Consider the following 57,671-nt stretch of genomic DNA (forward strand, 5'->3'; position numbering starts at 1 on the left):
ACCGGGATCCGGCGCACTCATCGAGTGCATTGAAACCTGGTCGACGAGCGGATGTCGCGGCAGCCGCCTCTTCGTGAGGCGTGCGCCGCGGCATCCGCTCTGTGCATTTACCGGCCCCTGCGCACTTGCGGCGCAGGACCGCCCGAGTACTATCCCGCCGATGGGGCGATCGGCGCCGTTCCTCCGGCGGTCTCCTCGAGCGCGCGAATCAGCGACCGAGCGTCGTACGGGCCGACGTGGCGTCGTCCGTTGACGAAGAGCGTCGGCACAGCAGTGATGCCCATCGCCTCGGCATCGAGCATGTCGTCGCGCACGCGCCCGGTCACCCTTGGCGACGTCAGGTCCGCCTCGAACTGCTCGACGTCGAGCCCGAGCTCGCCCGCCAGCCGAATGATGTCGGAGGGTAGCTGGTGCTCCTGATCGGCGAAGAGGCCGCGCTCGAACTCGAAGAACTTGCCCTGCAACGACGCGGCCTCGGCCGCCTCGGCGCCGGCCAGTGCGTTCGGATGGAACTGCGTGAGCGGTGCATGACGCCAGATGTAGCGGAGCCGGTCGCCGAGCTCCTCGTGCACCTCCTGGATCGACCCCGAGGCCTTCAGGCAGAAGCCGCATTGGAAGTCGCCGTACTCGACGATCGTGAACGGTGCGTCTACCGCGCCGAAGATGTGGTCGCGATCGGGATCGACGGGGCGCGCGAGCGTCTGACCGACGTCTTGGTTCGGCCGGCCGGCATCCGAGATGCGGAAGATCACGGTACCGATGAGGAACGCGATGACCGACGCCGCGAGCACGCCGACGCGGGCCTCGTTCTGCGCTGCGGGGTCGTCGATGGCGAGATCGACGATGAAGAGCGAGATCGTGAAGCCGATTCCGCAGAGCGCGGCCCCGCCCGCGATGCGATCCATGGTGAGACCGGCGCCGAATTGCCCGAGGCGCAGCAGCCGCAGCAGGGCCGTCGAGCCGAAGACGCCGAGGAGTTTGCCCAAGACGAGGCCGGCGATGATACCCCACGTGAGTGATGAGCCGGCGGCACCGGCCAGGATCTCGGGACTGATCTGCACGCCGGCGTTGGCGAGGGCGAAGAGCGGGAGGATCACGTAGGCGACGTACGGCGCGTACGCGGACTGCAGCCGTTCATTGATCGAGATGGATTCGCGCAGGCTGTTCGCGGCCGCTCGGGCGTACTCCGTGTTCGGCGACTGCCGGAACGTGCGTGCGAGGTCGAGCGCGTGTTCGACGTCTCGCCGGTCGGGGCGATAGACCGGCACCAGCAGCGCGATGGCGACGCCCGCGAGCGTCGGGTGCACGCCCGATGCGAGGAACGACAACCACACGATGATCGCCAGGGTCGCGTAGACCGGTCCCCGGCCGGAGGGCAGGTACCGGGTGAAGTACACCCCGGCGAGGCCGACGGCCGCCACGATGAGGGGGAACGGGTTGAAGTCCTCCGTGTAGACGAAGGCGATGATGCTGAGCGCTCCGATGTCATCGACGACCGCGAGCGCCAACAGGAAGACTCTCAGCCGGCCGGGCGCGCGCGGCCCGATGAGGGCGAGCGCGCCGATGAGGAAGGCCGTGTCCGTCGAGATCACGATTCCCCACGCATGCTCATGGCCGGACCCCGCGGCGATGAGCACGAACAGCAGCGCCGGAACGACGAGGCCGGCGATCGCAGCCACCACTGGCACCATCGCCCGCGACCAGCTCGTGAGCTCGCCGATCGCGAACTCCCGCCGCACCTCGAGCCCGACGGTGAAGAAGAAGATCGCCATCAGCGCGTCGTTGACCAGGGCGTGCAGCGTGAAATCGAGCTGGATGTCGCCCACGCCGACAGACAGGTGGGTTTCCCAGAAGCTTTCGTACGACCCGGCCGCGACATTCGCCCAGATGATCGCGGCCACCGTCGCGATCAGGAGCAGGAGGGCGCTGATCCGGCTCTGCCCCGTCGCACGGATGTGATCGGCGATGGAGCGACGGGTACGAGACTGGGTGACGGCGTCTTCTGGATCCGGAGACCGCTCGATGATGGTCAGATTAGTCATGGCGAGCATCCTCCTCGGCGTTCAGGCGTGCAACAAGCGTATGGTCATCGGGGGTCATCGGGTTGGGTGTCCTCAAAGGTTCGATCTCTAGGCTCGACGACGTCGAAGAGACCCGAACAGCCCCGACCTGTCCCGGTCGGCCCCGAAGGAGGAGCCCCCATGCAGTGCCCCAGTGACGGAACCGTGCTCGTGATGAGTGAGCGCAGCGGCATCGAGATCGACTACTGCCCGACGTGTCGCGGTGTGTGGCTCGACCGGGGCGAGCTCGACAAGATCATCGAACGCGGCGCCCGCGAGTTCTCGGCGCCGGCGCAGGCCGCACCTGCCGCCCCCGCCCCTCCTGCCGCCGCGCCCGCCACTCCCGTGCAGCCGCCGGCTCCCGCCTACGGGCAGCAGGCCTACCAGCAGCCCTACGACAACCGTCGCAACGACGACCGTCGCAACGAGAACCGAGGGTACGGCGACCAGGGCTACCCCCGCAAGAAGAAGAAGGAGAGCTGGCTCTCCGAGCTCTTCGACTGATCGTTCGCCCCGCGGGAGGAGATGCCAGGATCAGGAGGGCGACTGCTCGCGCGGCACTCATCCCGAGCGGTCGATCTCCTCCCGAAACGCGGAGTTCGAGAACGCCGACCGCCGGATGTCGTAGCGCGGTGCCATTCGAGGGGCACCGCGCCGCGGCATCCGCTCACCGGCGGAGCGCACTCAGGCGCCGAGCGCCTCGATGACGCGGCGTGCGACTGACGCGCTCGACTGCGGGTTCTGCCCGGTGATGAGGTTGCCGTCGACGACGGTGTGGTCGATCCACGGAGCGGCGGAGTCGATCACGGCACCGGCATCGCGAAGGGCCGACTCGACCCACCACGGCGTGTTCTCGCCTGTGCCGCCGGTGCGCTCCTCCTCGTCGGTGAAGACGGTGAGGGTGCGGCCGGCGAACGCGTTCGAGCCGTCGGCGAGCTTCGCCGAGAGCAGGGCGGCCGGCCCGTGGCAGAACGGCGCGACGATGGTGCCCGCGTCGTTCGCGGCAACGAGCACCCGGCCGACGTTCGGGTCGAACGCGAGGTCGGTCATGGGTCCGTGGCCGCCGGGCAGCACGATCGCGGCGTAGTCGGCCGCGTCGACATCGGCGACCGGAACGGCGGCAGCGAGTTCGCCGGCGATGAGGGCGAGGTAGTCGGCGAGCTCGCGGGCCGGGGCCTCACCTCCGGTCTGCGACGGGTCGAGGCTGCCCGCGTCGACGGTCGGGGTGACGCCGCCCGGCGTCGCGATGGTGACCCTGTGACCGGCCGCGACGAGATCGCGGTGCGCGGTCACGAGTTCTTCGGCCCAGAAGCCGGTCGGATGCTCCGAACCGTCCTTCATCGTGAGCGAGGTCGCGCCGGTGACGATCATGAGGATGCTGCTCATTGCTGGTTCCTGTTCTCTGGTGCTGGTGCTGGTGCTGGTGCTGGTGGGTCAGGTGGTGGTGCGGGTCTCGACAGGCTCGGCCTGCAGAACGATCAGGCGACGGATGCCGCGGCGCGGGTATCGTCGAGGCGCGCGGGCGCCGGGCCATCCGCTCGGGGGCGGCGCCGTGCGGTCGCCGCGGCGACGACCATGACGAGGAGTGCGGCGGCGGTGATGACCGCGCCCACCCAGATGGGCGAGGTGTAGCCGAGGCCCGCTGCGATGGTGACGCCGCCTGCCCAGGCGCCGAGCGCGTTGCCGAGGTTGAAGGCGGCGATGTTCGCGCCCGAGGCGAGCGTGGGGGCGTGGTCGGCGTAGCGCATCACGCGGCTCTGCAGGGCGGGCACCGTACCGAAGCCGAACCCGCCCATGGCGACGAGCAGCACGATCGTTGCGATCGGGCTCGCGGCGAGCCAGGCGAAGAGCGTCAGCACGACGACCAGGGCCGCGATGAAGCCGAGCAGGGTGCCGTCGATCGAGCGGTCGGCGAGGCGTCCGCCGATCCAGTTGCCGACGACGAGGCCCGCGCCGAACAGCACGAGGAGCCACGGCACCGCGCTCGAGGCGAAACCGCTGACCTCGGTGAGCGTGTACGCGATGTAGGTGAAGGCGCCGAACATGCCGCCGAAGCCGAGCACGGTGACGGTGAGCGAGAGCCACACCTGGCCGGAGCGGAACGCGGTGAGCTCGCGGCGCAGGCTCGGCGGCGGTCCATCGGATGCCGCGGCGCGGGCGCTCGGTACGAGGGTCGCGATGCCGATGAACGCGAACACGCCGATCACCGAGATCGCCCAGAACGTCGAGCGCCAGCCGAACTCCTGGCCGAGAAAGGTGCCGAAGGGCACGCCGAGCACGTTCGCTGCGGTGAGGCCGGTGAACATGATCGCGATGGCGCCGGCGGCCTTCTCGGGGGCGACGAGGCCCGCGGCGACCACCGAGCCGATGCCGAAGAACGCGCCGTGGCAGAGGGCGGCGATCACGCGGCCGGTCATCATGAGCTCGTAGGTGGGGGCGATGGCCGAGACGGCGTTGCCGGCGATGAAGAGTACGAGCAATCCCATGAGTACCGGTTTGCGGGGGAGCCGCGTCGTGGCCGCCGTCAGGCCGAGGGCACCGACGACGACCGCGAGTGCGTAGCCCGAGATGAGCCAACCGGCGGCGGCCTCGGTGACCCCGAAGTCGGCGGCGACCTCGGGGAGGAGGCCCATGATGACGAACTCGGTGAGTCCGATGCCGAAGCCCCCGATGGCGAGGGCGATGAGACCGAGGGGCATTCGTGGTTCTCCTGTTACACTGATCAATTAGTTGCAGACGCGCACTATTGCGCAAGCGGCCGTTAATGTTTGCACACGCAAATAGAAAGCGCAAGCAACTATCTCGACCGAGGAGGAGAAATGGGCATCGCCGACGACGCGGTCGAGGTGCGCGCTCAGGGGTGGCGCACGCTGGCTGCACTGCACGGACTCATCGAAACCGAGCTCGAACGTGCGCTCGCGGCATCCGTCGAGCTCTCGGTCGTCGAGTACACCGTGCTCGACGCGCTCAACCGGCAAGACGGCTGGCACATGCGCATGCAGCAGCTCGCTCGCGCGGCCGCACTCAGCCCGAGCGCGACGACGCGCCTCGTGAACCGCCTCGAAGACCGCGCGCTGCTCACCCGTATCCTCTGCGCCGATGACCGGCGCGGCATCTACACCGAGCTCACGGCCGCCGGGCAGGCGCTCTACGAACGGGCGCGTCCGATCCACGATGAAACGCTCGAGCGCGTCCTCGCCGAGGCCGGGGAGCAGCCCGAACTCGCGCCCGTGGTCGAGGCGCTGCACGGGGCGGCGCTGCCCGCTGCTGTCGGCTGAACACTCGGCCCGCTTCGGAGGAGAACGTGAGGCGGGGAGGAGCGATCCGCCCGCCGCGGTCCTCCCGATCGTGCGATCTCCTCCCGGCCGGCGGCGTCGACGGCTGCGGGGGCCGCCGTCGGATCAGGCCGCGCTGCCGGAGATGTTCACGAGCCAGGTGACGCCGTAGCGGTCGGTGCACATGCCGAACGCGTCGCCCCACGGCGCGACCTCGAGCGGAACGATCTGCGTGCCGTTCGCGAGGAGCTGCCCCCAGTATCCGCGCAGCGTCGCGTCATCGTCGGCGCCGCCCGACAGTGAGACCGAGATCGGCCCGCCGGTGCCCGGATCGCCCGTGGAGGTCGGAGTGTCCGCGCCCATCAGCACGATGCCTCCGGCTCCTTCGAGTTGGCCGTGCATGATCCTGTCGGCGTCAGCGGGGTCTTCGGCCTGGCCGAACTCGGCGAAAGTACTCGTGGTGAGCTCGCCTCCGAACAGCGAGTGGTAGAAGTCCAGCGCCTCCTTCGCATTGCCGTTGAAGCTGAGGTACGGGTTGAGCGTGACCATGATGCGACCCTTCTCGATGTGTCTCTCGGGGCGATGCTGCCCCCTCGCCGCACGTGCCGCAACCCCGCGATGGTGAACGTTGCCGAGCATCAAGACGACGCTCGCGCCCCTCGGTGCACGTGGGCGGCTGGCATGGGAACTGCCCGGGGAGAGGTGTTGACAGCGGCATCCACTCGGCGTAGCTTGTAATCAATCAAATGGTTGATCAAGAGAATGGTTGAGAAAGGAGTGGGTGATGATCGTCGATCCGAGCGCAGACGACCGCCTCGACCGGGCCTTCATGGCACTGGCCGACCCGGTGCGCCGCGGCATCATCGCCCGACTGAGCCGCGGGCCGGCCACGGTCAACGAGCTCGCCGAACCGTTCGCGATCACCAAGCAGGCCGTCTCGAAGCACATCCAGGTGCTCGAGCATGCGGGGCTCGTCACCAGAACGCGTGACGCGCAACGCCGACCCGTGCACCTCGACGCGGCCCAGCTCGAAGCCCTCACCGCGTGGATCGACCGCTACCGGCTGATCCACGAGCAGCAGTTCCGCGCATTGGATGCGCTGCTCGCCACCGACCGCGGCGCAGACGCCGCGGCATCCGTCGCCCTCGATGTGCAGATCGAGAATCACGGCGACACCAGTGACACCCCCGCTGTCGGCGCACCCGCCGGCACCGACACGAAAGAGACAGGACAATGACGAACCCCGTCACCATCACCGCCCCCGAAGGGCTGCCCTTCATCGAGATCGAGCGCGAGTTCGACGCACCCGTCGCGGCCGTGTTCAACGCGCACCGCGACCCGGCGCTCGTCAAGCAGTGGCTCGGTCCGAACGGGTACGACATGGCGATCGAGCGCTGGGACTTCGTGCCCCAGGGTGGTTACCGCTACGTGCACACCAACCCCGAGGGCGAGTCCTACCGGTTCAACGGCACCTTCCACTCCGTGCGCGAGAACGAGTTCGCGATCCAGACCTTCGAATTCGAGGGCTACCCCGACGTCGTGGCCATCGAGGCGATGACGTTCGAAGACCTCGGTGGCGGCCGTTCGCGCATCCGCATCCACTCCACCTACCCGAGCCTCGAGTCTCGCGACGGCATGGTGGCGTCGAACATGGAGCACGGCGTGCGCGAGGGCTACGAGCGCCTCGACGGCATCCTCGCCGCCTGAGTGAGCGGATGCCGCGGGCCGAACACTCGTCCGCGGCATCCGCCCCGCAGGCTCATGGCGGAACACGCACGAACACCCCACCGAACGGAGCACCTCATGGACTGGACACTGGAAGTCATCATCGTGCCGGTGAGCGACCTCGACCGATCGATCGCGTTCTACCGCGACCAGGTCGGGTTCGACCTCGACCACCACACCAAGAACGAGTACATGCACGTCGCACAGCTCACCCCGCGCGGCTCGGGCTGCTCGATCGTGATCGGCACGCTGCCGACGCAGCGCGACATGGCACCCGGCTCGCTGCACGGCGTGCAGCTCGTCGTCGCCGATGCCTCGGTCGCTCACGCCGAGCTCGTCGACCGCGGCGTCGAGGTGAGCGAGATCTCCGTCATCGACGAACGCGACGGCGGCACCTTCTTCGGCTTCACCGACCCCGACGGCAACACGTGGGCTGTGCAGCAGCTCAAGGTTCGCGGGGTGACCCCGCTCATCCCGGTCGAGGCGCGGCAGCGGTTCGGCGCCGAGCAAGAGCTCTGAACCCGCACCATCTCGTGCGCCCGCACCATCTCGTGCACTGCACCATCTCGTGCGCCCGCACCATCTCGTGCACTGCACCATCTCGTGCACCTGCACCATTTCGTTGCGGGGGTGCATTCCCGTCAGAATCCGCGACCAGCGGGCTCGATCTGGCGGAAATGCACCCCCGGAATAGTTCATGAGCGCGGCGCGACCGGCTGCCGCAGAATCGTGCGCAGCTTCTCAGGCGCGGTACGCCGCGGATCGCCGAGATAGACCTCGTGGTGGCGGCCGTTGAACCGCAGCCCGTGCTCGGGCATGAACTCCTCGTGCAGGCGGGCGAGCGTCGGCCCCTCGTCGTCGTAGGAGCCGAGATGCAGTGTCTGCACCGAGCGGCCCTCGGCGAGTCGTTCGAAGCGCACGAGCTCGGCGGCGGGCGCCTTCGCCGTGGCCGTCGCCGTCACCTCGGCCACGAGTTCGGCCGTCATCCAGTCGGGCTGCCAGATCATCATCGTCCACGACCAGGCCGACTTCTCGCGCGTGATGAAGGTGGCGGGATCGTCGGCGCTCCAGAGGCCCTCGAGCGGCCCGACGACGTAGTCGCGTTCGAGCTCGCGCTTGCTCCGAAACTTCGCCGCGAACGACACGGCATAGAGCGCCTCGACCGCCGCCGCATACTCGGGAGCGCTGTTGGGGTCGCCGTGCCCGTCGATCATGCAGTACGCGAGCTCGGGCACATCGACGAACTCGAACCTCCCGGCGCGGGCGCGGTAACTCGGAATCTCGCGTTTCGGGTCGAACTTGGTCGTCATCCGCCCAGTGTGCCAGCACCCTCCCGCACCCATGCGACGATCGAACGATGACCGAGACGCCCGAGATCCTCCACTATGCGGCCTTCACCGACGATCCCGCAGGCGGGAACCCTGCGGGCGTCGTGCTCGACGCGTCGTCCCTCGATGCCGCGGCGATGCAGCGCATCGCGACCGAGATCGACTTCGCTGAGACGGCCTTCATCACGGGTCGCGACGGAGACGCACACGTGGTGCGGTACTTCTCGCCGATCGCCGAGGTGCCATTCTGCGGCCACGCCACGATCGCGACGGCGGTCGCGCTCGCCGAGCGCTCCGGCGAGACCGGCCTCGTGCGCTTCGCCACGCCGGTCGGCGAGATCGCGATCGAGACGAGCTCCGCCGGCGAGCCCGCGATCGAGACGAGCTCCGCCGGCGAGCCCGCGATCGAGACGAGCTCCGCCCCAGAACTCGGCCGCGGTGTTCGCGCCGCGTTCACGAGCGTCGACACCCGGCTCGCCCCGATCGGCGAGTTCGTGCTCGACGCGCTGCTCGACCTGCTCTCACTCGACCGCACCGCCATCGCCGACCGCTACCGGCCGATGCTGGCCTTCGCCGGCAACTGGCACCCCGTGCTCGTCATCGCCGACGCCGCGATCTTCGACGGGTTCCGCTTCGAACCCACGGCCGTGCGCGCGTTCATGGACTCGCAAGGGTGGCAGGGGACCATCACGGTGCTGCACCCGCTCGACGAGACCGGATCCCCGCGCCGATTCGAAGCACGCAACCTCTTCCCGGTCGGGCGCATCACGGAGGATCCGGCGACGGGGTCCGCCGCGGCATCCGTCGGCGGCTACCTGCGCGGCCTCGGCCTCGTCGACCCGCCCGCTCGCATCGTGATCGAGCAGGGCCGCCATGTCGGGCGTCCGGGCGAACTGACCGTCGACATCCCGTTGCATGGCGGCATCGTCGTGAGCGGCCGAGCGGTGGCGATGCCGCGGCGGTAGGCTCGTGCCGGGCAACAGTGCCGCCCGCGACATCCCGCTTGCGACCCCACCTCTGGAGCATCATGCAGACTCGCACCCTCGGCCGCACCGGCCGCACCGTCTCCGTCATCGGCCTCGGCACCTGGCAGCTCGGGGCCGACTGGGGTGAGGTCGACGAGGCCGACGCGCTCGCCGTGCTCGACGCGGCGTACGAATCGGGCGTCACCTTCTTCGACACCGCCGACGTCTACGGTGACGGCCGCAGTGAATCGCTCATCGGCACGTGGCTGCGCGCGAACCCCGACTCGGGCGTGACGGTCGCCACGAAGATGGGGCGACGGATGCCGCAGCAGCACGCCAACTACTCCCTCGCGAACTTCCGGGAGTGGACCGACCGCTCGCGCGCGAACCTCGGCGTCGAGACTCTCGACCTCGTGCAGCTGCACTGCCCGCCGAGCTCGGTGTACTCCGATGACGAGGTCTACACCGCCCTCGACATCCTCGTCGACGAGGGGGTGATCGCCGCCTACGGCGTCAGCGTCGAGCGGGTCGACGAGGCGCTCGCCGCGATCGCGCGTCCGCACGTGGCATCCGTGCAGATCATCCTGAACGCGTTCCGGCTGAAGCCGCTCGACGAGGTGCTGCCCGCCGCCGCGGCCGCCGGCGTCGGCATCATCGCCCGGGTGCCCCTCGCGAGCGGGCTGCTCTCGGGGCGCTATACGAGCGACACGATCTTCGCGGCGAACGACCACCGCAACTTCAACCGCCATGGCGAGTCGTTCGATGTCGGCGAGACCTTCTCGGGGGTCGGCTACGAGACCGGCGTGCGTGCGGCCGCGGAGTTCACCGCTATCGCGCGCGACGCGGTTCCGGATGCCTCGGCGGCCCAGGTCGCTCTCGCCTGGGTCGCGGCCCAGCCGGGCGTGAGCTCGGTGATTCCGGGCGCGCGCTCACCCCAGCAGGCGCGTGACAACGCGGCGGCAGGGTCACTGCAGCTGCCCCCCACGGTGGATGCCGCCGTGCGCGAGCTCTACGACCGCGACATCCGCGACTCGGTGCACGCGCGCTGGTAGTCGCCCGCCGCCGGCCAGGCCTCAGCGAGCGGCACCCTCGACGACAGCGGCGTCGGTGACGTCGGTGACGTCGGTGACGCCAGCCACATCGGTGCCGTCGGCCACGCCAGCGACGCCGGCAACGCGAGTGACGTCGGTGACGCCGGCAACGCCGGCAACGCGAGTGCCGTCGGCCACGCCGGCAACCTCGGCGGGCCGCTTGCGCACCTGGCCGGCGACGGCGAGGCTCACGAGCATGACCGCGCCGATCACGAGCAGGGCGTGGCGGGCCCCGACGGTGTCGGCGAGGAGGCCGAGCAACGGCGGCGCTGCGAGCGAGGAGATCGTCGAGAACGACGTGACCACCGAGACGCGCTGGCCGGCCCTCGAGGGGTCGTCGGATGCCGCAGAGATCGCGATCGGGTTGCCGAGGGCCGCGCCGCAGCCCCAGAGCACGATGCCGATCCAGGCCACGGCGAGGTTCGGGCCGAACACGAAGAGCGCGAGACCCACGAGGGCGGATGCCCCGGACGCGCGCAGCACGACGACCCTGCCGAAGCGGTCGATGAGTCGGGTGCCGAGAAAGCGGAACACGGTCATCGCGCCGACGAAGGTGCCGTAGGCGATCGCGCCGGTCGCCTCGGCTGCCTCGAAGCCGTCGACGACCGCGAGCGAGAGCCAGGTGTTCGCCGAGCCCTCGGCGAGCGACGCGGCGAGGAGCACGACGCCGAGCAGCAGCGTGCGCGGTTCGAGCCACGCCCCGAGCGCTGAGCGCACCGCCCGCCGATTGCGGGCGCCTGTCTCGTGCGCGTCGACCGAGCCGGTCTTCGTCGTGATCGCCGCTCGCGTCGTGAGCGCCGTCGACGGCGGGATCAGCCAGAGCCGTACCGCCGTGACGACGGCGGTGACGATGACGATCTGCAGCGCGATGTGCACGCCGGCGAAGGCGAATGCCGCGCCGACGAGGGCGCCGCCGGCCGCGCCGATCGAGAACGCGGCGTGGAAGTGCGGCAGGATGTTGCGGCCGAGTCGCTGTTCGACGGACGCCGCGTTGATGTTGATGGGCACGTTGATGAGGCCGCCGCAGAGCCCGTTGACGAACATGCCGACGATGAACAGCGGCAGTCCCCATCCGATGAGTCCGGCGGCGTCGAGGCCGAAGCCGATCACGTTGCCGACCGTGCCGGCGATGAGGGTGTTGCGGCTGCCGAATCGGGCGACGATCGCGCCGACGGTGAGTCCGCCGATGAGCGAGCCGATGCCGCCGATGATGAGGAGCGAGCCGAGCTGCAGCGAGGTGATATCGAGGGACTCGCGCACCGAGGGCATTCGGCTCGTCCACGACGCCATGATGAGCCCGAAGAGGGTGAACTGGGCCATGAGCGACCAGCGGGCGCGGGAGATGGTCGTGATCGGCACCCGGAGACCCTACCGCGGCGAGCGTTCCGCACCGAAAATGCGAGAACTCCCCCCAAACGAGGCTCAACGTCGATACGCTGCACGAGTGTGTTGTTAGCGGGGGGCTGACAGTGACGACATCGGTGCATCGCGGGGGCGAAGGCTCGCTCGGTGCACCACTCGAACATACGAGGGTCGCCACATCTCCCTCCTTCAGCCGTCGAAACGACGGGTGCAGATCCGAATCATCGGTTCGTACGAAGGAAGGACTCGAATGAATACTCAACGTGTCACGGCGTTCGGCCACGGCGGGGCGGCAGCGCTCCATCCGAAGGCAGTTCCGAGCCGCAGCCGGGTGAACCGGATGCTCGGACTCGCATTCGCAGGGCTGATCGTCGTCACGCTCGGCGTCGCGAACCAGGCGCAGAGCGCGCAGGCGGCCGCCGACCTCACGCGAGCGAAGGAGATCGCGGTCGCGCAAGTCGGCGACCGCGTCGGCATCGGTGCTGCCGGTGTGGACATCAACGGACTCAGGGATGCCGCGGCATCGAGCCTCGCTGCCGGAGCAGTCGCCGGCGTGCAGGGCATCATCGGCGAGGCGGGCGCCGAGCTCGGCGCCGAGGGCGTCGCCACGCTCGTGTCGCTGCGCGACGGCCTCAACACCGAGGTCGGCACCGGCGGCTCCGTCGCCGCGATCACCGCGGCGATCGCATCGTTGCGCGCCGAACAGGGCGCGGTGACGACGGCCCTCACCGCTCACCGTGAAGCGGTCGCCGCGCAGCTCGCCGCCGAGGCGGCAGCTGCGGAAGCCGCCGAATCCGCGCGAGTGGCGGCCGAGCAGGCCGCCGATGATTCCGGCTCATGGTCGGGCGACTCGGATGCCGCGGTGACGCCGGGTTCCGCAGAGTCGACCGGGGGCGGCCAGGCCGCCGCCGACCCGTACACCGCCGAGTACTACCCGGGTCTGCCCGCCGCGCCGCGCGACGAGGACTGCGGACCGTGCACCGGTAAGGAGATGCACCCGGTGTACTACAACGGCTCGTACGTCTGGGGCTGCGCCGCGTAACGACCGAGGGTGTGACGATGGGCGTCCGGGCAACCGGGCGCCCATCGTCGTCGCGGGGCGACGACGACTATCCCGGAGTGACGGGTCGGGGAGTGACGGGTCGGGGAGTGACGGCGAACCGCCAGCCGGTGATCCATGCAGGGTCCTCTCCGTGCGCGTACGCGTGCTCGCGTGCGGCCGCACGAGCGGCGTGCCATTCGTCGGCGATCTCGGCGATGCCGGGCCGCCCTTCGAGCCCGGGCACCCGGTGCAGCACGTCGAGCGCGAGCCGGTACCGGTCGAGGTCGTTCAGGTGCAGCATGTCGAACGGCGTCGTCGTCGTGCCCTTCTCGACGAAGCCTCGCACGTGCAGGTTCGCGTGGTTCGTGCGCCGATAGGCGAGCTGGTGGATGAGCGACGGGTAGCCGTGGAACGCGAAGATCACGGGCGCAGACCGCGTGAAGATCGCGTCGAACTCCCGGCCCGGCAGTCCGTGCGGGTGGTGCGACGGATCCTGCAGCCGCATGAGATCGACGACGTTCACGAGCCGCACTCGCAGCTCGGGCAGCCGCTCGCGCAGCAACTGCGCCGCGGCGATCGCCTCGGTGGTCGGCACGTCGCCGGCGCACGCGATGACGACGTCGGGCACGGATGCCGCGGCATCCGCTCGCCCGAAACCGGGTTCGTTGCCCGCCCATTGCCACACGCCGAGACCCGCCTCGACGTGCGCTCGCGCTTCGGCGTGCGAGAGCCACTGCGGTTGCGGCTGCTTGCCTGCGACGACGACGTTGACCCGGTTCTGCGTGTCGAAGGCGTGTCGCATGACCTCGAGCAGGGTGTTGGCGTCGGGCGGCAGGTAGACGCGCACGATCTCGGCCTGCTTGTTGACGACGACATTCAGGAACCCGGGGTCCTGGTGCGAGAAGCCGTTGTGGTCCTGCCGCCACACGTGCGACGAGAGCAGGTAGTTGAGGCTCGCGACATCCCCGCGCCACGGCACTTGCCTCGCCGATTCGAGCCACTTCGCGTGCTGGTTGAACATCGAATCGACGATGTGGATGAACGCTTCGTAGCTCGTGATGAGCCCGTGGCGGCCGGTGAGCAGGTAGCCCTCGAGGAGGCCCTGCATGAGGTGCTCGCTGAGCGCTTCGATCACGCGTCCCGAGCGGGCGAGGTGCTCGTCGAGCGGATGCAGCGCCTCGGCCCACGCCCGGTCGGTGACCTCGAACACGGCGGTGAGCCGATTCGAGGCCACCTCGTCGGGGCCGAAGAGGCGGAAGTCGTCGGGGTTGGCCCGCATCACCTCGGCGAGCCACGCGCCGAAGACCGTCGTCGCCTCGCCGGTGCCGCCGCGCTCGCCGGGGGCGACGTCGACCGCGAGCTCGTCGAACGGCGGCAGCTCGATGGCGCGTGCGATGCCGCCGTTCACGCGGGCGCTCTCGTTCGCGCTCATGCGCAGCACCCCGTCGGGGCGCACCGCGGCGAGCTCGGCGACCGGGCGGCCCTCGTCGTCGAAGAGCTCCTCTGGTCGGTAGGAGCGCAGCCACGCCTCGAGCATCGCGAGGTGCTGCGGGTTCTCTCGCACGCCCGCGAGCGGCACCTGGTGGGCGTGGAACGTGCCCTCGACCTGCACGCCGTCGACGATGCCGGGGCCGGTCCAGCCCTTGGGAGTGCGCAGCACGATCGCCGGCCAGCGCGGTGCGGTCTCGGCGAAGGCGCCCGCCGCGGCATCCGCTCGGATGGCGGCGATGCGCTCGTAGGCGACGTCGATCGCATCGGCCATGCGGCCGTGCACGGCCAGCGGGTCTTCGCCGTCGAAGCCGCCCGTGACGAGCAACGGTTCGTAGCCGTTACCACGGAAGAAGTCGACGAGCTCGGCCTCGGGGATGCGCGCCAGCAGGGTCGGGTTCGCGATCTTGAAGCCGTTCAGGTGCAGGATCGGCAGCACCGCGCCATCCGTCACGGGGTTCAGGAATGAGTGGCCGCGCCAGCTCGCCGCGAGCGGGCCGGTCTCGGCCTCGCCGTCGCCGATGACGCACGCGACGACGAGCCCCGGGTTGTCGAGGGCCGCACCGAACGCGTGCATGAGCGAGTAGCCGAGTTCGCCGCCCTCGTTGATCGAGCCGGGCGTCTCGGGAGCCGCGTGCGACGGAATGCCGCCCGGGAACGAGAACTGGCGGAAGAGCCGGTGCATGCCCTCGGCGTCGGCGCTCACGGACGGGAACAGCTCGGAGTAGGTGCCGTCGAGCCACGTGTTGGCAACCATCGCCGGGCCGCCGTGCCCCGGCCCGCAGACGTAGATCGTCGGGGTGCCGCGCTCGACGATCGCTCGGTTGAGGTGCGCGTAGACGAGGTTGAGACCGGGGGAGGTGCCCCAGTGGCCGAGCAGCCGGGGCTTGATGTCGCCGGGCTCGAGCGGCCGGGCGAGCAGCGGGTTCGCCATCAGGTAGATCTGCCCGACGCTGAGGTAGTTCGCCGCGCGCCACCACGCGTCGACGGTCTCGAGGGGCACGGATGCCGCGAGCCGGCGCCCGCCCGACGGCTCGTGCGCCTGCTCCTGCTCGTGCTCGTGCGGCTGTGGTTGCTCCCGTGCTTCGACCATGTCTTCCCCCGTCGACTCGGCGTGCGCTTCGAGCCTAGGTCGAAGCCTGCGGAATGCGGAAGGACCGGGACGGAGTAACGTCGAACGCGATGAGCGCGCCGCACCCACCCGACGAGCCCGGGCGCGGCGCATGATCGCGATCTTCACCGGCTTCGCCGTCATCGCGCTCGCCGTGTTCGTCGGCTGGATCGCGGGACGCACCGGCGTGCTCGGCCCCGAGGCGAAGCCGATCCTGGCCCGGCTGAACTTCAACGTGCTGGCGCCGTTCCTGCTCTTCTCGGTGCTCGCGACGGCCGACGTGGGCGCTCTCTTCTCTGCTCTGCTGCCGGTCTCCGCGATCGCCGCGGTCGCCATGATGGTCGTGTTCGCCCTCGTCGCGATGCTGCTGTGGCGGCGCAGCCTCGAGCGCACCGTCATCGGTTCGCTCGCCTCCGGCTACGTGAACGGCAACAACTTCGGCATCCCGATCGCCGTGTACATGCTCGGCGATGCCGCGTACTCGGCGCCGGTCGTGCTGCTGCAGTTGCTGTTGTTCGCGCCGGTGGCCCTCGCCATCCTCGGTGCTCGCGTGCACGGCCACACCTCGGCCCGGGCGATCGTGCGCACGACGCTCACGAACCCGATCATCGTCGGCTCACTGGCCGGCGTGCTCGTCTCGGTCTCGGGTCTCGAACTGCCGCCGATCGTGCTCGAGCCGATCGAGCTCATCGGCCACGCGGCAGTGCCGCTGATGCTGATCGCCTACGGACTCTCACTGCACGGGCAGCGATTGTTCGAGTCGGGAAGCGGCCGCCGCGAGGTGCTGTTCGCCACCGCGCTGAAGCTCGTCGCCATGCCCGTCGTCGCGTGGGTGGTCGGCGGCTTCGTCTTCGGGCTCGACGGCATCGAGCTGTACGCGGTGACCGTGCTCGCGGCGCTGCCGACGGCCCAGAACGTGTTCAACTACGCGCAGCGGTACGACACGGCCGAGGTCGTCGCGCGCGACACCGTGTTCCTCACCACGATCGGGTCGGTTCCGGTGCTCATCATCGTGGCGCTCCTGCTCGGTTGACGCTCGGTTGACGCCTCGGTCACGCTGCGGGCACGCGGGCACGGGTGGGTCGGGGCAGGATGGGCAGGAGCGAAGGAGACCTCGATGCCATTCCTCACCGCCGACGGCCGGCCCCTCGACGAGTTGCTGCTCGCCCAGCGACCCGCCGACGGGCACCGCTTCCAGGTGCGCGCACCGTTCGTGTACGTCGACCCGGTCGGCGGTGGGCGCTACGAGGTTCCGGTTCAGGATGCCGCGGCCGACGATGCCTCGGCGGGAGACGCCGCCGGGGCCGCACCCATCGACTCGGATCTCGCGTCGGTGCCGACGCCGCTCTGGGGGCTCATCGCGAGCTATGGTCGCCAGTCGGCGCCGGCGCTCCTGCACGACGCCAGATCGGTGATCGCAGCGGGGCTCGGCGACCGGCAGGCAGCACTGCGGCAGCGCCGAGAAGACGACCGGGTCTTCCGCACCGCGCTCCGCGAGCAGGCGGTGCCGCTGCTGCGCGCCTGGATCATGTGGGCGTGGATCTCCGCGGATCGGGAGCGGGAGTTCGGCGGTGCCGCCGGCCTCGTGCTGCTTGTGCAGGCGGTGCTCGGCGGCATCGTCGTGGCCGGGGCATCCGTCGCCGCCTTCTGGAACCCCGTGTGGCTCGTGCTGCTCGTCGTGGTCGCGGTCGCCGCGCTCGCGTGGGGCAGGCTCGGCGGCGTGGTGCTCGTGCTGACCTTCTCGCTCGGCTGGCTGGGTCCGTTCGCGCTCGTGCAACTGGTGGCGATCGCGCCGTTCCGGCTGGTCGAGGCGCTCGTCGAGCTCGTCACGGGAGGTGACCCCGCGGGCGTGCTCAGGCCGACGATCCGTCGATGACGTTGGTCGAGTGGGCCTCGAACACTCCCGCTGGTCGAGTAGCGACGAAGGAGCGTATCGAGACCCCATTGGTAGATCGTCTCCGTGCTCACCCTCATGCTCTCGACCGGCCGGTCAGGCAGCGAAGGCTCAACCTCTTGCTGGTCGGGCCGACCAACAACGGTACGTCGACGGTCGTCAAGAAGTTCCGGCGCCTCCTGGTGTTGCCGAGCCCCTGGGCTCGACTGGCGGATCGATTGCGGGCGGTGGAATGCGTGAGTCGTTGATCGTGGCGTGCGACGGGTGAGTCACTCGGCGAGGAAGTCCGAAACGAGGCGGTTGAAGTCGTCGGGGCGCTCGATCGGCACCACGTGCGAGGACCCGTCTCCTCGGATGACCTTGAACCGTGCGCCGGGGATCGCATCGGCAACCTCGTGCGCTATCCAGGGTGGTGTCAGCAGGTCCTGCTCACCCACGACGACAAGGGTAGGGGCTGTGATTGCGCCCAGCCGCCGTAGGGCATCGAACTGCAGGTAGGCATTCGCCTGTCGCCCGTACGCCTCGGGACCCATCGGATATGGATTGCTTGCCAGGAGCGCGGTGGTGTCCTTTACCGCTTCGTGGTTCCGAAGGAAGGCCGTGGAGAACAGCGACGCGAGTTGCTGGCCGCCAAACACCTGCCCGGTCGCGTCGTTCGCCTTGACCCAGCTCCAGATTTGGATCGGATCGACGGCGCTTCGTGCCGGTGCTGCTCCCGTCCCGGTGAGGACCAGCCGATCCAGCCGGTCCGGGTGTCGCAGCGCGAACTCCTGGGCAATCATCCCGCCCATGGACAGCCCCAACAGGTGGGTCCGCTGAATCCCCAAGGCGTCGAGCAGGCCGGCGAGATCATCTGCCATGTCTGCAATGTCGTAGGGGTGGCTGGCTTTCGAGCTGCGGCCGGAGTCGCGGTTGTCGACCAGGACCACCCGGAACTGCGTGGAAAGGGCCGGGACCTGTGCCAGCGTCCAGAGCGAGGAGTCGTATCCGATCCCCATCACCAGAACGAGCACAGGTCCTTCACCGTGGACCTCGTAATAGAGCACCTGCCCGTTCGTCTGCGCCGTGCCTGATTGTGGCAACTGCGTCGTGTTCGTGTTCATTGGATGTCTCCTTGTGATTGGCCCGTCTCCCGGCTCGTGGGGTGTCCTTTTGTCAGGGATCGGGCTTGATAACCCTTATGGCGTGAGGAAGTCTGTTACCGGGGTAGCCCTCGGCGTTACGCCCGGGGTCGGGTCGGAGCGGGCATGCCTGCAGATCGGTGAGCGATGTACGACGGAGCCGAAACGGTGCTGGTGGAGCAGGCGCGCGAGGCAGCTTCGAGCAGTGACTGGTCGCAGGCGTACGACCTGCTCGTCGGTGTGGACGAGCGCGTCCGGCTTTCGGTGGACGACCTCGGGCTTCTGGCCGAGGTCGCGTACGCCGCCGGTCATCTCGACGTGACGATTGAGGCGTGGGAACGTGCGCATGCGGAGGCTGTGCGCCTCGGCGATCCCGTCGCGGCGGCCGGCGCGGCGGCTCGAGTCGCCCTGCACCTCCTGATGGACACCGCACTGATGGCGCCGATCCGCGGGTGGGTCAAGCGGGCGGAGCGACTTCTCGTGGGGCACGACGAGACGCCGATCCATGCATGGCTGGCAGTTATCAAGAGCTACGAGCGCCTGATGATGGGCGACGTCCGTGCCGCCGGCGAATGGGCCAGCCGGGCCGTCGCGGTGGGATCGGCCTGCAACCCGGCCGCGGCCGCCCTCGGCAGAGTGGCAGAGGCGCATGCCGTGATCCTGGAGGGTGACGTCCGCCGGGGCCTCGAACTCGTCGACGAAGCAGCGGTGGCCACCATCTCCGGGGAACTCGATGCCCTATCGACGGGGATGGTCTATTGCGAGCTCGTGTGCATGCTCCAGGGGCTCGCTCAGCACGACCTCGCCGAGGAGTGGACGGAGGCCATGGAGCGGTGGAGCCACGGATACGGTATCGGCAGCATTCACGGGCGCTGCCGCGTCCACCGTGCCGAGATCCTGCGGCTGCGTGGGGAGTCCGCCGAGGCGGAGCGGGTGGCACTGGAGGCCTGTGCAGAGCTCCGGCCCTACCTCCGGCGCGAGTTCGGGTGGCCGCTCACCGAATTGGGCCGCGTGCGGTTCCAGATGGGCGATCTCCGTGGTGCGGAGGAAGCGTTTCTCGCAGCTCGCGAGGCCGGGTGGGATCCGGAGCCGGGACTGGCGCAGGTGCGACTGGCGCAGGGTGACGTGGCCTTGGCGGCAGCGTCCATCCGAGACTCGCTCGAACATCCGCTGACCGTCCCTTCCAGGGAGCTGCCGCCGAACACCGACCTGCGCCGGGCTCCGCTACTGGCCGCGCGGGTCGAGATCGAGGTGGCGGCTGGAGACCTCGTCGCTGCCCGCGGCGCGGCTGACGAACTTGCGCGGGTAGCCGCATTGTTCGAGAGCAGGGCACTGGCGGCCAGTGCGGCAATGGCAGACGGGCGGGTGCGGCTGGCGGCCGGCGAGTTGTCCGGGGCCCGGCATGCGTTCCAGACTGCCGTCCGTCTGTGGAGCCTGGTGGGGGCTCCCCACGAGGTCGCGTTGGCGCGCACCGCGCTTGCACATGGCCCGTGGCTCGTGGCCGGCACCCCACCAGAGGCGGATCCGTCGGCCGTGGGGACGCGGCAAGTCGGTGACCGCAAGAACGACCCCAACGCTTTTCGCCAAGAGGGCGACTACTGGTCCATCACGTTCGAGGAACACACGATTGCGCTGCGAGATTTGAAGGGCCTGCACTATCTCGCGCGGCTCATTGCGCATCCCGGTCGGGAGTTTCACGTGCTCGACCTCGTGGCGAGCGGGGTGGATCCAGCCGCGACTCATCCCGGTACGCGTGATCCGGAGCTGACGACTTCCGGGTGGGGGGACGCCGGTGCGCTGCTCGACCCCCAGGCCAAGAACGCCTACCGTCGGCGGCTTGCGGAGATCGATGAAGACCTCGAGGAGGCCCGACTCATGAGAGACAGCGGACGCGTTGTCCAGGCCGAGGCGGAACGTGACTTCCTCATCCGCGAGTTGTCGCGCGCTTACGGGCTCAGCGGGCGTGGCCGGCGCGCCGGTTCCGCGTCGGAACGCGCCCGCGTCAGCGTGACCCGGGCGGTCCGCCATGCCATGGTCCGGATTCGTCAGTATGACCCGCCGCTGGGCGAGCACCTCGAGCGGGTCATCCGGACGGGGACCTACTGCGTCTACCTGCCGGACTCACGCGTCACCGGTCCCTGGAGGATCTGAAAGATCCGGCCATTTTGTTGTCCAGCCCGATGCGCCAACTAGAGATCACAGAATGCCGCCGAAGAGCACCGAAGATCACAGCTCCGGCCCCTGCTACTCGGCCCTCGCGGGCGGCGGCGCGGCCGGCGTCGAGTGCGCGCTCCAGTGGTGGAACCAGCGCGCCCAGAGCTGCGCGCGCCAGCCCTGCGGGTCGAGCAGCTCGCGGCGTCGCGCGAGGTCGCGCGTGAACTCCTCGGTGCGCACCGCATCGCGGAGCTTCATCGGCCGAGTGCTCGACAGGATCGTCGGGTCGCCCGCCGCCGTGTCATCGGTGCGAGCGGCGACGACGACCGGAACCGGCGCGTAGAGCGGCTCCACGAAGACGAACACCGCGACGATGATGAGGATCACGGTGTCGACGACCATCCACCCGAGCGACGGCTTGCTCCACGCGAAGATCGCGAACCAGATGCAGACGAACGCGCCCAGGACGTAGAAGAATCGCGGAATCGAGCTGAGCCTCAGCCAGTGGCGCGGCTCGATCGGGCAGCGGTCCCATTCGCGCGAGCGGCGGGTCGCGCCGGCGAGCAACTGATTCAGCCAGATGAGCACGGCGAGGGTGAGCCCCGATGCGACGAGCCAGCTCCACGGGTTGAGTCCGGCCGGATCCGTGAAGAACGAAGCGGAGGCGATCGTGGCGGGCACGGCCTCCGCGACGTCCTGCCCGCCGGGGAACACGCCGATCATGAAGCCGATCGCTCCGGCGACCCAGCTCGCGACCGTCGCGAAGGCTGCGTAGACGCCGGGCAGTCCGGGCAGGATCGCGGCGATCACGACGGAGGCGAGCATGTTGATGCCGAGCGACTTCTTGTCGATCACCGACAGCCGGTTCTCGACATAGGCGACCGAAGCGGGCGCGGCGGGGAACTCGGAGCCCAGCAGGTGCCGCGCTGTCGGCTCGACCACCTGGACGGTGTTCTCGAAGTAGGCGGAGTGATCGAGAAACGGCTGGCTCGTATTGTGCACGGCGTGCTCCTCGGGCCCCATTGCGGTCGCGGCGCCGGGGAAGTACGCGTTGCGCCAGCGCTCGCGACGACCGGGTGCAGTGTCGGCGATCGGGCCGGCCGAGAACGGGTCCCAGATCGCCCAGTGGTTCGCCCACTGCACCTTCTTCTTCTCGTCGCCGACGCCGTCGTTGCGCTCGATCCACTTCGCGACGGGCCGGTACTCGTCGGACCGGCCGAGCCACCTCTCGCGGCCGAGCAGCACGACCGCCGCTCCGACCGTGGTGAGACGCCTGACGTTGTAGTCGCTCGGCTCGAGCTCCTCGAAGAGGGCGAACGTCGCCACGGCCGCGCCCTGCGAGTGTGCGAAGAGGTGCACGTCACCGTCGCCGACGAGTTCTTTGGCGCGTGCCAGGGCGTTGCGCACGACCAGGCGCATGGCGGAGGCGCGCAGCGGCTTCTCCTTCCACGCCGCGACGTCGCCGATCGACTCGATGACGCCGTCGATGGCTCCCTGTGCGAGGTCCTTGAACCACGGGATGATGAGCAGCGGGCTGATGAGCGGCAGGATCGGCGTGAGCACGGCCGCGAGCAGCACGAGGAAGACCCAGGTCACGACGAAGGCGATGGTGCAGACGACGAGCCTGATGAGGTCGATGACGAGGTCGAGGACCCGCGGCAGTTCGCGGGGCTCGTCGGGCGACTTCGTCACGTGACGCACGAGCGTGTACCACGGCACGAGCACCATGGTGCCGAGAAACAGGTCGAGCACGCGCCAGATGGTGCGCCACATGAACACGACGGCCCATTGGAAGACCTGCCCGCGGCTCATCGGCACGAACGATTCCGACCAGCGCGCTTCGAGGATCGCGACTTTCAGGAGCACGTCGTCGTCGGGGTCGGATGGCTCGCCACTCGCCTGCGCCCGCGGGCCCGGGTAGCGCACGGTCGCCGTGACGATCGGCACCTCGCCCGAGAGGTCCGACTCGTGGATCTCGACGCCGTGGCGTTCGTCGCCGCCGATCACGCGGTCGCGGGCGAGCCAATCCATGCGGCCGAGCAGCGGCTCGGCCCACTCGAGCAGAATCTGGCTGCGATAGGCGTTGCCCATGCCGTGCACGACCACGAGGGCACGGTCGAAGGTGCCGGCATCGACGGCGCTGGTGTCGGCCGGCGCGGAGTCGCCGCCGCTCGCCCCGCCCGAGCGCTCGCGGTTGCTCGAGCCGCCCCCGCTCCCACCTTCCGCACCGTCGCCGGGAGGGGCCGGAGGAGGCGGTGCGGGCGACTCGTCGGGGGCGGGTGACTCTGGCGTGGGGCTGGGTGCGATCCGCATGGATTCTCCTCGGGCGAGTTGTTCTGAGCGAACGCTAGCGGCTCGACCCGCCCCGTGTCGCCTGTGCTGTCGAGGAGATCGCCGTCAGTGCCGGCCCTGACGGGACGACTCGAAGTTCAGGGCTAACCCTGATCCGCGGCATCCAAGCCCTTCATATCGTGGGAACCGATCACCGCTCCATGGGCCGCAGGGGGAACTGTCACCGCGGAGTGGCGATCGGATAGCCGGTCAGCACCGAGTTTCAACACGAGGTGCAGGCCGGCTTCCCCCGTTTCCGGCGTCGCACGGCGCACACGGCAGAGAAGAGATCGGGCGATGACTGAACGGATGACGCGGCTCGCACGTTACGGCCACGGGCCCGCCCGCGCGGCCCGCACCGAGCTCCGCTCGACGCACCTCGACCGTGCCCTGAGCTGGAGCGACTTCCGCACCGCGGTGCGCTACGGCGCCGCCAACCAGTTGCTGCTCGCGGTGCCGGCGATCAGCATGAAGCGCGCCGAGCACCCGTGGCTCGGCGATGCCACCGCACCGCACACGCGCATCGGTGCCGGCGAGATGTACCGCCGCGAGTACGAGGGCGGGGCCGTCTACTGGTCGGAACGCACCGGCGCGCACGAGGTGCACGGGCTGGTCGCGGAGCACTGGCACGCGGCGGGCGGCGAGAACTCGTTCCTCGGCTTCCCGACGACTGACGAGCAGCACCTCGCCGCGTCGGAGCACGGTGGCCCCGCCGGCGGGTTCGCCCACTTCGAGGGCGGCTCCATCTACTGGACCTCCGCGCACGGACCCGCGATCGTGTACGGCATGGTGCGCGACATCTGGGCGTTGCTCGGCTGGGAGCGTTCGCCGCTCGGGCTTCCTGTGCGCGACGTCGAACTCGATCCCGAGACGGGGCTGCAGCGCGGATGCTTCGAGCACGGCACCGTCGAGTGGTCGTCGTCGACCGTGCCCGCCGTCGTGCTGACCGCGTCCGCGATGCCGGCGCCTGTGGGGCGCGCGACGCCCGAGCCCGCAGGGCGTGAGCCCGCCGAGCGCGACGAGCTCGACCGCCTCGGGCGCGACTTCGCGCCCGTCGTGTGAACCGCGGGCGAGCCCGCTGCGAACGAGGGCGAGCACGGCCCGACCGCGTGACAGACTCGACGGGTGACCCCGACCCTGCTTGAGCTCGCCCCGAGCCCGTACGACGCCGATGCGATGTACGACGCCTTCGTCGAGTGGGCCGAGGGCCGCGGACTCTCGCTGTATCCCGCGCAAGACGAGGCGATCATCGAGATCGTCTCGGGCGCGAACGTGATCCTCTCGACGCCCACGGGTACCGGCAAGTCGCTCGTCGCAGTGGCCGCCCACGCGGCATCCATCGCTCAAGGCGGTCGCAGTTACTACACGGCGCCCATCAAGGCACTCGTCAGCGAGAAGTTCTTCCAGCTCGCCGAGATCTTCGGCGCGGCGAACGTCGGCATGGTCACGGGCGACAGTTCGGTGAACCCGGATGCTCCGATCATCTGCTGCACCGCCGAGATCCTCGCGAACCTCGCCCTGCGTCACGGGCCCGACGCCGACGCCGACCAGGTCGTGATGGACGAGTTCCACTACTACGGCGACCCCGACCGCGGCTGGGCGTGGCAGGTGCCGCTGCTCACCCTGCACCGGGCGCAGTTCATCCTCATGTCGGCGACGCTCGGCGACGTCACCGCGATCGCCGCAGACCTGAAGCGGCGCACGGGGCGTGAGACGGCGCTCGTCACGGGCGTCGATCGCCCGGTGCCGCTGCACTTCTCATATGCGAAGACGCCGGTGCAGGAGACGGTCGAGGAGCTCATCGAGACCCGGCAGGCGCCCGTCTACATCGTGCACTTCTCGCAGGCCGCCGCGATGGAGCGGGCGCAAGCGCTCTCCTCGATCCGTGTCATCACGCGCGAGCAGCGCGATGAGATCGCCGATGCGCTCGGTGGGTTCCGCTTCAACACCGCGTTCGGCAAGACCCTCTCGCGACTCGTGCGGTCGGGCATCGGCGTGCACCATGCGGGCATGCTGCCGCGCTACCGCCGACTCGTCGAGACGCTCGCCCAGCGCGGGCTGCTTCGCGTCATCTGCGGTACCGACACGCTCGGCGTCGGCATCAACGTGCCGATTCGCACGGTGCTCATCACCGCGCTCGTGAAATTCGACGGGCAGCGGATGCGGCAGCTGACCGCCCGCGAATTCCACCAGATCGCGGGGCGGGCCGGCCGGGCCGGCTACGACACCGCGGGAACCGTCGTGGTGCTCGCGCCCGAGCACGAGATCGAGAACGACGCCGCCGTCCGCAAGGCGGGCGACGATCCCAAGAAGATCAAGAAGATCGTGCGCAAGAAGGCGCCGGCCGGCCAGATCACGTGGGGCGAGGCCTCGTTCGACCGGCTCGTCGTCGCCGAGCCCGAGCCGCTCGTGCCGCAACTGAAGCTCACCGCGGCGATGCTGATCAACGTCATCGGGCGCGGGGGAGACGTGATCGGCGACATCCGCTCGCTCGTGTTCGACAACCACGAACCGCGGGCTCGGCAGTTCGAGCTCGCCCGCCGCGCGCTCGAGATCTTCCGCACGCTGCGCGACGCGGGCGTCGTCGAACTGCTGCCCGCGGACTCTGTTGATCGAGGGGCGCCCGACGCCCTTCGACAAGCTCAGGGACCGGGACGCGCCCCTTCCGCTGGTCGAGTAGCGCCCGACGAAGAAGGACGCGTATCGAGACCCGGCATGCCGATCGTGCGCCTCACCGTCGACCTGCAACCGAACTTCGCGCTCAACCAGCCGCTGTCGCCGTTCGCGCTCGCCGCGATCGACCTGCTCGACCCCGAACCCGACGCCACCGCTGAGAGCGGCGTCGGCACGGGTCACTACGCGCTCGACGTCGTGAGCGTCATCGAATCGACACTCGACGACCCGCGGCCGATCCTCTCGCAGCAGCAGTTCAAGGCTCGCGGCGAAGCCATCGGCCGCATGAAGCAAGAGGGCATCGAGTACGACGAGCGCATGGAGCTCGTCGAGCAGGTCACGTGGCCGAAGCCGCTCGACGAGCTGCTCGCGCAGTCGTTCGAGGTGTTCGCCTCGAGCCAGCCGTGGGTGCGGGACTTCGAGCTCTCGCCGAAGTCCGTCGTGCGCGACATGTTCGAGCGCAGCATGTCGTTCGGGGAATACATCGGCTTCTATCAGCTCGCGCGCAGTGAGGGGCTCGTGCTGCGCTATCTCTCCGACGCGTTCAGGGCGATTCGCCAGACCGTGCCGACCGAGGCGAAGAACGAAGAGCTGCTCGACATCATCGAGTGGCTCGGCGAGCTCGTGCGCCAGGTCGACTCGAGCCTCGTCGACGAGTGGAACGAGCTCATCGACCCGTCGGCGCACCTGCCCGAAGACGAGACCGCGGTCGTGCCGCCGGCCCCACCCTCGGTGGTGACCAACCGGCGCGCGTTCACCGTGCTCGTGCGCAACGAGCTCTTCCGCCGGGTGCAGCTCGCCGCGCTCCAGCGCGATGAAGACCTCGCCGAACTCGACCCCGAGGTCGACTGGTCCGAAGCGCTCGACCGGTACTATGACGAACACGATGCGATCGGCGTCGGGCCCGCGGCCCGCTCACCCCGGCTGGTCACGATCGACGAGACGGATGCCGCAGAGGGAATGTGGCGCGTCGAGCAGACGATCGACGACCCGGCCGGCGATCACGACTGGCGAATCCGGGCTGAGGTCGACCTCGATGCCTCCGCCGAGGAGGGCGCCGCCGTCGTGCGCGTGACCGAGGTCGTGCGCCTCTGACGCGGTCACGCGAGCGCGAGCATGCCCGCGGCTGCGAGAGCGAGCACGAGGCCGCCCCACTGCACCGGGGCGATGCGCTCCTTGAGCACGATCGCCGCGAGCAGGATGGTGCCCGCGGGGTACATCGCCCCGAGCACGGCCGCGACCGATAGGTCGCCCGCCCTGATGCCCGCGAGCAGCAGGCCGTTCGCGATGACGTCGACGACTCCGCAGGCGATCGCGAGTCGGATTCCGGCGGCGATCGACGTCTGCTGCGGCATCCGCTCGCCTGCTGACGAGGTCGGAACCGTCGCGGGAGCGGCGCGCCGCCGCCCCACCGCGATCAAGGCGACTACGCCGACGACGGTGAACATGATGACCGCGGTGACCCCGCGGTTGAGCAGCAGCGGCACGACGCCGCTCTCGTCGGAGGTCTGGTCGATCGTGATGTAGAAGCCGCCGATCGCGATGCCGGAGCCGATGGCCATGAGGATGCCGCGGAGGCTCGGGCGCACCGCGCCCTTCTCGGGCACGAAGCCGACGAGCACGACCGCGACGAGCGCGAGGCCGAGCGCCCAGTATCCGAGCGCCGCGAGCCGCTCGCCGGTGACGAGCCCCCACAGCATCGGCACGATGGCCGAGACCACGGCCGTGAGCGGCGAGAGGATCGACATCGGTCCGATCGCGAGACACGCGTACAGCAGGGAGATCGCGACGGCGCCGCTGACCCCTGAGAGCACGCCCCAGAGCACGTCGTGGGCACCCCACGCGCCGCCCAGCAACGGGTAGGCGGCCGCGAGCACCACGAACCCGCTGATCGCGGCCACCGCGGTGGCGAGCATTGCGCTGATGCGCTTCGCGGCGAGGCCGCCGAGAAAGTCCGCCGCACCGAACACGAGCGCCCCGGTGAGCGAGAAGACGGCCGTGAGCATGGTCGTCTTAGCGTAACGACAGGTGCCGACATGCTCATCCGAGCAGCAGAGCGGATGCCGCGTGCTCTTCTGTGCGGCATCCGTGAACACTGCGTGAAATCAGGCCGGTCATTGGTCATCGACCTCTTGGCAGCGTCACCGGCCAGCCATAGGCTACGTGGCAATGGCCCCCGGCGTCTGCGCATGATCGCGGCGGCACCGCGGGGTACCCGACCGTTCAGGGAGAGTCATGCATCGTCGCCGCACCATCCAACGTCTCGCGGCCGTCTCGGCCGTATCTGTCGGGGCCCTCGTCGTCGGCCTCCTCGGCGCACCGCCGGCCGTCGCCGCGGTCGACGGTTCCGGCGTCGTCATCAATGAGGTGTACGCGCGGGGCGGCAGTGCCAACCAGCCGTTCACGAACAAGTTCGTGGAGCTGTACAACCCCACCGATTCCGCCGTGTCGCTCGCCGGCTGGTCGCTGCAGTACCGCTCGGCGACGAGCACCGGTGTCGCAAGCGGCATCGGCGCGCTCACCGGCGAGATCGCGCCGAACGGCTACTACCTGATCGGCCTCAACAGCAACGGCACGAACGGTGCAGCGCTCCCCGAGACCGACGCCTCGTTCACCGTCGCCCCGAGCGGCACCACCGGTTCGCTCTACCTCGCGAACGTCGCCGCTGCGATCAACCCGGGCACCGGGTCGATCGTGAACAACGCGCAGGTGGTCGACTACGTCGGCTACGGCACCTCGCTGAACTTCGAGGGAGCACCGGCCGCCTACCAGGGCTCGAACTCGACGCCCGGCAGCATCGTGCGCACCGACTTCGCCGACACCGATGACAACTCGGGCGACTTCACGTTCTCAGAGACCGTGACGCCGCAGGGCTCCGGTGGCGACACCGAGCCTCCAGTTGCGACCGAGGCGACGATCGGCGAGGTGCAGGGCGCCGGCGACGTGAGTCCGCTCGACGGCGAGGCGGTCATCGTCGAGGGCGTCATCACCGCAGACCACCGTTCCAGCGGCAGCTACGACGGCGTGACCATCCAGACGGTCGTCGCCGACGAGGCGCCCGACGCCTCCGATGGCGTCTTCGTCTTCGGCATGCCCGCCGTCGGCGAGGTCGGAGACCTCGTTCGCGTGACGGGCACCGTCAGCGAGTACTTCGGACTCACCGAGATCACGACGAGCGCGACGGGCGTCGAGATCGTCACGCCCGGTGTCGGGGTCCCGGCCGCGACGCCGCTGCCCGACACGACCGTCGGAACGGCTCGCGAGTCGCTCGAGAGCATGCTCGTCGCGCCGACCGGGTCGTACCTCGTCTCGAGCACCCACGAGGCCGCGAGCTTCGGTTCGCTCTGGCTCGCCGCCGGTGACACGCTTCCCGTCAAGAGCACCGAACAGGTCGACGCCGGCCCCGCCGCCACCGAGATCGCCGCCGCGAACCGCGGCAGGCTGCTCGTGCTCGACGACGGCTGGAACACTCGCGCCGATGCGGCCGAACACCTGAACGACCAGCCGTACCTCACCGAGGACACGATCGTCCGCAACGGCGACCGGGCGATCCTGCCCGCGACGCCGTACGTGCTCAGCTACGGGTTCAACGCCTGGCGCCTGCAGCCGACGACGCCGATCGACAGCACGAGCGACGCCTCGGTCAAGCCCACGTTCGAGACCCTGAACGAGCGCCCGACCGAAGCCCCCGCGGTCGGCGGCGACGTGCAGATCGGCGTCTTCAACGTGCTCAACTACTTCACCACGTTGACGAGTGAGAACCCGGCAGCGCGCGGCGCAGCCACCGCCGAGGCGTTCGCGCTCCAAGAGGAGAAGATCGTCGAGGCGATCGGCGCGATGGACGCCGAGATCGTCGCCCTGCAAGAGATCGAGAACTCGCTGAAGCTCGACGGTGTCGCCGACGAGGCCATCGCAACCCTCGTCGCCGCGCTCAACGAGGCCGAAGGCTCCGAGGTCTGGGACTTCGTGCCCACCCCGGTGGTCCTCACGCCGGCGACGACCGACGTCATCCAGAGCGCAATCATCTACCGATCCGACGTCGTGACGCCCAAGGGTGAAGCTCAGACGATCGTCGACGAGTCGGTCTGGGGCAATGCCCGAGAGCCGATCGGTCAGGCGTTCGAGCTCGCCGACGGTACCGACCTCGCCGTGATCGCCAACCACTTCAAGTCCAAGAGCGGCAGCGGCGCGGAGCCGGCCGACGGCCAGGGGCACTTCAACGCCGATCGCGTCGCGCAGGCGACGTCGCTGCTCACGCTCGCCGGCCAACTCGCCGAGCAAGCGGGTGAGGTCTTCCTCCTCGGCGACTTCAACTCGTACGCGCAGGAGGACCCGATCCAGGTGCTGACCGGGGCCGGCTACACCGACCTGCTTCCGGCGCTCGCTGCGGGGGAGTACACCTACACCTTCGACGGCGAGCTCGGTTCGCTCGACCACGCGCTCGGCAACGCCGAGGGTCTCGAGGCGGTCACGGGCATCGGCCGCTGGGCGATCAATGCACCCGAGTGGGGTGAGCGCGAGTACGCGGATGCTGCGGCCGACGACGGTTCGGTCTACCGGTCGAGCGACCACGACCCGACCCTCATCGGCATCGACACGGCCGAGCTCGAAGACGTCGTCGACATCGACGTGGTGACGATCAACGACTTCCACGGTCGCATCGAACAGATCGCACCCTCTGCAGGTGCAGCTGTGCTCGCCGGGGCCGTCGAGCAGGTGCGGGCTGAGAACCCGAACACGGTGTTCGCGGCCGCGGGCGACCTCATCGGCGCCTCGACGTTCACGTCCTTCATCCAGAAGGACAACCCGACCATCGACGCGCTCAACGCCGCGGGTCTCGATGTGAGCGCCGCGGGCAACCACGAGTTCGACGGTGGCTGGGCCGACCTGCGCGACCGAGTCGTGCCTCGCGCCGACTGGGAGTACATCAGCTCGAACGTGTTCCTCGGCGACTCGGACGACACCGCGCTCGCGCCCTATTACACCGAGACGTTCGAGGGCGTCACGGTCGGCTTCATCGGAGCGGTCACCGAAGAGCTGCCGGCGCTCGTGAGCCCGGGCGGCATCGCCGAGCTGCAGGTGCGCAGCGTGGTCGACTCGGTCAACGCGGTCGCAGCGGACCTCACCGACGGCGACACCGCCAACGGCGAGGCCGACGTGCTGATCCTGCTCGTGCACGAGGGCGCGACGACGACCGACATCGCGAGCCTCAGCGACGGTTCCGCGTTCGCCGGGATCGTCGCGGGCGTCGATCCGGATGTCTCGGCCATCGTCTCGGCGCACACGCACCTGCCGTACAACCACATCGTCGACGGCCGTCCGGTCGTCTCGGCGGGGCAGTACGGCGAGCAGTTCGGGCTCATGAAGATCCAGGTGAACCCCATCACGAAAGAGCTGCTCTCGATCACCAATGAGCTGAAGCCGCTCATGAACGGCGCTACTCCGCTCTACCCGGCGGTGCCTGCCGTCGAGCAGATCGTCGCCGACGCGAAGGCCGTCTCCGATGTGCTCGGCAAAGAGAAGGTCGGCGACATCACGGCCGACTTCAATCGGGCTCGACACCCGCGTCTCGACGTGAACGGCAACCCGGTGCTCGACGCGAACGGCAATGTCATCCTCGACGAGAACCGGGGCGGCGAATCGACGCTCGGCAACTTCGTCGCCGATGTGCAGTTGTGGGCCGTGCAGCAAGACGCCGCGGCCGACATCGCGTTCATGAACCCGGGTGGAATGCGCACCGACTTGAAGTTCGCTTCGAGCAACGCGGGCGACCCCGACGGCAACGTCACGTTCCAAGAGGCCGCGGGCGTGCAGCCCTTCGCGAACACGCTCGTGACGCTCGACCTCACGGGTGCGCAGGTCAAGCAGGTGCTCGAGGAGCAGTGGCAGCCCGGCGGCTCGTCGCGGCCGTTCCTGAAGCTCGGTGTGAACAAGGAGGTCGAGGTCGTCTACGACCCGACGGCCGCGGTCGGCTCGCGCGTCACGCACGTGCTCCTGAACGGCGCCGAGATCGACCCTGCGGCCACCTACCGCGTCGTCGTGAACTCGTTCCTCTCGACGGGCGGCGACAACTTCCTCACCCTGCGTGACGGCACGAACCGCGCCGACACCGGAAAGGTCGACCTGCAGTCCATGGTCGACTGGTTCGCGGCGAACGGCTCGGCGACGCCCGATGTCGCGCAGCGCTCGGTGGGGCTCGTGTTGCCGGCGCCGGCCAACGGCTCGGCCTACGTGCCCGGCGAGACCCTTTCGCTCGCACTCAGCTCGCTCGACTTCTCGACGAACGAGGTCGCGGCCGGCGAGGTCTCGGTCTCGATCGGCGACACGGTGCTGGGTACGGCTCCCGTCGACCGCACGCTCGTGAACACGACCGACGAGGTCGGTCGCGCGACCGTTGCGATCACCATCCCCGAGGGCATCGAGGGTGCGCAGCTGTTGACCATCTCGGTGGCTTCGACCGGCACGAGCATCGACGTGCCGATCACGATCGAGGCGCCGGTGGTCGACGAGGTCGGAACGTTCGTGCTCGGTGTGCCGAACAAGCTCATCGCCAGGGCCGGATCCGCTGTGCAGTACAAGGGTCAGGTCTTCGCTCTCGATGGTTCCAAGCCGGTCGGCACCCTGACGATCAGCGATGGCTCGAAGGTGATCGCCACCGTCGAGATCACCGCGAACGACAAGGGCCGGTTCACCGTGAAGCTGCCGACCCTGTCGCGAGGGCTGCACGTGCTCCGCTCGAGCTTCGACGGTGCGTCTCCGTACGCCGACTCGACGGCGTTCGGAGTGCCGATCCTCATCTGGTAGCCGAGCAGGCTCGACCGATGAGCGGGGCGGTGGTCGCATGACCGCTGCCCCGCTCGCGGTTGCGCATCGCGAGTGACGGACTCGTCCTCCACGGGCGCAGCTGTCGCCGAATGCGCCCGGCGGCTCGGCTCCGGTGGCTGCGCCGTCAGCGGCGCTCGTTACACTCGACGGATGAGCTCGAACGCGGAACCCGACTGGGCCGACGAGGTCCCGTGGGATCCCGATGAACTCGCTCCACCCCCCGACGACGAGTGGGCACCGCCGCATTCGCCGTTCCCCGACGCCCCGTTCTCCGACGCCCCGTTCCCCGAGCCCGTCGAAGGGAACCGGGCCGGCGGGTTCGCCTCGACAGGCTCAGCGAGCGCGGCTCCGGCTCGGTTCGAGACAGCGAGCGAGGCGCTCCACACCGTCTTCGGGTACGACAGCTTCCGCGGCGAGCAGGCTGAGATCATCGAGCAGCTCGCGCGTGGCGGTGACGCCGTCGTGCTCATGCCGACCGGCGGCGGCAAGAGCCTCTGCTACCAGATCCCGTCGCTCCTTCGCGAGGGTACGGGCATCGTCGTCTCGCCGCTCATCGCGCTCATGCACGATCAGGTCGACGCGCTCAAGCGCAACGGCGTGCGCGCGGCGTACCTCAACTCGAGCCAGCAGTCGCACGAGCGCGCCGAGGTCGAGCGCGCCTACCTCGCCGGCGAGCTCGACCTGCTCTACGTAGCACCCGAGCGGCTCGGCAGCGAACAGACGAAGCGGTTCCTCGCGAAGGGCACCGTCGCCCTTTTCGCGATCGACGAGGCGCACTGCGTCGCGCAGTGGGGGCACGACTTCAGGCCCGACTATCTCGCGCTCTCCGAGCTCGCCGAACGCTGGCCCGACGTGCCCCGCATCGCCCTCACCGCCACGGCGACCGATGCGACGCATCGCGAGATCACCGAGCGGCTCAGCCTCGGCGGCGCGAAGCACTTCGTCTCGAGCTTCGACCGGCCGAACATCCAGTACCGCATCGACTCGAAGCTCGAGGTGCGAAAGCAACTGCTCGACTTCATCCGCACCGAGGGGCGTGATGCCGAAGGCAACGCCGTCGCGGGCATCGTCTATGCGCTCTCGCGGGCGAGCACCGAGAAGCTCGCCGCATTCCTCTCCGAGCACGGCGTCAACGCGCTGCCGTACCACGCGGGTCTCGACGCCGGGGTTCGTCGCCGAACGCAAGAGCGCTTTCTGCGCGAAGACGGCGTCGTGGTGGTCGCGACGATCGCGTTCGGCATGGGCATCGACAAGCCCGACGTGCGCTTCGTCGCGCACGTCGACCTGCCGAAGTCGGTCGAGGGTTACTACCAAGAGACGGGTCGCGCCGGCCGCGACGGTGGCCCCGCCACCGCGTGGCTCGCCTATGGACTACAAGACGTCGTGCAGCAGCGCCGCATGATCGACGAGAGCCCGGGCGATCTTGCGCATCGGCGCCGGCTCGCGCAACACCTCGACGCCATGCTCGCCCTCTGCGAGACCGTGCAGTGCCGTCGCCAGAACCTGCTCGGCTACTTCGGGCAGCCGAGCGAACCGTGCGGCAATTGCGACACCTGCCTCGAGCCGCCCGCGTCGTGGGATGGCACCGTTCCCGCCCAGAAGCTCATGTCGACCATCGTGCGCCTGCAGCGCGAGCGCCGACAGAAGTTCGGCGCCGGCCATCTCATCGACATCCTGCGCGGCAAAGAGACTCCGCGAGTGCGCCAGTACGGCCACGATGCCCTCTCCACCTGGAGCATCGGCCAAGATCTGAGCGACCAGCAGTGGCGCGGAGTCACGCGGCAACTGCTCGCCCAGGGCCTCCTCGCCACGCACGGCGAGTACGGCACCCTCGACGTGACCGATGCCGCGACCGAGGTGCTCTCGGGCACGCGCGCCGTGAAGCTGCGCACCGAGCCCGAGCGTGCGACGCGCTCGCGTGGGCCCAAGGCGGCACCGGCGGCCGCCGACCTCGAACCGGCGCAGGCCGAGCTCTTCGAGGCGCTCCGAGCGTGGCGCTCAGGGGAGGCGCGTGAGCAGGGCGTGCCCGCCTACATCGTGTTCGGCGATGCGACGCTCCGAGCAGTCGCGGTGGCCAAGCCCACGAGCCTCGACGGCCTCGACGGCATCACCGGCATCGGCGCCAAGAAGCGCGAGGCCTACGGTGAGGCGTTGCTGGCCGTGGTCGCGAGGTGACCGGCTGAAGCCGGCATCGCTGGTCGAGTAGCGCCCGACGCCAAAGGACGCGTATCGAGAACCCATGTGTCGGGTCTCGGTACGCTCGCTTCTCGACCGACGGGGTGCGAGACCCCGCACCAGATCTCGCAACGCTCGGTGGCAGGAATCTTTCGATGCGTGGCATTCGCGCCAGTTGCCCGAGCGAGCGGTGTCGCGCAAGCTGGACGGGTGGCACGGTCGAGACGGGCGAGGAGCAGCTGATGCAGCACCACAGGGTCGCGGTCCTCGTACTCGAGGGCGCCGTGCCGATCGACGTCGGCATCCCGGCGCAGGTCTTCCACCCCCGAGACTGGCTGCCCTACGAGTTGCGCATGTGCGGGGTCACCGCGGGGCGGGTGAGTTCGCGCGACGGCCTCGCGTTCCACGTCGAGCACGGGCTCGAGGCGCTCGACGACGCCGACACGATCATCGTTCCCGGCTACCGGCCGCGTGGTGGCAATGTCGACCCTCGAGTGCTCGATGCACTGCGGGCCGCGCATCAGCGCGGCGCCCGCGTGGTCTCGATCTGCACGGGCGCATTCGCGCTCGCCGAGGCAGGCCTGCTCGACGGCAGACGCGCGACCACGCACTGGGCAAGTGCCGAGGAACTCGCCCGCCGCTACCCGCGGGTGCAGGTCGACGGCACCGTGCTGTTCATCGACGAGGGGCAGATCCTGACCTCAGCGGGCGTCGCGGCCGGCATCGACGTGTGCCTGCACCTCATCCGGCGCGACCACGGGGTGCGGCTCTCGAACGACGTCGCACGGCGGCTTGTCGCGGCGCCGTACCGAAGCGGCGGACAGTCCCAGTTCGTACCCCGCTCCGTGCCGGAGTCGCTCGGCGAGGTGTTCTCCGCGACGCGGCACTGGGCGCTCACGCGACTCGCCGAGCCGCTGACGGTCGCCGACCTCGCCCGTCACGCTCGCGTCTCGAGCCGCACCTTCGCACGCCGGTTCGTCGAAGACACCGGCTACACCCCCCTGCAATGGGTGCTTCGCGCCCGGGTCGACCTCGCCCGCGAACTGCTCGAGGGCACCGACCTCGGGGTCGACCAGGTCTCGGCGCGCGTCGGCCTCGGCACCGGTGCGAACTTGCGCCTGCACTTCCGGCGCATCCTCGGCACCTCGCCGAGCGACTACCGCAAGACGTTCGCCGACTCGGCGGCGTAGGGGCGGCGTAGGGGCGGCGCAGCGGCCGACGCGGCAGCCGCCAGGGGTCGCCGGCGCTGCGGCATCCGCTTCGTTCATCGGCGGGCGGATGCCTCGGGCTGGCCCGATCCTTTCGGAACCTGTCTTCCGCGCACCTGACGGCGGCGCGAGCGTCTCGCCAGTGTGGTGGGACACACACTGATCGAGGGAGTTCCACCATGACCACCCGTGTCGCCATCAACGGCTTCGGCCGCATCGGGCGCAACGTCTTCCGCGCCGCGCTCGAACGCCAGACCGACTTCGAGATCGTCGCGGTCAACGACCTCGCCGCACCTGCGACGCTCGCGCAGCTGCTCAAGTACGACAGCACGCTCGGCCGCCTCGGCCGCCCGGTCGAGGTGGTCGACGACGGCCTCATCGTCGACGGCGCGAAGCTCACGGTGCTCGCCGAGCGCGAGCCTGAGCGGCTGCCGTGGGCCGAGCTCGGCGTCGACCTCGTGCTCGAGTCGACGGGTCGCTTCACCGCTGCCGGTGACGCGCGTCGACACCTCGACGCCGGTGCCGCGAAGGTGCTCGTGAGTGCGCCGGCGAAGGGGGCTGACGTGACGATCGCGTTCGGCGTGAATCATGAGTCGTACGATCCGGCTGTGCACGACATCGTCTCGAACGCATCGTGCACGACGAACGCGCTCGCGCCCCTCGCCCAGGTGCTCGATGAGACGGCGTTGATCGAGGCGGGCTTCATGACGACGGTGCACGCCTACACGCAGGAGCAGAACCTTCACGACGCCCCGCACCGCGACCTGCGCCGTGCAAGGGCGGCGGCGATCAACATCGCACCGACCACGACGGGCGCGGCCTCGGCGATCGGGCTCGTGCTGCCGCGCCTCGACGGACGTCTCGTGGGTGACTCGGTGCGCGTGCCGGTGCCCGTCGGATCACTCGTCGAACTCGCCGTGACCGTCGAGCGGGAGGTCACGTTCGAACAGCTCGACGAGGCCTACCGGAGCGCGGCGACGGGCCGGCTCGCGGGCGTGCTCGAGTACTCGTCGGATCCGCTCGTCTCCACCGATATCGTCGGCAACCCGGCGTCATCCGTCTACGACGCCGAACTCACGCGGGTGCACGGGCGTCACGTGAAGGTCGTCGCCTGGTACGACAACGAGTGGGGGTTCGCGAACCGGGTCGTCGACACGCTCGGCCTGATGGCGGGGCGAGCAACGCCGATCGAGTAGCGCCCGACGCAGCAGGACGCGTATCGAGACCCTCGCCGGGGTCTCGATTCGCTCGCTGCGCTCGCTACTCGACCAGCGGTGGTGGCTCTTGACCAAGCTCAACTCACGATATACTCTGAATGAAGTATTTGGAGGTGAGTATGTCGCGTCGACCCGTGAGCAACCCGCTCGCACTCGCGGTGCTGTCGAGCCTGTGGGAGCGCCCGATGTACCCCTACGAGATCACGACCACGCTGCGTGAGCGCGGCAAAGAAGACAGCATCCGCCTCAACTTCGGCTCGCTCTACGCGATCATCAAGTCGCTCGAGAAGCACGGCCTCATCGAAGAGGCTCGGGTCGAGCGCGAGGGCAATCGCCCCGAACGCATCGTCTACGCGATCACCGACGCCGGCCGGGCCGAGGCCCACGACTGGATGCGCGAGCTCATCGCCGTACCCGTCAAGGAGTACCCGGCGTTCGAAACCGGGCTCTCGCTCATCGCGCTACTCGCGCCCGAAGAGGCGAGCGCCCTGCTGCGCGAGCGACTCGAGCGACTCGATGCCGAGATCGCGCAGCGGGCGTCCATCGCCGAGCAGTCGGCTGGGCTCGCGATTCCCGAACTCTTCCTCGTCGAGTTCCACTATCGCGTCGCGATGATCCGCGCCGAGCGCGACTTCGTCGCCGCGATGCTCGACCGACTCGAGGCCGGCGAGCTCGGCGGCCTCGACGCGTGGAAGGCCATGCACGAGCTGATGGCCGCCGGCGCGACCGCCGAGGAGATCGAGTCGCAGCTCGCCCGATACATCGCGGAAGGAGCGGCCGAACCAGAGCACTGACCAGTACACAGATCGATGGCCCGGATGCGGCAACACCCGAGCCATCTCGCAACCGAGTCGTTCAACGTGAGTCGAATCCACCCCAGTGCGTGCCGCCATTCTATCGGCCGCATCTCACGACCGAACGGCTCCCCACCGAAGGAGAGCCTCATGGCTGCATCACCCGACGGGATGGCCCTCGCGGCCGTCGATCTCGTCAAGACCTATTCGCAGGGGCGCGGCCAGCCGCAGCTCCGGGCCCTCGACGGGCTCACATTCCAGGCCGAGGCGGGCACCGTCTTCGGCTTGCTCGGTCCGAACGGCGCCGGCAAGTCGACCACGGTCAAGATCCTCTCGACCCTCGCTCGCGCCGATTCCGGCACGGCATTCGTCGCCGGCATCGATGTGCGCCGCCACCCCGAGCGGGTGCGCAGCGCGATCGGCTTCGTCGCGCAGAAGCAGGTGTCCGACCCCATGGACACGGGAATCGAGAATCTTGTGCTGGCCGGGCAGATTCACGGCATGTCGACCCGCGCCGCACGCACCCGCGCCGAAGAGCTGCTCGAGCGTTTCGCGCTCACGAGTGCGTCGCGCCGGCAGGTGAAGACGTATTCGGGCGGCATGGCGCGCAAGCTCGACGTCGCCATCGGGCTCATGCACCGCCCGCAGGTGCTCTTCCTCGACGAGCCCACGACAGGTCTCGACCCCGAGGCGCGCACCGAGATGTGGGCCGAGATCGAGCGGATGTCCCGTGAGGAGCGCATGACCGTGCTGCTGACGACCCATTACCTCGAAGAGGCCGATCGGCTCGCAAGCCGGCTCGCGATCGTCGACGCCGGACGCGTCGTCACCGAGGGCACGCCCGAGCAGTTGAAGAGCGAACTGCGCGGCGATGCCGTGGTGATCGAATTCCACGAGGCATCCGTCGTCGCCCGGGTGCTCGAGGCGATCGGCAGTCTCGGCGCGCTGCGCGAGGTCGCCGTCGAGGGTCGCACCGTGCGCGCCCGAGCCGATGACGGTGGCGCGGTGCTGCCGATCGTGCTCGGGGCGCTCGACGCCGAGGGCATCGCCGTCGCTTCCGCGACCGTCTCGCGGCCGAGCCTCGACGACGTGTATCTCGCCCACACCGGGCACTCGTTCGCTTCGGCGCACGAGGGTTCCGCTGTCGGTGTCCGCACCGAGCTCGAGGAGGTCGCATCATGAGCACGATCACCCGCCCCGCCCGCGTCACCGCGCCGCCGACGTACGCACGCCCGAACTTCTTGCGGCACACCGCGTATCTCACCCTTCGGCAGTTGCGCGCGGCGGTGCGCATTCCGGCGTTCATCGTCATGAACATCGTGCAGCCGCTGATCTGGCTGCTGCTGTTCGGTCAGCTCTTCACGAGCGTCGTCGAGATTCCGGGGTTCGAGGGCGGCGACAGCTACCTCGAGTTCCTGACGCCCGGCATCGTGATGATGATGGCGTTGTTCGGCAGCGCGTGGGCGGGCACGAGTTACATCCAGGACATGGAACGCGGCGTCATGGACCGCTTCCTCACCTCGCCGACGAGCCGCGGCGCGATGATGGTCTCGACGCTCGCATACCAGGCACTGCTCACGCTCGTGCAGTCGCTCATCGTGCTGGGTGTCGCCTGGCTCGGCGGTGCGCGATTCGCGGGTGGGCTCGGCGGCATCCTGATCCTGCTGCTCGCGGCAATGCTGCTCACGGCCTCGTTCTCGGCGCTGTCGAACGCGGCGGCACTGCTCGCACGCAACCAGAACGTGCTGATCGGTATCTCGCAACTCATCACGATCCCGCTCATGTTCTTGAGCTCGGCGCTCATGGACACGAGCCTGTCGGCCGACTGGGTTGCGGAGGTCGCGCGCTTCAATCCCTTCGAGTGGGCGGTCGTGGCGGGCCGCGAGGCGCTCGGCGCGAGCCCCGACTGGGCGAGCGTGTGGAGCAACCTCGGGCTGCTCGCGGCGTTCACGGCCGTGCTCGCGTGGGTGGCGACTCGCGCCTTCCGCGCATATCAGCGCAGCGCCTGAGCGAACTCAACCCCTCGAGCGTGCGTCTCAGGACACCACGTTCGAGGGGTTGCAGGAGCGTTCGGTGTTCGTCACGGCTCGCAGAGGATGCTGAGGATCTTCGCGAACGCGCGGACCTCCGCCTGTGAATGGCTGCGGAGCACGTCGCGTAAACGACCCTGTTGCTGAGTTCTGGCGGCCCGCACCCGCTCGACTGCCGCGGGTGCGGCCGACAGCACGCGGGCCCGGCCATCCTTGTCGTCGGCGCGGCTCACGACGAGACCGACGTCTTCGAGCATGCGCACCTGGCGGCTCACGACGCTCTTGTCGGTCTCGAGCACTTCTGCCAGCACGTATGCGTTCGCCTCGCCGAGCCGCACGAGCGTGCCGAGGATCCTGTAGCCGACGGGCTGAAGGTCGGGATGGATACTGGCCGCAGCTTCCTTCCAGACTGCCCGGAGACGGCTGATGATGACACCGAGCTGTTCCTCGACCTCGTCGATCGTCTGCTCGAGATCGCTGTCGGGCGTGGTGCTCGCCACGTTCGTCACCTGATCTGTCCTTCCGTCTCGCGCTGGTCTGCATTCGTGTTCACCACGACGATCGCGCCGGTGAGAGGCGCGCCGATCTCGGCCTCGGCGAGGTCGATCGCGGTCTCTTCGGCTCGTTCCGCCAGCGTTTCACTGGCGGTCTTGGTCGAGAGCGTCTTGTTGGGCAGGAAGATGACCGCGATGAGGCCCAGGACGACGAAGGGGATGGCGACGATGAACGCATCCGCGATGCCAGTGCCGTATGCCGATTCCACGAGTACCCGGACGGCGTCCGGCAATGCGCTGACATTGGGCAGGCTGCCCGTCCCGAGTTCCTTCAGCGCATCGATCTCGGCGGGGGAACTCGGCACGAAGGTCTCCAGCGAGCTGGTGAGGTGGGAGGTCACCTGGCTGGCCAGAATGGATCCCATGACCGTCACTCCGATGGCACCGGCCACTGAGCGGAAGAAGTTGACATTGGAGCTGGCAGCACCGAGCTGTTCGGCGGGGGTGTCGTTCTGCACGACGAGTGTCAGGTTCTGCATGACCATGCCCATGCCTGCACCGAGGATCACCATGAAGACGGATACCCACAGGAAATCGGTGTCGTAACGGAGGGTCGACATCAGGGTCGCACCGATGACCATCAACACGGAACCGGTGACCATCCAACGCTTCCACTTGCCGAATCGGCTGATCAACTGACCGATGAGAATCGAGGCGACCATCTGGCCGACGATCATGGGGATGGTCATCAGGCCCGACTGGGTGGGGTTTGCTCCGCGAGCCAGCTGGAAATACTGGGCGAGGAACACGCTCGTGGAGAACATGGCCACACCGACGCCGAGGCTTGCCACTACCGCGAGGGTGAAGGTGCGGTTCTTGAAGAGCGACATCGGCACGATCGGCTCGACGACTGTGAACTCGGTGAAGATGAAGGCGAGCAGTGCGAGAACGGCACCGCCGATCATGAGGTAACTCTGCAGTGAGTTCCACTCGAACTGGCTGCCGCCCATCGAGACCCAGACGAGGAGCAGCGAGACGCCGACGGCGAGCAGCGCAGCTCCGATGTAGTCGATGCGCACCTTACGGGTGTTGCGGGGCAGGCGCAGCGTCTTCTGGAGGATGATGATCGCGGCGATCGCGAACGGCACACTGACGAAGAAGTTCGCACGCCATCCGAGGGTGTCGGTGATGACACCGCCGAGCAACGGTCCGCCGATGGTCGCGATGGCCATGATGCCACCGACGAGCCCCATGTACTTGCCGCGCTCTCGCGGGCTGATGATCAGCGCGATCACCACGAACACGAGCGACATGAGGCCGCCGGTGCCGATGCCTTGTACGACGCGAAGCGCGATGAGGGTGGTCGTGTCCTGCGCGAAGCCGGCGGCGACGGTGCTCAGGGTGAAGAGGCCGAGTGAGAGCTGCAGCAGCAGCTTGCGATCGAGCAGGTCGCTGAGCTTGCCCCAGATCGGCGTCGAGACAGCCGTCGCGAGCAGGCTTGCAGTGATCACCCACGTATACCCCGCCTGGTCGCCACCGAGGTCGGCGATGATGCGGGGCAGGGAAGTCGACACGACGGTGCCGGAGAGCACTGCGACGAACATGCCCATGACGAGCCCGGAGAGGGCGATGAGGATGGAGCGCTGCGAGCGCTTCCCATGCAACTCGGGTACTGCGGTAGTCAAGATCGAGACCTTCAGACGTTAGTTGACCGTAGGCCACTATCCAGTTGACCCACGTCAACTATATTCGAATAGTCGACCTATGTCAACTATCCCCTGAGCGGTCGCGACGCTCGTTGCCGATCGCCTGAAGCCGGGGTGACGCGGTTGCGCCATGTCGCACTCTGGGCACCTCGCCGAGCACCGCCGAGGCCGGCGGCGCGCCAGACTTCACCGTATGCGTCCACCTCACAGCGCTCGAGCTCTTGTCATTCTGGCCACCGTCACCGCGGTGGTCGTCGGCCTCACCGCCCCGGCCGCCGCCGGCGCCGCGGCAGAGCCGCCCGACCCCGCACAAGCGGCAGGCGCGCTCGGAGAGTCGCACGGCATCACGCTGCTGACCGGCGATCGGGTCGAGGTCGCCGAGTCCACCGACGGGCGACGCGCGGCCACGGTCACGCCGGGTCCGGGACGCGAGCGGGTCACCTTCCAGACCATCGAGGTGGACGGCGAGCTGCAGGTGCTGCCGAGCGACGCCATCCCCTTCCTCGCCTCAGGGGTCATCGACGACAGCCTCTTCGAGGTCAGCACCCTGATCGAGGAGGGATACGCCGATCTCGAGGCGCTGCCGCTCATCGTCTCGTGGTCGCCCGGCATGCGGGCGGAGACGATGACCATCGCGGGAGCCGAGCAGACCCGGGTCCTGCCGAGCATCGATGGGGCGGCGCTCTCGGCCGGGGTCGACGACCTCGGGCAGGTGTGGCAGGCGATCACCGGTGGCGCCGTAGCGGAGGCACCCGCGAAGGACAGCTCCGCACTGATGGCCGGCGGCATCGAACACGTGTGGCTCGACGGTCGGGCCTCGGCCTCGCTGGACCAGAGCGTCCCGCAGATCGGCGCCCCCGAGGCCTGGGAGGCCGGCTACCGCGGCGCCGGCGTCAGCGTCGCGGTGCTCGACACCGGGGTCGACGGGTCGCACCCCGACCTCGTGGGCCAGGTCGAGGAGGCCGTCGACTTCACCGACAGCGCGACCGGCACCGCCGACCTCTTCGGCCACGGCACCCACGTCGCGGCCACCATCGCCGGCACCGGAGCGGGCGCTGAGGGCACCCGGCCGGGCGTCGCGCCCGACGCCGACCTGATCATCGGCAAGGTGCTCAGCGACGACGGCTACGGCTACGACTCCTGGATCATCTCCGGCATGGAGTGGGCGGCGGAGCGTGCGGCAGTGGTCAACATGAGCCTCGGTGGCGGCCCCTCAGACGGGACGGACCCGCTCAGCCTCTCCCTGGAGGCGCTCTCGGAAGAGACCGGAGCCCTCTTCGTCGTGGCGGCGGGCAACGACGGTCAGGACGAGGCGGTCGCCACCCCGAGCACCGCGCCGGCTGCGCTGTCGGTCGCCGCGGTCGACCGGGACGAGTCGCTGGCGGAGTTCTCCAGCCGCGGGCCCCGCACGGGCGACGGCGGGCTGAAGCCGGAGATCAGTGCGCCGGGTGTGGGCATCGTCGCAGCACGGGCGGCCGGCACCGCCATGGGCTCGCCGGTCGACGCGCTCTACACGGCGTCTTCGGGCACGTCGATGGCGACCCCGCATGTCGCGGGTGCGGCCGTCCTCCTCGCCCAGCAGCACCCAGATTGGTCGGGGGAGCGGCTCAAGGATGCGCTCGTCAGCACCGCGAAGGCCAACCCCGATCTCGGGGTCTACGAGCAGGGCGGGGGCCGGGTCGATGTCGCTCGTGCGGTGAGCCAGGAGGTGACCGCCACCGGGATCGCGGACTTCGCGCGTCAGGGCGACGCAGTGGAGGAGGCGGTGCGTGAGCGCACCGTCACCTACCGCAACGAGAGTGACGAGCCGGTCGACCTCGACCTCGCGATCGAGGTCGAGAACCTCGACGACGACGGCTCCGAAACCCGTGCCTTCACCGCGCCCGAGCAGGTCACCGTTCCCGCGCACGGTTCCACCGATGCGGTCGTGGCGATCGATCCGGCCGCCCTCGACCGAGGTCGGTGGAGCGGCGCGCTGACCGCGACCGCGCCGGACGGCGTAGTCGTGCACACCGCCATCGGTGCGATCAAGGCAGGCCCGCGGCACACCGTGACCATCCGTGCGGTGGGCTTCGACGGTGGCGATACATTCGTGCCGTCCCTCTCGTTGATCGGTGACCACCCGGGCACCGAGTACCTCGGCTATCTCGGCACGGGCGAGGTCGCCACCGTCGAGGTCGAGGAGGGCGACTACATCGTGCAGGCGATCATCGAGGGCAACGACACCGCGCAAGCCGAGCGGACCGGCACGGTGATTCTGCCCGACGTGCAGGTGACCTCCGACGTCGAGGTGGTGCTCGACGCTCGCAAGACACGCCCGATCGAGATCCGAACCCCGGAACCGGCCGAGCAGCAGAGCATCATCAGCTGGTACACCCACCGGCTTCTCACGAACGGCCGCGACATCCAGCACGGCGTCATGTCGTTCGAGCGGACGATGCCCTGGGTGACCCCGACCGAACCCGTCCGTGAGGGTGAGTTCGAGTTCTCCTCCCGCTGGCAGCTGGTGCGGCCCTCCGCGCTGATCACCGTGCCGGGCACGAAGCTGAAGCCCCAGGCCGGCCTGCTCCCGAATTCCGGGGTGCTCGACCGGGCAACGCGCCTCGAGCTGGTGGCACCGGGACCGGACTTGAAGGGAGTGCGCGGCAAAGCGGTCGTGGTGGATGCTCCTGACCAGGGTCTCGAGGACGCCCAGGTGCAGGCAGCTGCGGCAGCGGGTGCGCGGGCGATCATCCTGGTCCGACCCACGACCAACAGCATCTTCACGGTGTTCCAGCCGGGCGCCGACCCCGGCCCGATCCCGGCGATGGTCACCACCGCCGAGGACGGCGCGGCGCTGATCCGGCGCGCCCAGCGGCCGGGCAAGCAGCAGGTGGTGCTCGAGGCGAGCCGCACGAGCCCCTACCTCTACGACGTCATCCAGGTCTCGACCGACGCGATCCCCGACGAGATCGTGCACCGGGTGACGAAGGCCAACAGCCACCGCGTCACCACGACCTACGTCGAGAGCGGCGGGCGGCCCTACGCCCGCGAGCAGCGCTTCGGCTGGCGCCCGTGGATGACCTACGCGTGGAACGACGCGCAGCGCACGGTCGCCACTGGCGAGAGCCGGGTCGAGTGGGTCTCGGCGGGTGACTCGGTGTGGCAGCACCAGGTGCTGCATACCTGGGAGAACTGGATGGGCACGGTCACAGGCGGCATGACCGGACCGGCGCGCAGCTACGAGGCGGGGCACTCGAAGGAGCGCTGGTTCGATCCGGTCGTGCGCCCGGCCGCGGTCGCCTCTTCGCCGTCGACCCGCAGCGGTGACCGGCTTCAGTTGCAGGTGCCCGAGTTCGTCGATGCTGCGGGCCACTTGGAGGTGGGCGGTGCCTCCTCGAGCGCACGGCTCTACCGTGACGGTGAGCTGGTGGAGTCGCTCCCGAATGCACGGCAGGCCCTCGATGTGGTCGCCGAGGAGGCCGACTATCGGCTCGAGCTCGACGTCTCCCGTGACGGTGAGGAGTGGCAGCACGGCATCCGCACGTCGACGGCGTGGACCTTCCGGTCCGGCCGACCGGACGAGGGCGAGACGGTGACGCTGCCGCTGCTGCAAGTGGTCTACGGCGTGCCGACCGACGACGAGGGATACGCGACCCGTCGGAAGCACACGGTCTCCTTGCAGGTGACCGACCAGCTCGGCGCAGTGCGATCGCGTGCCACGCTGCAGGCAGAGGCATCCTACGACGACGGTGCGAACTGGAAGCCGCTGGCGGTCCGTCGCGACAAGAAGGGCTTCTCCGCGGTGGTGCCGGCCGGCAGCGCGCCGATCACGTTGCGGGTCACCGCCGTCGACGGCTCGACCACGGTGACCCAAGAGGTGGTTCGCGCGTACGCGCGGCGCTGAGCCGGGTCACAGCCACCCGCGCCGCGCCGCCTGATAGGCGAGCGCGGTGCGGGTGTCGACGCCCGCGATCGCCATCAGCCGGTCGAGGCGGCGCTGCACGGTGCGCCGGCTGATCCCGAGTTGGTTCACGATCGACTTGTCGGGAATCCCGGCGACCACGAGCGAGAGCAGGAGGCGCTCCGCGTCGCCGATCCCGTCGACCTCAACCGCAGTGCTGGTCTCGTCGCCGCCCTCGGCAGCACCAGCGGACGGCAGCGGGCTGGCTCGCTCCCAGTGGCCTTCGAACAGATCGAGCAGGGCGTTGAGCAGTTCGCCACCGCGGATCACCGCCGCGCTCGGCTCGCCGAGGCCGCGCTCCTGGTCGTGGATCAGGGGACAGATGGCGGTGCGCCGGTCGATGATCGCAAGCCGGATCGGGAGAGCGGGCGCGACCCGCGCCTCCTCGCCCCAGCCGATGCCCTCGAGCACGGTGTCGAGCTCGCCGGGTCCTTCGAGCAGCGCACGCTCGTAGATCGCCCGGTAGCGGACGCCACGTGCGAGGGCGTCGCGTTCCTCGGTGTTCTCGGCGCCCTTCATGGCGAGTGGGTTGGCCCGGCAGAACCAGAGGATCTCCTCGCGTGCGGATTGCTGCAGGTCGCGGAGCCGCTCGCGCAGCGCCCCCGCTCCGTTGACGACCTCGACCACGTGATCGGCGTCGCGGCGTCGGGCGACGGCCCGGAATTCCTCGCTCAGCGCGGCCACGCGCTGGCGGTCGTCCTCGAGCGACTCCTGGCGTCGAAGCAGGGCGGTGCCGAGCGCAACGTCCGGCGGTTGTGGTCGGAAGACCGGATCCTCACCGTGCCGGACGACGAGACCTTTCGCCTCCAACCTGCGCAGCAGGTCACCGGCGCGCTCGGCGGTCAGCCCCGCGACCTCGGCCAACTGATCGGCGCGCGCAACGTCGAGGCCGACGAGCAGTCGATAGCTGTTCTCCTCCGCCGGGTCGAGCAGCAATGGCTCCTGCATCGGCTCCCTCCCAGGTGCGTTGGTGCGATTTTAGAACACCGGTCGGCGCGTGTGTCCGTTGAAGCGCGGTATGCCAGGGCTGGTCGAGTGACGCCCGACGCAGGAAGACGCGTATCGAGACTCTCGCATGGGGTCTCGATGCGCTCGCTACTCGACCAATGGGGTCGGAGTCCGGCGCAAATCGGCGTGCCCGAGTTCTTTCCTCGTCGAGTTCCACTCTCGCGGGAGAGAAACCGCGGGCTGCCGATGCGGCCGGTGCAGTGACTACTTGGACCTTCCCGGCGGGGGGCCGACCGAACCGCGTTCGACGAGTCGGACGTCGAGCGAGACCGGTGCGCGCGGTCCTTCGCCTCGTTCGATCTCGTCGAGGATGATGCGTGCGGCCTCTGCCACTTTGGCGGGCATGTTCTGCGCGATGGTCGTCAGCCCCGGTGTGGTGTAGGCCGCGAAGTCGAGGGCGTCGAAGCCGATGACCGATACGTCGCCGGGGACGGAGCCTCCCGCTTCAGCGATGCCGGCCATGATGCCGACCGCAAGGTGGTCGGCCGTCGCGAACACCGCGGTCACGTCGGGGTGATCGTGGCGCAACCGCAGACCGAGTGCCCGCCCGTCCTCGAACGTCGTCCACACTTCCTCAACGACGATCTCGCGAGAGTCGATGCCGGCGGCCTCATATGTCTCCCGAAAGCCGGCCCACCGCTGCCCGATGACGCCCATGCCTTCATAGGGAGGGCCGGCGAAGAGCACATGGCGGTGGCCTGCCTCGAGCAGACGGGTGCCGGCCAACCGGCCTCCGCGGTGGTCGTCTGAGCGGACTCCGATCGTGCGCGGATTCGACGAGTAGCTGTCGATCGCGACGAGCGGCGCTCGGTCGATGCGGATGCGGTCGATCTGCTCGTCGGTGAACTCGACGAGGATCGCTCCGTCGAGGGACCACATCCTGATCGTCTGCGCGACCTGATCCTCATGCTCGATGCCGCGGAGCAGGACGTGATAGCCGTGGCGGCGCAGGTGGCTCTCGATGCCGCCGATGAGGGCGGCGTTGTGGGGGCTGACGAGGAGGCTGTGGCTCTCTCCGACCGGCACGAGCGCGGCGACGATGTGCGAGCGGCTCGCCGCGAGGCTGCGTGCCGGGATGTTGGGTACGTAGCTGAGCCGGTCCGCGATGGCGAGCACCCGCTCGATCGTCGCGCTCGAGACGCGGGCGCGCTTGCCGTTCATGACGTTCGACACGGTCATCATGCTCACCCCTGCCTCCTGCGCGATGTCGCTCAGCTTGACGGCCATGGGTTCCATTCCAGTCGATGCACCTTTCGGGTCATCCTAGTGACGGGCCCCTGTTGCCTCATGTCGGGGTCTTGACGCGTCTTCGGGCCTCACGTATCGTTCGCCTAGGTTTATCGCTAAAGCAACCCGATTGTGGACTCACCCTGATCAAAGGAGATCAGCATGTCGCGCACTACCCCTGCCGTCATCGCGAGTGCGGCCCTCGCCGGCGTCATCGCATCCCTCATGCTCGCCATTCCCGCGAACGCGGCGGACCTCCCAGTCGAATACGAAGCCGAGGATGCCGTGCTCGTCGGCGGCGCGGGGGTCAACGACAACCATCTCGGCTATTCCGGGACCGGCTTCGTCGACGGCTTCGTCATCGACCACCAGGGTGCTGCAAGCCTCACGTTCACGGTCGATGTGCCCGAGCCAGGCGAGTACGGTCTGAACCTCAGGTACGCCAACGGACTCGGCTCGACGATGACGCTCTCGCAGGTGATCGGTGGCGAGGACAGGCAGATCTCGCTGCCCTCGGCGCCCGGCGCTTCGTGGAGCCAGTGGTTCATCCATCAGGAGAACATCACGTTGCCTGCGGGCGAGCAGGAACTCACCTACCGCTTCGACTCCGACGACACGGGGAACGTCAATATCGACGCTGTCGCGTTCACGGTCGTCGGCGACGTCTCCACGCCGGGCGGCGGAGCCACAGACCCTGCCGACATCCCGGGCTCCGGGCCGGACACGCGGTGGGATCAGGTCGGCAATGAACTGGCGCTCGTGGAAGCGCCGCACCGTGGACATGCGTACGAGACGGAGCAGTCGTTCTTCGCGAACGGCGCCGCACTCGGCGACCGGGCCGGTGCCACCGGAGTCGACCTCGCCGCGCCGCGCGCCCGGATCGTGGTGCCGACGTTCGCGACGACCGACCGCTCCCAGAAGATCGGCCTGCGATACCTCAATGAGGGTGAGCAGGAGACGCGGGTGGTGATGGGCGTGGACGGTATCCCCGTCGGTACGATCTCACTGCCGCCCACTCAAGGATGGCGGGACATCGCCGTCAAGCTGCCGCTACGCGAGGGGCTCGGCACTGTCGAGTTGCGGCGCACGGGAGACGGGCGCGAGGGCGCCCTGCTCGTCGACGCGATCGTGGTCGAGAAGGCGAACGCCCCAGCGGAGCGGGGTGCCACGACGGGTACGACGGTGTATGAGGCCGAGCACGGGATCACGAACGGTGACATTCTCGAGCCGAGCCGGACCTTTCGCGAGCTTGCGGCCGAGGCGTCCGGCCGTCAGGCGGTGACGCTCACCGAGACGAAGGACTACGTCGAGTGGACCCTGACGAAGCCTGCCGATGCCGTGGTACTTCGTGCGTCGATCCCTGATACGGCTGACGGCACGGGCCAAGACGGCACGCTCGCGATGTACGCGGGGAAGAAGAAGATCGCCGATATCCCGGTGTCGAGCACGTACTCGTGGGTGTACGGCGGCTACCCGTACGGGAACGACCCGACGCAGGGCGGTGCGCAGCGCTTCTTCGACGAGTCGCGCGTGACGTTCGGCGAGTTGCGCGCGGGCACGACGCTGCGACTGCAGAAGGATGCCGCGTCGGGCGCCCTTCCGTACACGGTCGACCTCGTCGAGGCCGAGGTGCGCCCCGACCCGCGGAAGATCCCGGAGGGCTCCCTCGATGTCACCGCGTTCGGCGCGACGCCTGACGACGGCACCGATGACACGGCCGCGATCCAAGCTGCCGTGGACGCGGCGAGTGAAATCGGCGGGGGCGTGTGGGTGCCGCGTGGGCGATTCGTGGTCACCGAGGTCGTGCGGCTCGTGAGCGTCTCGATCCGGGGTGCCGGGCCGTGGTACTCGATCATCGCCGGCCGTGACGCGAAGGGCGGGCTTTATGCGATGGGCACGGGCGTCACGATCGCCGACCTCATGATCGACGGCGACGTGCGCTACCGAGACGACCGGCTCTTCGACAGCGGAGTGGAGGGCAACTTCGGCCAGGGCTCGCTCATCCAGGACGTCTGGGTCGCGCACACCAAGACGGGGGCCTGGGCCGCGGCCGGAACGGACGGCCTCTACGCGGTCGGTCTGCGTGTGCGCGACACATTCGCCGACGGCGTGCATCTGGACGGCGCCGTCACCGACGCTCGCGTCGAGCACGCAAGCGTCCGCAACACGGGCGACGATGGGATGGCGATGTGGTCACTCGGCGGGGCCGTGACGCGCAGCGTGTTCGCGCACAACACCGTGCAGAGCCCGCTGCTGGGCAACGGTGCCGCGATCTACGGTGGCGACTCGAACCGTGTCGTCGACTCGATCGTCAACGACACGCTGACGGCACCTGCCGGCATCGCCGTGAGCACCCGGTTCAACCCGGTCCCGTTCTCGGGCACGACGGTCGTGGATGGCAACGACATCTTCCGCAGCGGCGGGTGGGAGCCGAACTGGAACACGTCGTTCGGCGGCATCTGGGTGTTCGCCGACACAAGTCACATCACGACGCCCGTGCTGATCAGCAACACGCGCGTCATCGACTCCGCGTATGAGGGACTCCTCGTGAGCGGCAGCCACTGGGTCAACGACCTGCGCATCAGCGACGTCACGATCGAGGGCACGGGCTCCTATGCCGTCGCTGCCCGCGTCGGCGGCGACCACCGCTTCCGCAACGTGACGGCCTCCGCGATCGCCGAGCCCGCCGATGGGCGCAACCACCTGTGGGGCACGTTCATCGACGAAGGCGGCAATACAGGTCTGCTCGCGGAGACGACCGCGACGTGCGCTGTCGTCTACCGGGCCACGCCCGTCTTCCTCGATCGCTTCATCGCGACCGTGACGATCAAGAACACCGGCACCGCGACCTTGCCGGTCGGCTCCCTCGCCTGGCATCTCGGCAGCGGAGAATCCGCCGCGCCGATGCTCGGCGCCGATGTTGCACAGAACGGCACGCGCGTCGACGCCGAGCTCACGACGGAGCTGAGGCCGGGCCGGAGCAAGACCTTCCTCGTGACCGGCACCGCCAACGCGGAAAAGGTCTCCGTGCCGAGTTCGTTCGCCCTCGACGGAATCCAATGCACGACGCCGTGACGTCCATGCGAAGCACAGCGAGATCCATGCGAAGCACAGCGACATCCACGCGAAGCACAACGGAAGGAATCATCACATGACCCCCCTTTCCCACAGCCGGCGACGTCGACTCGCCCTGGTCACGGCTGTCGTCGTGGCCAGCACAGCACTGATGGCCGCGACTGCGACCGCCGCGTCCGCCGCTCCAACGCAATACGAGGCCGAAGATGCGTCGCTCGCCGGCGGCGCGATCATCGAGACTGAGCACGCCGGTTACTCCGGTGACGGATTCGTCGGCGGATACACCGACGGCAACAAGGGCACGGCGTCGGCAACCTTCGAGGTCGACGCGGCGACCACGGGCGCGCACACGCTCTCGCTCGCGTACGCCAACGGCACGGGGTCGCCGAAGACGCTGACGCTGTTGATCGATGGCGCGCCGCAACAGGTCACGCTCTCGCCCACCGCGGGGTGGAGTTCGTGGTCGACGCAGAGCGTCCTCGCGTCGCTGACAGCGGGCGATCACACGGTCGCGTACCGGTTCGGGGCCTCCGATTCCGGAAACGTCAACCTCGACCGACTCGAGGTCGCCCCCCACGACAGCGGTTCGGGCGGGTCGGACTATTCGACCGGTCCGACGTTCGAGGCCGAGGAGGCGACGCTCGCAGGCGGCGTCGTCGTCGACTCCGAGCACGCCGATTACTCGGGCACCGGCTTCGTCGGCGGCTATACCGACGGCAACGCGGGCTCCGCGTCGACGACGTTCAAGGTCAGAGTGACCGAGGCCGGCGAGAAGAGCCTGTCCCTCCGCTACGCGAACGGCACCACGACGGCCCGGGCGCTGTCACTGTACATCGACGACGTGAAGGCTGCAGAGCTGTCGTTGCCCGTGACGGGCGCGTGGAACTCATGGGCCGCGGTGTCGCACCAGGCTGATCTCGACATCGGCGACCACGACATCCGCATTGCCTACGACACCGGCGACAACGGCAACGCGAACCTCGACAAGCTCGACGTCGCCGACCATGTTCCGCCTCAGCCGGCGGGACCCGGTGAGGCCGAGAATGCCTACCGATCCGGTGGCGTGGCCGTCGCCGGTGCGGTGAGCGGCTTCGCCGGATCCGGGTATGTCGGCGGGTTCACGACCGAGGGTGCGCGGGTGCTGCGGACGGTCGGCTCCGGTGCCGCGGGAACCGAGACGGTCACGATCACCTTCGCCACGACCGGGGCATCACGCACGCTCGACGTACTGGTCAACGGCCGCCGCAGCGGGTCCGTGACGTTCGACGACGGCGACGGCTGGCGGACGGCAACGGTGAGCGTCCCCGTGCGGGCAGGCGTCAACACCGTCGGCCTGCGTGCATCGAACGGCGGAACCGATGTGCTGATCGACAGCATCGTCGTTTCGAACGATGGCGATCTCGACGAACGCGGAGCCACCGCACCCTACCGTCAGTACGAGGCAGAGGACGGCACGACGAATGGCTCGGTGCTCGCGCCGTCACGGCTCTACGGCACGGTGCAGGCGGAGTCGAGCGGACGCCGTGCGGTGCGGCTCGACGCCCTCGGCGAGCAGGTGAGCATCACGCTCACGGCGCCTGCCAGCGGACTCGTTATCCGCTCCTCGATCCCCGACAATGCGGCGGGGACGGGGCGGAGCTCGCCGCTCGGGATCTACGCGGACGGCTCGAAAGTCACAGACTCGACGCTGAGCTCGGCGCACACCTGGCTTTACGGCCCGTACACGGCCGCCGACGGCGTGCACACGTACTCCAACGACCCGAACGCCGAGCGACCCGCGGATCGTTGCGGTCCGGAACTCGCCGCGTGCGTGCCGCACCGCTTCTACGATGAGCTGCGCGTGCAGCTGCCCGGAGAGCTCCCGGCGGGCACCGTGCTGACGCTGCAGAAGGACTCGCCCGCGGTGTCGTACATCGACATCGACCTGGTCGAGGCCGAGGTGATCCCGGCCGCGCTCACCGCTCCGTCGGGCGCGGTCTCGATCACCTCGCACGGTGCTGCCTCGGGCGGCGGCGACGACACCGTGGCAATCAACCAGGCGGTCGCAGCGGCGAAGTCGGCGGGAGTGCCCGTGTGGATCCCGGCAGGCACGTTCCAGGTGAACAATGCGATCCGGGTATCCGACGTCGCGATCTTCGGTGCGGGATCGTGGCACTCGACGGTCCAGGGCGCCGGCAACGCGGGCGGGTTCTACGCGACCTCCGGCGGCGTGACGATCGCCGATCTCTCGATCGCCGGCAGTGCGATCATCCGCAACGACCATCAGGGTCAGGCTGGCATCGAGGGTGACTTCACGAGCGAGACGCTCGTGCAGAACGTTTGGATCCAGCACACCAAGGTCGGCATGTGGGTGCGGCCGGGCTCGGAGGACGTGCTGGCGGTCGGCCTGCGAGTCCGCGACACCTACGCCGACGGGGTGAACCTCCGCTCGGCATCGAACACGCACGTCGTCCAGTCGACGTTCCGCAACACCGGCGACGACGCGCTCGCGATGTGGTCGTCCGACGGGCCCGGGTCCGACAACGTGTTCGCATTCAACACCGTGCAGACGCCAGTGCTGGCGAACGGGCTCGCGGTGTACGGCGGAGGCGGCGGCAACCGCGTCGAGGACAACCTCGTCGCCGACACCGTCGAGGCGGCGGCCGGCATCGCGGTGAGCACGCGGTTCGGGGTGCCATTCACCGGCACGACGACGGTGCAGCGGAACACCCTCACGCGCACCGGAAGCATGGAGTCGGGCTGGAACTCGCAGCTCGGCGCCCTCTGGGTCTACGCCGATGTGCACGCGGTCGACGCGCCCATCGTGATCCGTGACATCGACATCGCCGACAGCACGTTCGGCGGCGTGCTCATGTCGTGGCAGAAGTCGATCCAGCAGGTGTCGTTCCAGGACGTGAGCATCACGGGCTCGGGCACCTACGGCATCGAGATCCATGCCCCAGGCAGTGCGACGTTCACGGATACGACGGTTGCAGGGTCTGGTGCCGGGGGACTGCTCAATGAGACGGGCTTCGTGCTCCACCGTCTGAACGGGAATTCCGGCTTCTAGCGGAGCAACGGTGGGTCGAGGGTGGGCTTTGGTCGGCCCTCGACTCACCCCCTGTATCCCGCGCCGGTTCTCTCTCAGGCGGGAGCAGGGCCTGTGGATCCGCGGAGAACGAACTCGGGCTCGAACAGCAATTCGCTGACACCGCTGTGGGTGCCATTGATTTGTCCGAGGAGCAGGTCGATGGCGGCTCGTCCCATCGCCTCGATGGGCTGGCGCACTGTCGTGAGAGGCGGCTCGACGAAGCCCATCAATTGCGAGTCGTCGTATCCGACCACAGATACGTCGTTGGGGACGTTTCGGCCGGCTCGCCGGACCGACCAAATGGCCCCGAGTGCGAGAAGGTCCGACGCACACACGATTGCGGTCACGCCCTCGCCGAGCAGCTTGGCCGCTCCGGCCTGCCCCGCCTCGATCGAGTACATACCCTGCACCACCAACGCTTCGTCGACGTCGCACCCCAGCTCAGCGAGCTTACGTTGTGCCCCGAAGATCTTGCGTTGCGAGGGCAGGTGCCCACGCCCGCCCATGAGAAGCCCGATGCGTCGATGCCCGAGCTGACGCAGATGCGTCACAGCCTGCTCCGCGGCAGCTACGTCATCGGTAGAGACTGTCGGGAACGGAAGCGCGTCGATCGCGCCATTGATCACGACAGTGGGAAGCCCGGCCGCTCGAAGTCGTGCGAAGTGCGGCTTGGCCGCGGCGCCCTCGGGATGACCCCCAGCAAGATAGATAACGCCACTGACTTGCTGATCGAGAAGAAGCTCGACGAAGTCGGCATCGTTCATTCCACCGGTGTTCTGAGTGTTCAGCAGCGGAGTGAAGCCGTTCTGGGTGAGGGCTCCACCGATGAGTTCGGCGAGCGCCGGAAAGATGGGGTTCTGAAGTTCAGGCAGAACAAGGCCGACGAACCTCGGACGATCGCCACGCAACTTCGACGGGCGCTCGTACCCGAGAACGTCCAACGCCGTCAGGACCGCCTGGCGCTTCGACTCGGACACTCCTGGGCGGTTGTTCAGCACGCGACTGACTGTCGCTGGGCTGGTGCCCGCCTTACGTGCAACGTCGGATAGCCTGCTTGTCACTCCTGAAGTCTACGTGCGAAGGGTGTCGCTTCGACGCTTGCAGAGCACGGAGGACTCGGATCTACGCGGGTCCGTCACACGGCCGCGGGACCGCTGAAACTCCTCGGGCCCGCAAACTGCAACCACGCACGAGTCAACGAGACGTCGGCGAAGACACCGAGGCGCGTTCGACGATGTCGACGCCGACGATGTAGAGGTCGTTGCATCCGTCCGGCAGCAGCAGGACCTCCGAAGCGAGCCTCGCCTTCCGTGGAATGTCCTGCACGACGGAGGAGAGCTTGGGCGTGGACATCGAGGCGAGGCCGAGGTCGTCGAAGCCCATGACCGATATGTCGGCAGGCACCTGTCGGCCGCTGAGGGCAAGCCCCTCGATCACGCCGATCGCGAGGGTGTCGGCCGTCGCGAAGACGGCGGTGACCGTGGGGTGACGCTGCCGCAGGGTGCGACCGAGGGCGACGCCCTCTCGATGGGTTGTGCCGGCCGTCACGTGGGAGCGGAGGGTGGCCTCGCCGTCGGGCAGCGCGCTCGTGAAGCCCGAATACCGTTCCCTTATGACGCCGGACCGATCCTGCGCGGGACCGACGAAGAGGATGTCACGATGACCACGGATCGCCAGGTACGCGGCCGCGCGGCGTCCGCCATCGAAGTCATCGGCGCGGACGAACGCGAAGTCGGCTCGGTGTGCGTAGCTGTCGATCGCGACGGCGGGGACCCCGAGCGGGGGAAGCGACTGGATCTCGTCGTCGCGAAATCCGAGAAGCACGGCACCGGCGAGCTTCGCCGACATCGCAGGGATGTCGGCAGGCCGTGTCGTGCCCCAGAGCGCAATCGCACATCGATGGTCGCGCAACTCGCGCTCGAGCGCGGCCACGAACTCGCCATCGTGCGCCATCAGCGCGATCGACTCCGTCGGTCGCACTCGCATGAACACGCCCACGGCGGACGCGATGTCCATCTCCTGCCTCCTCGGGTCCGCATGCCGATCGATCATGCTGTGGTAGTCACGAAGACCTCCAACAGCGCCGCCATGAGCACCGGCGGCAGCCTGATGCTCGCCAGCTCGTCCACAAGCGCCAGCCCGTCGAGTCGATTCACGGCCCGATAGGCGTCGTCCTTGAGGTCGACCGCGACTCGCGCTCGCTGCAGCAGGTCGAGGGCATCCGCCGTTGCGTTCATCGGGCGCCGGCGGGCGCCGACGACGCGCAGCTCGATTCGGGCGTGGAGGTCCACGCCCGCCACCTCGAGGCGATGAGCCGGGGCAAGCAGCGTCGCAGCGTCATCCACTGCTCGCCCGATGTCGCACAACTCCCTCTCTTCTCCATCGACGACCACGACCGCGCTCTCGATCGATTCGATGCCCTCGAGGTCGAAGCCCAGCCTGTCCACGACGCGAGAACGATCGGTGTTCCGGCTCGTCAGCAGCATCTGGATGTCGACGCATCCGTCATCTCGCTGGTGCATGGCCTGCGACACAGTCGTCCGCCACGCGTCAGGCGACGCGGACCCGTCGTCTTCGATCAGCACCGAGGATGCGTTGCCCGGGTACACGCGGAGCAGAAGCTCACGGGGGTTCTCGGCGACGTGTGATGTCGCGTCCATCGCGAGAGGGAGCACCGCTCCTGCGCGCACGAGCACGGGATATCCGTCGAGACCACGGTGGAGTGTTGTCGTTCGCCCACCGCGATAGAGCCTGCCCGTGAAGAGGTCCGTCCAAGACCCGTCGGGAAGCCACACCGTCGTCGCCCCGACTTGGGCGGCGTCGTCGAGCGGCGTCGTGATTGGCGCGACGAGGATGTCGGGCCCCAGGAGGTAGACGTTCCGGTGCAGGTAGGCGCCCTCCTCGTCGGGGTATTCGTGGTACATCGGCCGGACTACTGGCATCCCCTCGGAGTGCGCCCGCCATGCCGCCGTGTAGAGATACGGCACCAGGACATGGCGCAGGCGAAGGAACCGCGACGCGATGTCTCCGAGCTCCGGTCCGAGCAGGCGCGGCTCCTTCGAAGCGAACGGGCTGGACGAGGAGTGCAGGCGGTTCACCGGCGAAAAGGCTCCGAACTGCATCCAGCGCAGGGTCAGCTCCGGGTCCGTCTGCCCGTGCATGTGACCGCCGATGTCGTGACTCCACCAGTAGTAGCCGACGTTCGCGGCGGTGCTCGTGAAATACGGCTGGAAGGCGAGCGACGCCCACGTCGCATGCGAGTCGCCTGAGAATCCGACC

41 protein-coding genes (1 of these 41 cut by a window edge) are annotated in these 57,671 nt (G+C 68.9%); 24 read left to right on the forward strand and 17 right to left on the reverse strand.

From position 1 onward, the window contains the following. Window positions 1-149: 149 nt before the first annotated feature. Complete coding sequence (gene nhaA / locus AC1C2R_RS11970) at window positions 150-2,042, reverse strand: Na+/H+ antiporter NhaA (protein WP_495352714.1); 1,893 nt, start codon at window positions 2,040-2,042, stop codon at window positions 150-152. Window positions 2,043-2,201: 159 nt separating this feature from the next. Between nhaA and AC1C2R_RS11975 the strand changes: the two genes are divergently transcribed. Then, window positions 2,202-2,564 (forward strand): TFIIB-type zinc ribbon-containing protein, encoded by a 363-nt coding sequence (locus AC1C2R_RS11975; RefSeq protein ID WP_495352715.1) that lies wholly within the window; start codon window positions 2,202-2,204, stop codon window positions 2,562-2,564. 180 nt (window positions 2,565-2,744) lie between these two features. Here the strand turns inward: AC1C2R_RS11975 and AC1C2R_RS11980 are convergent, their stop codons facing one another. After that, a complete protein-coding gene (locus AC1C2R_RS11980; protein ID WP_495380075.1) occupies window positions 2,745-3,446 on the reverse strand; it encodes a type 1 glutamine amidotransferase domain-containing protein in 702 nt (233 codons plus the stop codon). A gap of 92 nt (window positions 3,447-3,538) precedes the next feature. Continuing rightward, window positions 3,539-4,759, reverse strand: a complete 1,221-nt coding sequence (locus tag AC1C2R_RS11985; protein WP_495380076.1) for an MFS transporter — start codon at window positions 4,757-4,759, stop codon at window positions 3,539-3,541. 120 nt (window positions 4,760-4,879) lie between these two features. Here AC1C2R_RS11985 and AC1C2R_RS11990 point away from each other — a divergent pair, with 120 nt between their 5' ends. Then, window positions 4,880-5,338 carry a MarR family winged helix-turn-helix transcriptional regulator gene (locus AC1C2R_RS11990; protein WP_495352718.1) on the forward strand — a complete coding sequence of 153 codons (459 nt, stop codon included), beginning with the start codon at window positions 4,880-4,882 and terminating at the stop codon, window positions 5,336-5,338. A gap of 123 nt (window positions 5,339-5,461) precedes the next feature. Here the strand turns inward: AC1C2R_RS11990 and AC1C2R_RS11995 are convergent, their stop codons facing one another. Further along, window positions 5,462-5,884, reverse strand: a complete 423-nt coding sequence (locus tag AC1C2R_RS11995; RefSeq protein WP_495380077.1) for a VOC family protein — start codon at window positions 5,882-5,884, stop codon at window positions 5,462-5,464. 235 nt (window positions 5,885-6,119) lie between these two features. Here AC1C2R_RS11995 and AC1C2R_RS12000 point away from each other — a divergent pair, with 235 nt between their 5' ends. The 3 genes from AC1C2R_RS12000 to AC1C2R_RS12010 all read left to right on the forward strand — a co-directional run bounded on the left by AC1C2R_RS12000 (window position 6,120) and on the right by AC1C2R_RS12010 (window position 7,579). Further along, the gene (locus AC1C2R_RS12000; protein WP_495352720.1) at window positions 6,120-6,572 is read left to right on the forward strand and encodes an ArsR/SmtB family transcription factor; all 453 of its coding nucleotides are present in this window, start codon (window positions 6,120-6,122) and stop codon (window positions 6,570-6,572) included. Continuing rightward, window positions 6,569-7,042 (forward strand): SRPBCC family protein, encoded by a 474-nt coding sequence (locus tag AC1C2R_RS12005; protein ID WP_495380078.1) that lies wholly within the window; start codon window positions 6,569-6,571, stop codon window positions 7,040-7,042. The genes AC1C2R_RS12000 and AC1C2R_RS12005 overlap by 4 nt, the downstream gene beginning before the upstream one ends. A gap of 96 nt (window positions 7,043-7,138) precedes the next feature. Then, complete coding sequence (locus AC1C2R_RS12010) at window positions 7,139-7,579, forward strand: VOC family protein (protein WP_495352722.1); 441 nt, start codon at window positions 7,139-7,141, stop codon at window positions 7,577-7,579. Window positions 7,580-7,755: 176 nt separating this feature from the next. Here the strand turns inward: AC1C2R_RS12010 and AC1C2R_RS12015 are convergent, their stop codons facing one another. Beyond that, window positions 7,756-8,370 carry a GyrI-like domain-containing protein gene (locus AC1C2R_RS12015; RefSeq protein ID WP_495380079.1) on the reverse strand — a complete coding sequence of 205 codons (615 nt, stop codon included), beginning with the start codon at window positions 8,368-8,370 and terminating at the stop codon, window positions 7,756-7,758. Between the two features lie 47 nt (window positions 8,371-8,417). On the opposite strand from AC1C2R_RS12015, the gene AC1C2R_RS12020 reads away from it, so the two are divergent. Both AC1C2R_RS12020 and AC1C2R_RS12025 read left to right on the forward strand, forming a co-directional pair. Continuing rightward, a complete protein-coding gene (locus tag AC1C2R_RS12020) occupies window positions 8,418-9,353 on the forward strand; it encodes a PhzF family phenazine biosynthesis protein (RefSeq protein WP_495380080.1) in 936 nt (311 codons plus the stop codon). A gap of 62 nt (window positions 9,354-9,415) precedes the next feature. Further along, window positions 9,416-10,405: an aldo/keto reductase gene (locus tag AC1C2R_RS12025; protein WP_495380081.1), complete on the forward strand. Its 990-nt coding sequence runs from the start codon at window positions 9,416-9,418 to the stop codon at window positions 10,403-10,405. A gap of 21 nt (window positions 10,406-10,426) precedes the next feature. On the opposite strand, the gene AC1C2R_RS12030 is transcribed toward AC1C2R_RS12025, so the two are convergent. Continuing rightward, window positions 10,427-11,803, reverse strand: coding sequence for an MFS transporter (locus AC1C2R_RS12030; RefSeq protein ID WP_495380082.1), 1,377 nt, complete (start codon window positions 11,801-11,803; stop codon window positions 10,427-10,429). Between the two features lie 253 nt (window positions 11,804-12,056). Here AC1C2R_RS12030 and AC1C2R_RS12035 point away from each other — a divergent pair, with 253 nt between their 5' ends. Beyond that, complete coding sequence (locus AC1C2R_RS12035) at window positions 12,057-12,848, forward strand: hypothetical protein (protein ID WP_495380083.1); 792 nt, start codon at window positions 12,057-12,059, stop codon at window positions 12,846-12,848. A gap of 67 nt (window positions 12,849-12,915) precedes the next feature. Here AC1C2R_RS12035 and AC1C2R_RS12040 read toward each other — a convergent pair whose 3' ends face one another. Continuing rightward, window positions 12,916-15,429, reverse strand: a complete 2,514-nt coding sequence (locus AC1C2R_RS12040; protein ID WP_495380084.1) for a phosphoketolase family protein — start codon at window positions 15,427-15,429, stop codon at window positions 12,916-12,918. A gap of 130 nt (window positions 15,430-15,559) precedes the next feature. Between AC1C2R_RS12040 and AC1C2R_RS12045 the strand changes: the two genes are divergently transcribed. The 3 genes from AC1C2R_RS12045 to AC1C2R_RS12055 all read left to right on the forward strand — a co-directional run bounded on the left by AC1C2R_RS12045 (window position 15,560) and on the right by AC1C2R_RS12055 (window position 17,589). Beyond that, complete coding sequence (locus AC1C2R_RS12045; RefSeq protein ID WP_495352729.1) at window positions 15,560-16,480, forward strand: AEC family transporter; 921 nt, start codon at window positions 15,560-15,562, stop codon at window positions 16,478-16,480. An 84-nt stretch (window positions 16,481-16,564) separates the two neighbouring features. After that, a complete protein-coding gene (locus AC1C2R_RS12050; RefSeq protein WP_495352730.1) occupies window positions 16,565-17,323 on the forward strand; it encodes a DUF1353 domain-containing protein in 759 nt (252 codons plus the stop codon). Next, window positions 17,320-17,589 (forward strand): TniB family NTP-binding protein, encoded by a 270-nt coding sequence (locus AC1C2R_RS12055; RefSeq protein WP_495352731.1) that lies wholly within the window; start codon window positions 17,320-17,322, stop codon window positions 17,587-17,589. Before AC1C2R_RS12050 ends, AC1C2R_RS12055 begins: the two co-directional genes overlap by 4 nt. A gap of 21 nt (window positions 17,590-17,610) precedes the next feature. Here AC1C2R_RS12055 and AC1C2R_RS12060 read toward each other — a convergent pair whose 3' ends face one another. Beyond that, entirely contained in the window at window positions 17,611-18,444 is an 834-nt protein-coding gene (locus tag AC1C2R_RS12060; protein ID WP_495380085.1) for an alpha/beta fold hydrolase, read from the reverse strand. 165 nt (window positions 18,445-18,609) lie between these two features. On the opposite strand from AC1C2R_RS12060, the gene AC1C2R_RS12065 reads away from it, so the two are divergent. After that, window positions 18,610-20,613: a hypothetical protein gene (locus tag AC1C2R_RS12065; RefSeq protein WP_495380086.1), complete on the forward strand. Its 2,004-nt coding sequence runs from the start codon at window positions 18,610-18,612 to the stop codon at window positions 20,611-20,613. Between the two features lie 93 nt (window positions 20,614-20,706). Here the strand turns inward: AC1C2R_RS12065 and AC1C2R_RS12070 are convergent, their stop codons facing one another. Next, window positions 20,707-22,929: a hypothetical protein gene (locus AC1C2R_RS12070; protein ID WP_495380087.1), complete on the reverse strand. Its 2,223-nt coding sequence runs from the start codon at window positions 22,927-22,929 to the stop codon at window positions 20,707-20,709. 327 nt (window positions 22,930-23,256) lie between these two features. On the opposite strand from AC1C2R_RS12070, the gene AC1C2R_RS12075 reads away from it, so the two are divergent. Both AC1C2R_RS12075 and AC1C2R_RS12080 read left to right on the forward strand, forming a co-directional pair. Continuing rightward, complete coding sequence (locus AC1C2R_RS12075; RefSeq protein WP_495352735.1) at window positions 23,257-24,009, forward strand: LGFP repeat-containing protein; 753 nt, start codon at window positions 23,257-23,259, stop codon at window positions 24,007-24,009. A gap of 114 nt (window positions 24,010-24,123) precedes the next feature. Continuing rightward, the gene (locus AC1C2R_RS12080; protein ID WP_495380404.1) at window positions 24,124-26,715 is read left to right on the forward strand and encodes a DEAD/DEAH box helicase; all 2,592 of its coding nucleotides are present in this window, start codon (window positions 24,124-24,126) and stop codon (window positions 26,713-26,715) included. 5 nt (window positions 26,716-26,720) lie between these two features. On the opposite strand, the gene AC1C2R_RS12085 is transcribed toward AC1C2R_RS12080, so the two are convergent. Further along, window positions 26,721-27,626, reverse strand: coding sequence for an EamA family transporter (locus tag AC1C2R_RS12085; protein WP_495380088.1), 906 nt, complete (start codon window positions 27,624-27,626; stop codon window positions 26,721-26,723). A gap of 229 nt (window positions 27,627-27,855) precedes the next feature. Here AC1C2R_RS12085 and AC1C2R_RS12090 point away from each other — a divergent pair, with 229 nt between their 5' ends. The 7 genes from AC1C2R_RS12090 to AC1C2R_RS12120 all read left to right on the forward strand — a co-directional run bounded on the left by AC1C2R_RS12090 (window position 27,856) and on the right by AC1C2R_RS12120 (window position 39,848). After that, entirely contained in the window at window positions 27,856-32,424 is a 4,569-nt protein-coding gene (locus AC1C2R_RS12090) for an ExeM/NucH family extracellular endonuclease (protein WP_495380089.1), read from the forward strand. A gap of 171 nt (window positions 32,425-32,595) precedes the next feature. Further along, window positions 32,596-34,620, forward strand: coding sequence for a DNA helicase RecQ (recQ, locus tag AC1C2R_RS12095; RefSeq protein WP_495380090.1), 2,025 nt, complete (start codon window positions 32,596-32,598; stop codon window positions 34,618-34,620). 242 nt (window positions 34,621-34,862) lie between these two features. Then, window positions 34,863-35,810: a GlxA family transcriptional regulator gene (locus tag AC1C2R_RS12100; RefSeq protein ID WP_495380091.1), complete on the forward strand. Its 948-nt coding sequence runs from the start codon at window positions 34,863-34,865 to the stop codon at window positions 35,808-35,810. 197 nt (window positions 35,811-36,007) lie between these two features. Beyond that, complete coding sequence (gap, locus tag AC1C2R_RS12105) at window positions 36,008-37,024, forward strand: type I glyceraldehyde-3-phosphate dehydrogenase (RefSeq protein WP_495380092.1); 1,017 nt, start codon at window positions 36,008-36,010, stop codon at window positions 37,022-37,024. 140 nt (window positions 37,025-37,164) lie between these two features. Then, window positions 37,165-37,839 (forward strand): PadR family transcriptional regulator, encoded by a 675-nt coding sequence (locus tag AC1C2R_RS12110; protein ID WP_495380093.1) that lies wholly within the window; start codon window positions 37,165-37,167, stop codon window positions 37,837-37,839. Between the two features lie 150 nt (window positions 37,840-37,989). Continuing rightward, a complete protein-coding gene (locus AC1C2R_RS12115; protein ID WP_495352742.1) occupies window positions 37,990-39,021 on the forward strand; it encodes an ATP-binding cassette domain-containing protein in 1,032 nt (343 codons plus the stop codon). Further along, on the forward strand, window positions 39,018-39,848 hold the full coding sequence (locus tag AC1C2R_RS12120; protein ID WP_495352743.1) for an ABC transporter permease: 831 nt from the start codon (window positions 39,018-39,020) through the stop codon (window positions 39,846-39,848). The genes AC1C2R_RS12115 and AC1C2R_RS12120 overlap by 4 nt, the downstream gene beginning before the upstream one ends. A gap of 71 nt (window positions 39,849-39,919) precedes the next feature. Here the strand turns inward: AC1C2R_RS12120 and AC1C2R_RS12125 are convergent, their stop codons facing one another. Together AC1C2R_RS12125 and AC1C2R_RS12130 are read right to left on the reverse strand one after the other, a co-directional pair. After that, the gene (locus tag AC1C2R_RS12125) at window positions 39,920-40,369 is read right to left on the reverse strand and encodes a MarR family winged helix-turn-helix transcriptional regulator (protein ID WP_495380094.1); all 450 of its coding nucleotides are present in this window, start codon (window positions 40,367-40,369) and stop codon (window positions 39,920-39,922) included. Window positions 40,370-40,374: 5 nt separating this feature from the next. Beyond that, window positions 40,375-42,048 carry a DHA2 family efflux MFS transporter permease subunit gene (locus tag AC1C2R_RS12130; RefSeq protein WP_495380095.1) on the reverse strand — a complete coding sequence of 558 codons (1,674 nt, stop codon included), beginning with the start codon at window positions 42,046-42,048 and terminating at the stop codon, window positions 40,375-40,377. A gap of 214 nt (window positions 42,049-42,262) precedes the next feature. On the opposite strand from AC1C2R_RS12130, the gene AC1C2R_RS12135 reads away from it, so the two are divergent. Further along, window positions 42,263-45,955: a S8 family peptidase gene (locus AC1C2R_RS12135; RefSeq protein ID WP_495380096.1), complete on the forward strand. Its 3,693-nt coding sequence runs from the start codon at window positions 42,263-42,265 to the stop codon at window positions 45,953-45,955. A 6-nt stretch (window positions 45,956-45,961) separates the two neighbouring features. Here the strand turns inward: AC1C2R_RS12135 and AC1C2R_RS12140 are convergent, their stop codons facing one another. Both AC1C2R_RS12140 and AC1C2R_RS12145 read right to left on the reverse strand, forming a co-directional pair. Further along, window positions 45,962-46,960, reverse strand: a complete 999-nt coding sequence (locus AC1C2R_RS12140; protein ID WP_495380097.1) for a hypothetical protein — start codon at window positions 46,958-46,960, stop codon at window positions 45,962-45,964. A 264-nt stretch (window positions 46,961-47,224) separates the two neighbouring features. Further along, window positions 47,225-48,247: a LacI family DNA-binding transcriptional regulator gene (locus AC1C2R_RS12145; protein WP_495380098.1), complete on the reverse strand. Its 1,023-nt coding sequence runs from the start codon at window positions 48,245-48,247 to the stop codon at window positions 47,225-47,227. A 162-nt stretch (window positions 48,248-48,409) separates the two neighbouring features. Here AC1C2R_RS12145 and AC1C2R_RS12150 point away from each other — a divergent pair, with 162 nt between their 5' ends. Together AC1C2R_RS12150 and AC1C2R_RS12155 are read left to right on the forward strand one after the other, a co-directional pair. Further along, window positions 48,410-51,322 (forward strand): glycosyl hydrolase family 28-related protein, encoded by a 2,913-nt coding sequence (locus AC1C2R_RS12150; protein ID WP_495380099.1) that lies wholly within the window; start codon window positions 48,410-48,412, stop codon window positions 51,320-51,322. A gap of 76 nt (window positions 51,323-51,398) precedes the next feature. Beyond that, window positions 51,399-54,371 (forward strand): CBM35 domain-containing protein, encoded by a 2,973-nt coding sequence (locus AC1C2R_RS12155; RefSeq protein ID WP_495380100.1) that lies wholly within the window; start codon window positions 51,399-51,401, stop codon window positions 54,369-54,371. Between the two features lie 74 nt (window positions 54,372-54,445). Here AC1C2R_RS12155 and AC1C2R_RS12160 read toward each other — a convergent pair whose 3' ends face one another. From AC1C2R_RS12160 to AC1C2R_RS12170, 3 genes are all read right to left on the reverse strand, one after another. Next, window positions 54,446-55,453: a LacI family DNA-binding transcriptional regulator gene (locus AC1C2R_RS12160; protein WP_495352751.1), complete on the reverse strand. Its 1,008-nt coding sequence runs from the start codon at window positions 55,451-55,453 to the stop codon at window positions 54,446-54,448. 133 nt (window positions 55,454-55,586) lie between these two features. Continuing rightward, window positions 55,587-56,408 carry a LacI family DNA-binding transcriptional regulator gene (locus AC1C2R_RS12165; RefSeq protein ID WP_495380101.1) on the reverse strand — a complete coding sequence of 274 codons (822 nt, stop codon included), beginning with the start codon at window positions 56,406-56,408 and terminating at the stop codon, window positions 55,587-55,589. A 32-nt stretch (window positions 56,409-56,440) separates the two neighbouring features. Then, a protein-coding gene (locus tag AC1C2R_RS12170) for a TIM-barrel domain-containing protein (protein ID WP_495380102.1) crosses the window boundary here: on the reverse strand, window positions 56,441-57,671 show its 3' portion. It continues 1,196 nt past the right edge of the window; 1,231 of the gene's 2,427 nt are visible here — the last part of the coding sequence; the start codon falls outside the window, past its right edge; its stop codon occupies window positions 56,441-56,443.

This window comes from Agromyces sp. Y182 (assembly GCF_059445385.1).

Bases quoted from the DNA above. Each gene is read 5' to 3' on its own strand.
- AC1C2R_RS12080 (WP_495380404.1), top strand. From the start codon at position 24,124: ATGTACGACGCCTTCGTCGAGTGGGCCGAGGGCCGCGGACTCTCGCTG.
- nhaA (WP_495352714.1), bottom strand. From the start codon at position 2,042: ATGACTAATCTGACCATCATCGAGCGGTCTCCGGATCCAGAAGACGCC.
- AC1C2R_RS12010 (WP_495352722.1), top strand. From the start codon at position 7,139: ATGGACTGGACACTGGAAGTCATCATCGTGCCGGTGAGCGACCTCGAC.
- AC1C2R_RS12085 (WP_495380088.1), bottom strand. From the start codon at position 27,626: ATGCTCACGGCCGTCTTCTCGCTCACCGGGGCGCTCGTGTTCGGTGCG.
- AC1C2R_RS11990 (WP_495352718.1), top strand. From the start codon at position 4,880: ATGGGCATCGCCGACGACGCGGTCGAGGTGCGCGCTCAGGGGTGGCGC.
- AC1C2R_RS12140 (WP_495380097.1), bottom strand. From the start codon at position 46,960: ATGCAGGAGCCATTGCTGCTCGACCCGGCGGAGGAGAACAGCTATCGA.
- AC1C2R_RS12115 (WP_495352742.1), top strand. From the start codon at position 37,990: ATGGCTGCATCACCCGACGGGATGGCCCTCGCGGCCGTCGATCTCGTC.
- AC1C2R_RS12070 (WP_495380087.1), bottom strand. From the start codon at position 22,929: ATGCGGATCGCACCCAGCCCCACGCCAGAGTCACCCGCCCCCGACGAG.
- AC1C2R_RS12045 (WP_495352729.1), top strand. From the start codon at position 15,560: ATGATCGCGATCTTCACCGGCTTCGCCGTCATCGCGCTCGCCGTGTTC.
- AC1C2R_RS11980 (WP_495380075.1), bottom strand. From the start codon at position 3,446: ATGAGCAGCATCCTCATGATCGTCACCGGCGCGACCTCGCTCACGATG.
- recQ (WP_495380090.1), top strand. From the start codon at position 32,596: ATGAGCTCGAACGCGGAACCCGACTGGGCCGACGAGGTCCCGTGGGAT.
- AC1C2R_RS12135 (WP_495380096.1), top strand. From the start codon at position 42,263: ATGCGTCCACCTCACAGCGCTCGAGCTCTTGTCATTCTGGCCACCGTC.
- AC1C2R_RS11985 (WP_495380076.1), bottom strand. From the start codon at position 4,759: ATGCCCCTCGGTCTCATCGCCCTCGCCATCGGGGGCTTCGGCATCGGA.
- AC1C2R_RS12075 (WP_495352735.1), top strand. From the start codon at position 23,257: ATGACGCGGCTCGCACGTTACGGCCACGGGCCCGCCCGCGCGGCCCGC.
- AC1C2R_RS12145 (WP_495380098.1), bottom strand. From the start codon at position 48,247: ATGGCCGTCAAGCTGAGCGACATCGCGCAGGAGGCAGGGGTGAGCATG.
- AC1C2R_RS12050 (WP_495352730.1), top strand. From the start codon at position 16,565: ATGCCATTCCTCACCGCCGACGGCCGGCCCCTCGACGAGTTGCTGCTC.
- AC1C2R_RS12120 (WP_495352743.1), top strand. From the start codon at position 39,018: ATGAGCACGATCACCCGCCCCGCCCGCGTCACCGCGCCGCCGACGTAC.
- AC1C2R_RS12150 (WP_495380099.1), top strand. From the start codon at position 48,410: ATGTCGCGCACTACCCCTGCCGTCATCGCGAGTGCGGCCCTCGCCGGC.
- AC1C2R_RS12040 (WP_495380084.1), bottom strand. From the start codon at position 15,429: ATGGTCGAAGCACGGGAGCAACCACAGCCGCACGAGCACGAGCAGGAG.
- AC1C2R_RS12015 (WP_495380079.1), bottom strand. From the start codon at position 8,370: ATGACGACCAAGTTCGACCCGAAACGCGAGATTCCGAGTTACCGCGCC.
- gap (WP_495380092.1), top strand. From the start codon at position 36,008: ATGACCACCCGTGTCGCCATCAACGGCTTCGGCCGCATCGGGCGCAAC.
- AC1C2R_RS12005 (WP_495380078.1), top strand. From the start codon at position 6,569: ATGACGAACCCCGTCACCATCACCGCCCCCGAAGGGCTGCCCTTCATC.
- AC1C2R_RS12110 (WP_495380093.1), top strand. From the start codon at position 37,165: ATGTCGCGTCGACCCGTGAGCAACCCGCTCGCACTCGCGGTGCTGTCG.
- AC1C2R_RS12165 (WP_495380101.1), bottom strand. From the start codon at position 56,408: ATGGACATCGCGTCCGCCGTGGGCGTGTTCATGCGAGTGCGACCGACG.
- AC1C2R_RS12055 (WP_495352731.1), top strand. From the start codon at position 17,320: ATGACGTTGGTCGAGTGGGCCTCGAACACTCCCGCTGGTCGAGTAGCG.
- AC1C2R_RS11995 (WP_495380077.1), bottom strand. From the start codon at position 5,884: ATGGTCACGCTCAACCCGTACCTCAGCTTCAACGGCAATGCGAAGGAG.
- AC1C2R_RS12020 (WP_495380080.1), top strand. From the start codon at position 8,418: ATGACCGAGACGCCCGAGATCCTCCACTATGCGGCCTTCACCGACGAT.
- AC1C2R_RS12025 (WP_495380081.1), top strand. From the start codon at position 9,416: ATGCAGACTCGCACCCTCGGCCGCACCGGCCGCACCGTCTCCGTCATC.
- AC1C2R_RS12065 (WP_495380086.1), top strand. From the start codon at position 18,610: ATGTACGACGGAGCCGAAACGGTGCTGGTGGAGCAGGCGCGCGAGGCA.
- AC1C2R_RS12155 (WP_495380100.1), top strand. From the start codon at position 51,399: ATGACCCCCCTTTCCCACAGCCGGCGACGTCGACTCGCCCTGGTCACG.
- AC1C2R_RS12060 (WP_495380085.1), bottom strand. From the start codon at position 18,444: ATGAACACGAACACGACGCAGTTGCCACAATCAGGCACGGCGCAGACG.
- AC1C2R_RS12100 (WP_495380091.1), top strand. From the start codon at position 34,863: ATGCAGCACCACAGGGTCGCGGTCCTCGTACTCGAGGGCGCCGTGCCG.
- AC1C2R_RS12090 (WP_495380089.1), top strand. From the start codon at position 27,856: ATGCATCGTCGCCGCACCATCCAACGTCTCGCGGCCGTCTCGGCCGTA.
- AC1C2R_RS12035 (WP_495380083.1), top strand. From the start codon at position 12,057: ATGAATACTCAACGTGTCACGGCGTTCGGCCACGGCGGGGCGGCAGCG.
- AC1C2R_RS12000 (WP_495352720.1), top strand. From the start codon at position 6,120: ATGATCGTCGATCCGAGCGCAGACGACCGCCTCGACCGGGCCTTCATG.
- AC1C2R_RS11975 (WP_495352715.1), top strand. From the start codon at position 2,202: ATGCAGTGCCCCAGTGACGGAACCGTGCTCGTGATGAGTGAGCGCAGC.